The sequence below is a fragment of the Rhizobium hidalgonense genome, assembly GCF_005862185.2.
In the GTDB taxonomy this organism is placed as follows: domain Bacteria; phylum Pseudomonadota; class Alphaproteobacteria; order Rhizobiales; family Rhizobiaceae; genus Rhizobium; species Rhizobium hidalgonense.
In genome coordinates this window covers 2,753,520-2,809,285 of the sequence record NZ_CP054027.1, presented here as the reverse complement: position 1 = coordinate 2,809,285, position 55,766 = coordinate 2,753,520, and the positions used below count along the sequence as shown (strand labels likewise).

At 61.2% G+C, this 55,766-nt stretch carries 55 protein-coding genes and 1 tRNA gene (2 of these 56 cut by a window edge); 31 read left to right on the top strand and 25 right to left on the bottom strand.

All coding sequences use genetic code 11. The annotated features are described in order from the left end of the window. The 5 genes from FFM81_RS13555 to FFM81_RS13535 all read left to right on the top strand — a co-directional run. Positions 1-649, top strand: partial view of a L,D-transpeptidase family protein gene (locus FFM81_RS13555; RefSeq protein WP_003574070.1) — the 3' portion only. It extends 653 nt beyond the left edge of the window; only the last 649 of its 1,302 coding nucleotides appear in the window; its start codon lies off the left edge, out of view; it ends in the stop codon at positions 647-649. Between the two features lie 217 nt (positions 650-866). Further along, positions 867-2,165: a serine hydroxymethyltransferase gene (glyA, locus tag FFM81_RS13550; protein ID WP_025415833.1), complete on the top strand. Its 1,299-nt coding sequence runs from the start codon at positions 867-869 to the stop codon at positions 2,163-2,165. Between the two features lie 9 nt (positions 2,166-2,174). Further along, positions 2,175-2,651 (top strand): transcriptional regulator NrdR, encoded by a 477-nt coding sequence (gene nrdR / locus FFM81_RS13545; protein WP_003547190.1) that lies wholly within the window; start codon positions 2,175-2,177, stop codon positions 2,649-2,651. A gap of 3 nt (positions 2,652-2,654) precedes the next feature. Then, the gene (gene ribD / locus FFM81_RS13540; protein WP_138384832.1) at positions 2,655-3,965 is read left to right on the top strand and encodes a bifunctional diaminohydroxyphosphoribosylaminopyrimidine deaminase/5-amino-6-(5-phosphoribosylamino)uracil reductase RibD; all 1,311 of its coding nucleotides are present in this window, start codon (positions 2,655-2,657) and stop codon (positions 3,963-3,965) included. Further along, positions 3,965-4,576 carry a riboflavin synthase gene (locus tag FFM81_RS13535; protein ID WP_003574063.1) on the top strand — a complete coding sequence of 204 codons (612 nt, stop codon included), beginning with the start codon at positions 3,965-3,967 and terminating at the stop codon, positions 4,574-4,576. Before ribD ends, FFM81_RS13535 begins: the two co-directional genes overlap by 1 nt. A gap of 97 nt (positions 4,577-4,673) precedes the next feature. Here the strand turns inward: FFM81_RS13535 and rfbA are convergent, their stop codons facing one another. The 9 genes from rfbA to FFM81_RS13490 form a co-directional block, all read right to left on the bottom strand. Further along, the gene (gene rfbA, locus FFM81_RS13530; RefSeq protein ID WP_003574061.1) at positions 4,674-5,543 is read right to left on the bottom strand and encodes a glucose-1-phosphate thymidylyltransferase RfbA; all 870 of its coding nucleotides are present in this window, start codon (positions 5,541-5,543) and stop codon (positions 4,674-4,676) included. 9 nt (positions 5,544-5,552) lie between these two features. Next, positions 5,553-6,440, bottom strand: a complete 888-nt coding sequence (gene rfbD / locus FFM81_RS13525; RefSeq protein WP_138384833.1) for a dTDP-4-dehydrorhamnose reductase — start codon at positions 6,438-6,440, stop codon at positions 5,553-5,555. A gap of 3 nt (positions 6,441-6,443) precedes the next feature. Continuing rightward, entirely contained in the window at positions 6,444-7,499 is a 1,056-nt protein-coding gene (rfbB, locus tag FFM81_RS13520) for a dTDP-glucose 4,6-dehydratase (protein ID WP_025415836.1), read from the bottom strand. 6 nt (positions 7,500-7,505) lie between these two features. Beyond that, complete coding sequence (rfbC, locus tag FFM81_RS13515) at positions 7,506-8,084, bottom strand: dTDP-4-dehydrorhamnose 3,5-epimerase (RefSeq protein WP_138384834.1); 579 nt, start codon at positions 8,082-8,084, stop codon at positions 7,506-7,508. A 24-nt stretch (positions 8,085-8,108) separates the two neighbouring features. Then, entirely contained in the window at positions 8,109-10,085 is a 1,977-nt protein-coding gene (locus FFM81_RS13510; protein ID WP_025415838.1) for a CgeB family protein, read from the bottom strand. 253 nt (positions 10,086-10,338) lie between these two features. Beyond that, positions 10,339-11,145 (bottom strand): hypothetical protein, encoded by an 807-nt coding sequence (locus tag FFM81_RS13505; RefSeq protein WP_025415839.1) that lies wholly within the window; start codon positions 11,143-11,145, stop codon positions 10,339-10,341. A gap of 169 nt (positions 11,146-11,314) precedes the next feature. Beyond that, positions 11,315-11,830, bottom strand: a complete 516-nt coding sequence (locus tag FFM81_RS13500) for a GNAT family N-acetyltransferase (RefSeq protein WP_025415840.1) — start codon at positions 11,828-11,830, stop codon at positions 11,315-11,317. A 10-nt stretch (positions 11,831-11,840) separates the two neighbouring features. Continuing rightward, positions 11,841-12,344: a cupin domain-containing protein gene (locus FFM81_RS13495; protein WP_138384835.1), complete on the bottom strand. Its 504-nt coding sequence runs from the start codon at positions 12,342-12,344 to the stop codon at positions 11,841-11,843. 145 nt (positions 12,345-12,489) lie between these two features. Beyond that, positions 12,490-12,849, bottom strand: coding sequence for a hypothetical protein (locus tag FFM81_RS13490; protein ID WP_003574045.1), 360 nt, complete (start codon positions 12,847-12,849; stop codon positions 12,490-12,492). Between the two features lie 130 nt (positions 12,850-12,979). Here FFM81_RS13490 and FFM81_RS13485 point away from each other — a divergent pair, with 130 nt between their 5' ends. From FFM81_RS13485 to FFM81_RS13470, 4 genes are all read left to right on the top strand, one after another. Next, on the top strand, positions 12,980-13,189 hold the full coding sequence (locus FFM81_RS13485; RefSeq protein ID WP_128398469.1) for a hypothetical protein: 210 nt from the start codon (positions 12,980-12,982) through the stop codon (positions 13,187-13,189). Positions 13,190-13,192: 3 nt separating this feature from the next. After that, positions 13,193-13,648, top strand: coding sequence for a 6,7-dimethyl-8-ribityllumazine synthase (gene ribH, locus FFM81_RS13480; RefSeq protein WP_003574043.1), 456 nt, complete (start codon positions 13,193-13,195; stop codon positions 13,646-13,648). 3 nt (positions 13,649-13,651) lie between these two features. Then, positions 13,652-14,134: a transcription antitermination factor NusB gene (gene nusB / locus FFM81_RS13475; protein WP_003574041.1), complete on the top strand. Its 483-nt coding sequence runs from the start codon at positions 13,652-13,654 to the stop codon at positions 14,132-14,134. A 198-nt stretch (positions 14,135-14,332) separates the two neighbouring features. Further along, positions 14,333-16,471 carry a sodium-translocating pyrophosphatase gene (locus tag FFM81_RS13470; RefSeq protein WP_003574040.1) on the top strand — a complete coding sequence of 713 codons (2,139 nt, stop codon included), beginning with the start codon at positions 14,333-14,335 and terminating at the stop codon, positions 16,469-16,471. A 103-nt stretch (positions 16,472-16,574) separates the two neighbouring features. Here the strand turns inward: FFM81_RS13470 and FFM81_RS13465 are convergent, their stop codons facing one another. Next, on the bottom strand, positions 16,575-17,108 hold the full coding sequence (locus FFM81_RS13465) for an outer membrane protein assembly factor BamE (RefSeq protein WP_003574038.1): 534 nt from the start codon (positions 17,106-17,108) through the stop codon (positions 16,575-16,577). Positions 17,109-17,297: 189 nt separating this feature from the next. On the opposite strand from FFM81_RS13465, the gene FFM81_RS13460 reads away from it, so the two are divergent. The 6 genes from FFM81_RS13460 to FFM81_RS13435 all read left to right on the top strand — a co-directional run bounded on the left by FFM81_RS13460 (position 17,298) and on the right by FFM81_RS13435 (position 21,736). Then, on the top strand, positions 17,298-17,903 hold the full coding sequence (locus tag FFM81_RS13460) for a ubiquinol-cytochrome C chaperone family protein (protein ID WP_138384836.1): 606 nt from the start codon (positions 17,298-17,300) through the stop codon (positions 17,901-17,903). Between the two features lie 9 nt (positions 17,904-17,912). Then, positions 17,913-18,467 carry a YceD family protein gene (locus FFM81_RS13455; RefSeq protein ID WP_138384837.1) on the top strand — a complete coding sequence of 185 codons (555 nt, stop codon included), beginning with the start codon at positions 17,913-17,915 and terminating at the stop codon, positions 18,465-18,467. Between the two features lie 98 nt (positions 18,468-18,565). After that, the gene (gene plsX, locus FFM81_RS13450; protein WP_003574032.1) at positions 18,566-19,612 is read left to right on the top strand and encodes a phosphate acyltransferase PlsX; all 1,047 of its coding nucleotides are present in this window, start codon (positions 18,566-18,568) and stop codon (positions 19,610-19,612) included. Positions 19,613-19,632: 20 nt separating this feature from the next. Next, complete coding sequence (locus FFM81_RS13445; RefSeq protein ID WP_025415844.1) at positions 19,633-20,604, top strand: beta-ketoacyl-ACP synthase III; 972 nt, start codon at positions 19,633-19,635, stop codon at positions 20,602-20,604. A 104-nt stretch (positions 20,605-20,708) separates the two neighbouring features. After that, a complete protein-coding gene (locus FFM81_RS13440) occupies positions 20,709-21,047 on the top strand; it encodes an integration host factor subunit alpha (RefSeq protein WP_003574027.1) in 339 nt (112 codons plus the stop codon). A 149-nt stretch (positions 21,048-21,196) separates the two neighbouring features. Further along, on the top strand, positions 21,197-21,736 hold the full coding sequence (locus FFM81_RS13435; protein ID WP_138384838.1) for a MerR family transcriptional regulator: 540 nt from the start codon (positions 21,197-21,199) through the stop codon (positions 21,734-21,736). 66 nt (positions 21,737-21,802) lie between these two features. Here FFM81_RS13435 and FFM81_RS13430 read toward each other — a convergent pair whose 3' ends face one another. Next, positions 21,803-22,150, bottom strand: a complete 348-nt coding sequence (locus FFM81_RS13430; RefSeq protein WP_138384839.1) for a response regulator — start codon at positions 22,148-22,150, stop codon at positions 21,803-21,805. Positions 22,151-22,420: 270 nt separating this feature from the next. Between FFM81_RS13430 and FFM81_RS13425 the strand changes: the two genes are divergently transcribed. Then, positions 22,421-24,067 (top strand): ATP-binding protein, encoded by a 1,647-nt coding sequence (locus FFM81_RS13425; protein ID WP_138384840.1) that lies wholly within the window; start codon positions 22,421-22,423, stop codon positions 24,065-24,067. A gap of 39 nt (positions 24,068-24,106) precedes the next feature. Here FFM81_RS13425 and FFM81_RS13420 read toward each other — a convergent pair whose 3' ends face one another. Then, complete coding sequence (locus FFM81_RS13420) at positions 24,107-24,421, bottom strand: DUF1236 domain-containing protein (protein ID WP_025415847.1); 315 nt, start codon at positions 24,419-24,421, stop codon at positions 24,107-24,109. Between the two features lie 310 nt (positions 24,422-24,731). On the opposite strand from FFM81_RS13420, the gene bcsN reads away from it, so the two are divergent. From bcsN to FFM81_RS13385, 7 genes are all read left to right on the top strand, one after another. Continuing rightward, positions 24,732-25,724, top strand: coding sequence for a cellulose biosynthesis protein BcsN (bcsN, locus tag FFM81_RS13415; RefSeq protein ID WP_097535582.1), 993 nt, complete (start codon positions 24,732-24,734; stop codon positions 25,722-25,724). Positions 25,725-25,831: 107 nt separating this feature from the next. After that, positions 25,832-28,024, top strand: a complete 2,193-nt coding sequence (gene bcsA / locus FFM81_RS13410; protein ID WP_003574015.1) for a UDP-forming cellulose synthase catalytic subunit — start codon at positions 25,832-25,834, stop codon at positions 28,022-28,024. Beyond that, positions 28,021-30,477, top strand: a complete 2,457-nt coding sequence (locus tag FFM81_RS13405) for a cellulose biosynthesis cyclic di-GMP-binding regulatory protein BcsB (protein WP_003574013.1) — start codon at positions 28,021-28,023, stop codon at positions 30,475-30,477. The genes bcsA and FFM81_RS13405 overlap by 4 nt, the downstream gene beginning before the upstream one ends. Then, the gene (locus FFM81_RS13400; protein WP_003574011.1) at positions 30,474-31,517 is read left to right on the top strand and encodes a family 8 glycosyl hydrolase; all 1,044 of its coding nucleotides are present in this window, start codon (positions 30,474-30,476) and stop codon (positions 31,515-31,517) included. Before FFM81_RS13405 ends, FFM81_RS13400 begins: the two co-directional genes overlap by 4 nt. Then, positions 31,514-33,889 carry a cellulose synthase gene (locus FFM81_RS13395; RefSeq protein WP_138384841.1) on the top strand — a complete coding sequence of 792 codons (2,376 nt, stop codon included), beginning with the start codon at positions 31,514-31,516 and terminating at the stop codon, positions 33,887-33,889. The genes FFM81_RS13400 and FFM81_RS13395 overlap by 4 nt, the downstream gene beginning before the upstream one ends. A gap of 101 nt (positions 33,890-33,990) precedes the next feature. Continuing rightward, positions 33,991-34,659 carry an HAD family hydrolase gene (locus FFM81_RS13390; protein WP_003574008.1) on the top strand — a complete coding sequence of 223 codons (669 nt, stop codon included), beginning with the start codon at positions 33,991-33,993 and terminating at the stop codon, positions 34,657-34,659. Positions 34,660-34,757: 98 nt separating this feature from the next. Beyond that, positions 34,758-34,834, top strand: a tRNA-Pro gene (locus FFM81_RS13385). An 81-nt stretch (positions 34,835-34,915) separates the two neighbouring features. Here the strand turns inward: FFM81_RS13385 and FFM81_RS13380 are convergent. Next, positions 34,916-35,548: a class I SAM-dependent methyltransferase gene (locus tag FFM81_RS13380; protein ID WP_003574006.1), complete on the bottom strand. Its 633-nt coding sequence runs from the start codon at positions 35,546-35,548 to the stop codon at positions 34,916-34,918. A gap of 562 nt (positions 35,549-36,110) precedes the next feature. Between FFM81_RS13380 and FFM81_RS13375 the strand changes: the two genes are divergently transcribed. Beyond that, on the top strand, positions 36,111-36,326 hold the full coding sequence (locus FFM81_RS13375; RefSeq protein ID WP_025415852.1) for a hypothetical protein: 216 nt from the start codon (positions 36,111-36,113) through the stop codon (positions 36,324-36,326). A 2-nt stretch (positions 36,327-36,328) separates the two neighbouring features. Here FFM81_RS13375 and FFM81_RS13370 read toward each other — a convergent pair whose 3' ends face one another. Then, positions 36,329-36,562, bottom strand: a complete 234-nt coding sequence (locus FFM81_RS13370; protein WP_003574002.1) for a DUF982 domain-containing protein — start codon at positions 36,560-36,562, stop codon at positions 36,329-36,331. 195 nt (positions 36,563-36,757) lie between these two features. Here FFM81_RS13370 and FFM81_RS13365 point away from each other — a divergent pair, with 195 nt between their 5' ends. Beyond that, positions 36,758-36,970, top strand: a complete 213-nt coding sequence (locus FFM81_RS13365; protein WP_029872887.1) for a hypothetical protein — start codon at positions 36,758-36,760, stop codon at positions 36,968-36,970. A gap of 95 nt (positions 36,971-37,065) precedes the next feature. Here FFM81_RS13365 and FFM81_RS13360 read toward each other — a convergent pair whose 3' ends face one another. Both FFM81_RS13360 and FFM81_RS13355 read right to left on the bottom strand, forming a co-directional pair. After that, the gene (locus FFM81_RS13360; protein WP_003574000.1) at positions 37,066-37,359 is read right to left on the bottom strand and encodes a helix-turn-helix domain-containing protein; all 294 of its coding nucleotides are present in this window, start codon (positions 37,357-37,359) and stop codon (positions 37,066-37,068) included. Positions 37,360-37,408: 49 nt separating this feature from the next. Continuing rightward, the gene (locus FFM81_RS13355; RefSeq protein ID WP_128398472.1) at positions 37,409-38,590 is read right to left on the bottom strand and encodes an ROK family transcriptional regulator; all 1,182 of its coding nucleotides are present in this window, start codon (positions 38,588-38,590) and stop codon (positions 37,409-37,411) included. A 362-nt stretch (positions 38,591-38,952) separates the two neighbouring features. Between FFM81_RS13355 and FFM81_RS13350 the strand changes: the two genes are divergently transcribed. Further along, positions 38,953-40,710, top strand: coding sequence for a glucosidase family protein (locus FFM81_RS13350; protein WP_138384842.1), 1,758 nt, complete (start codon positions 38,953-38,955; stop codon positions 40,708-40,710). 20 nt (positions 40,711-40,730) lie between these two features. Here the strand turns inward: FFM81_RS13350 and FFM81_RS13345 are convergent, their stop codons facing one another. After that, entirely contained in the window at positions 40,731-41,345 is a 615-nt protein-coding gene (locus tag FFM81_RS13345; RefSeq protein ID WP_003573994.1) for a GNAT family N-acetyltransferase, read from the bottom strand. Positions 41,346-41,522: 177 nt separating this feature from the next. Here FFM81_RS13345 and FFM81_RS13340 point away from each other — a divergent pair, with 177 nt between their 5' ends. The 3 genes from FFM81_RS13340 (at position 41,523) to FFM81_RS13330 (ending at position 44,712) form a co-directional block, all read left to right on the top strand. Beyond that, positions 41,523-42,857: an extracellular solute-binding protein gene (locus FFM81_RS13340; protein ID WP_138384843.1), complete on the top strand. Its 1,335-nt coding sequence runs from the start codon at positions 41,523-41,525 to the stop codon at positions 42,855-42,857. A gap of 131 nt (positions 42,858-42,988) precedes the next feature. Beyond that, positions 42,989-43,882, top strand: a complete 894-nt coding sequence (locus FFM81_RS13335; protein ID WP_138384881.1) for a carbohydrate ABC transporter permease — start codon at positions 42,989-42,991, stop codon at positions 43,880-43,882. Beyond that, entirely contained in the window at positions 43,882-44,712 is an 831-nt protein-coding gene (locus FFM81_RS13330) for a carbohydrate ABC transporter permease (protein WP_003573990.1), read from the top strand. The genes FFM81_RS13335 and FFM81_RS13330 overlap by 1 nt, the downstream gene beginning before the upstream one ends. 51 nt (positions 44,713-44,763) lie before the next feature. Here the strand turns inward: FFM81_RS13330 and FFM81_RS13325 are convergent, their stop codons facing one another. Genes FFM81_RS13325 through FFM81_RS13310 form a run of 4 tightly spaced genes read right to left on the bottom strand, consistent with a single transcriptional unit; the run spans position 44,764 to position 49,362 of the window. Continuing rightward, complete coding sequence (locus tag FFM81_RS13325; protein WP_128398474.1) at positions 44,764-45,996, bottom strand: O-antigen ligase family protein; 1,233 nt, start codon at positions 45,994-45,996, stop codon at positions 44,764-44,766. After that, on the bottom strand, positions 45,993-47,558 hold the full coding sequence (locus FFM81_RS13320) for an undecaprenyl-phosphate glucose phosphotransferase (RefSeq protein WP_138384844.1): 1,566 nt from the start codon (positions 47,556-47,558) through the stop codon (positions 45,993-45,995). The genes FFM81_RS13325 and FFM81_RS13320 overlap by 4 nt, the downstream gene beginning before the upstream one ends. 55 nt (positions 47,559-47,613) lie before the next feature. Next, on the bottom strand, positions 47,614-48,783 hold the full coding sequence (locus FFM81_RS13315) for a glycosyltransferase family 4 protein (protein WP_138384845.1): 1,170 nt from the start codon (positions 48,781-48,783) through the stop codon (positions 47,614-47,616). A gap of 3 nt (positions 48,784-48,786) precedes the next feature. Further along, the gene (locus FFM81_RS13310) at positions 48,787-49,362 is read right to left on the bottom strand and encodes a polysaccharide biosynthesis/export family protein (protein WP_003573986.1); all 576 of its coding nucleotides are present in this window, start codon (positions 49,360-49,362) and stop codon (positions 48,787-48,789) included. A 190-nt stretch (positions 49,363-49,552) separates the two neighbouring features. Between FFM81_RS13310 and FFM81_RS13305 the strand changes: the two genes are divergently transcribed. Next, entirely contained in the window at positions 49,553-51,727 is a 2,175-nt protein-coding gene (locus FFM81_RS13305; protein WP_138384846.1) for a GumC family protein, read from the top strand. Between the two features lie 34 nt (positions 51,728-51,761). On the opposite strand, the gene FFM81_RS13300 is transcribed toward FFM81_RS13305, so the two are convergent. Both FFM81_RS13300 and FFM81_RS13295 read right to left on the bottom strand, forming a co-directional pair. Further along, positions 51,762-53,003, bottom strand: a complete 1,242-nt coding sequence (locus FFM81_RS13300; protein ID WP_128398477.1) for a GNAT family N-acetyltransferase — start codon at positions 53,001-53,003, stop codon at positions 51,762-51,764. Between the two features lie 119 nt (positions 53,004-53,122). After that, positions 53,123-53,332 (bottom strand): DUF2842 domain-containing protein, encoded by a 210-nt coding sequence (locus FFM81_RS13295; protein ID WP_003573983.1) that lies wholly within the window; start codon positions 53,330-53,332, stop codon positions 53,123-53,125. 115 nt (positions 53,333-53,447) lie between these two features. Here FFM81_RS13295 and FFM81_RS13290 point away from each other — a divergent pair, with 115 nt between their 5' ends. Further along, positions 53,448-54,551 (top strand): COX15/CtaA family protein, encoded by a 1,104-nt coding sequence (locus FFM81_RS13290; protein ID WP_138384847.1) that lies wholly within the window; start codon positions 53,448-53,450, stop codon positions 54,549-54,551. A gap of 23 nt (positions 54,552-54,574) precedes the next feature. Here FFM81_RS13290 and FFM81_RS13285 read toward each other — a convergent pair whose 3' ends face one another. Together FFM81_RS13285 and argC are read right to left on the bottom strand one after the other, a co-directional pair. After that, positions 54,575-55,366 carry a sulfite exporter TauE/SafE family protein gene (locus FFM81_RS13285; protein WP_138384848.1) on the bottom strand — a complete coding sequence of 264 codons (792 nt, stop codon included), beginning with the start codon at positions 55,364-55,366 and terminating at the stop codon, positions 54,575-54,577. Positions 55,367-55,370: 4 nt separating this feature from the next. Then, positions 55,371-55,766, bottom strand: partial view of an N-acetyl-gamma-glutamyl-phosphate reductase gene (gene argC, locus FFM81_RS13280; RefSeq protein ID WP_003573980.1) — the final stretch only. The gene runs 537 nt beyond the window's last position; only the last 396 of its 933 coding nucleotides appear in the window; its start codon lies off the right edge, out of view; the stop codon is at positions 55,371-55,373.

Sequence of the window (55,766 nt, the reverse complement as noted above, 5' to 3'; positions counted from 1 at the left end):
GCGCCACACCGCGGTTGTCGGCCGTCTCAGCCGCCCGACCCATCTCGTCAACTCGAAGATCTACGAGGTCATCCTCAACCCCTACTGGACCTCGCCGCGCTCGATCGTCGAGAAGGACATCATGCCGCTGATGCGCAAGGATCCGACCTATCTCGAAAAGAACGCCATCCGCCTGATCGACGGCAAGGGCAACGAAGTCGCCCCCGAGACCATCGACTGGAACGGCGAGGCGCCGAACCTGATGTTCCGTCAGGACCCCGGCAAGACCAACGCCATGGCCTCGACCAAGATCAACTTCTACAACAAGAACGGCGAGTACATGCACGACACGCCGCAGCAGGGCCTGTTCAACAAGCTCATGCGCTTCGAATCGTCTGGATGTGTCCGCGTCCAGAACGTGCGCGACTTGTCGAACTGGCTCTTGCGCGAGACCCCCGGCTGGAACCGCCAGCAGATGGAGCAGGTGATCGCAACCGGCGTCAACACGCCGGTCAAACTCGCCATCGAAGTTCCGGTCTATTTCGTCTACATCTCCGCCTGGGGCATGCCCGACGGCATCGTCCAGTTCCGCGACGACATCTATCAGATGGATGGCAATGCCGAGCTGGCGCTGGATACCACGGCTGGCATGGAGCAGCCGGTTCAATAAGCGGCGACCTTTGCAATCGCAACCTCAAACCGCGCCTTCCCGGCGCGGTTTTTTTATGCGGGGGAGGGCGCGCGCTCTCGTAGCCATCATTCATCGGCGCCGCGCTGTCGCAAAATGATCGGAGCGCGCGCTTTGCTCAGCAAATGTCGTTCTTCGTATTGCCCTTGCCACAACGGAAGGCTAATACCTCAGCGCATTCCAGTTGAGGAGCCCGCCCATGACCAATGCTTCCACCGAATCCTTCTTCAATCGCTCGCTTGCGGACGTCGATCCGGAAATTTTCGGCGCGATCGGAAAGGAACTCGGTCGCCAACGGCACGAGATCGAACTGATCGCTTCCGAGAACATCGTCTCCCGCGCCGTGCTGGAAGCCCAGGGCTCCATCATGACCAACAAATATGCCGAGGGTTATCCCGGCAAGCGTTATTACGGCGGCTGCCAGTTCGTCGATATCGCCGAGGAGTTGGCGATCGAGCGCGCCAAGAAGCTGTTCGGCGTCAATTTCGCCAACGTCCAGCCGAATTCCGGCTCGCAAATGAACCAGGCCGTGTTCCTGGCGCTGCTGCAGCCGGGCGATACCTTCATGGGTCTCGACCTGAATTCGGGCGGCCACCTCACCCATGGTTCGCCGGTCAACATGTCCGGCAAGTGGTTCAACGTCGTCTCCTACGGCGTGCGTGAAGGCGACAACCTGCTCGACATGGATGAAGTTGCCCGCAAGGCCGAAGAGACCAAGCCGAAGCTCATCATTGCCGGTGGCACCGCCTATTCCCGTATCTGGGACTGGAAGCGCTTTCGCGAGATTGCTGACAGCGTCGGCGCCTATCTGATGGTCGACATGGCCCACATCGCCGGTCTCGTTGCTGGCGGCCAGCATCCCTCGCCGTTCCCGCATTGCCATGTCGCGACGACGACGACCCACAAGTCGCTGCGTGGCCCGCGCGGCGGCGTCATCCTCACCAATGAAGAGGATCTGGCGAAGAAGTTCAATTCGGCCGTTTTCCCGGGTCTCCAGGGTGGTCCGCTGATGCACATCATCGCCGCCAAGGCGGTCGCTTTCGGCGAGGCGCTGCAGCCTGAGTTCAAGGATTACGCTGCCCAGGTCGTCAAGAATGCCAAGGCGCTGGCCGAAACGCTGATCGCTGGCGGTCTCGACGTCGTCTCCGGCGGCACCGACAACCATCTGATGCTCGTCGACCTGCGCAAAAAGAACGCCACCGGCAAGCGCGCCGAGGCCGCTCTCGGCCGCGCCTACGTCACCTGCAACAAAAACGGCATTCCCTTCGACCCGGAAAAGCCCTTCGTCACCTCGGGCGTGCGCCTGGGTGCACCGGCCGGCACGACCCGCGGCTTCAAGGAAGCCGAATTCCGCGAAATCGGCAATCTCATCGTCGAGGTTCTCGACGGCCTGAAGGTCGCCAATTCCGATGAAGGCAATGCTGCCGTCGAAGCCGCGGTGCGCGGCAAGGTGGTCAACCTCACAGACCGCTTCCCAATGTATGACTACATGGGATAAGGAGTAGCAATGCGCTGCCCCTATTGCGGTTCGGAAGATACACAGGTCAAAGATTCGCGCCCGGCGGAGGACAACACGTCCATCCGCCGGCGGCGTATCTGTCCGGATTGCGGCGGCCGCTTCACCACCTTCGAGCGCGTGCAGCTGCGCGAGCTGATGGTCATCAAGAAGACCGGCCGCAAGGTGCCGTTCGACCGCGACAAGCTGGTGCGCTCCTTCGAAGTGGCGCTGCGCAAACGCCCGGTTGAGCGGGATCGCATCGAGCGCGCCGTGTCGGGCATCGTCCGCCGGCTTGAAAGCTCCGGCGAGACCGAGATTTCCTCCGAGCAGATCGGCCTGCAGGTGCTCGAAGCGATGAAGAGCCTCGACGATGTCGGCTTCGTGCGCTACGCCTCCGTCTATCGGGACTTCTCGCTTGCCGAGGATTTCGAAAAGGTCATTTCCGAAATCAACGCCAAGATCGCCCGCGACCCGCTGGACAGGTGAGCCATGAGCGTCACGCCGGATGACGAGAGTTTCATGGCGGCGGCGATCCGCCTGTCGCGCCGTCATCTCGGCCGCACCGCCACCAACCCCTCCGTCGGCTGCCTGATCGTCAGGGACGGCGTCGTCGTCGGTCGGGCGGTCACCGCCGTCGGCGGCCGTCCGCATGCCGAGCCACAGGCGCTGGCCGAAGCCGGCGCGGCTGCCCGCGGCGCCACCGCCTATGTGACGCTCGAACCCTGCTCGCATCACGGCAAGACGCCCCCCTGCGCCGAGGCGCTGATCGCCTATGGCGTTGCCCGTGTCGTCATCTCAGTCACCGATCCAGATCCGCGCGTCTCGGGCCGCGGTATCGCCATGCTGCGTGAAGCCGGTATCGAGGTGGATGCCGGCGTGCTGGAGGCGGAGGGCCGGCGTTCGCTTGCCGGCTATCTCACCCGCCAGACGAAGAACCGGCCTTATGTGACTCTCAAACTTGCGGTTTCCGCCGATGGCATGATCGGCCGCGAGGGGGAGGGGCAGGTGGCGATCACAGGCCCGGAGGCCCGCGCTGAGGTGCAGGCGCTGCGCGCCGAAACCGACGCGATCCTCGTCGGCATCGGCACGGCAATTTCAGATGATCCGCTGCTGACGGTGCGAACACCAGGCCTCGAGGCCCAGTCGCCGATCCGCATCGTGCTCGATCCCTCGCTGGCATTGCCGCTGACGAGCAAGCTGGTTCAGACGGCGCGGGACGTGCCTGTCATCGTGGTGGCGGGTGAGGAAGTTTCGTCTTTAGCTGCGGATGCGGAGGGGCTACCTCCCTCTGTCCTGCCGGACATCTCCCCCACAAGGGGGGAGATCGGCAAGGAGCATGCTCCGTCTTCCCAAGATGACCGCTCATCACCGGCAAGAAAACATGTAGGGCAGGGAACTAACCCTCAGCCAATCTCCCCCCTTGTGGGGGAGATGCCCGGCAGGGCAGAGGGGGGTACCCCATCCACTGACATCCCCGAAACAGAATCTCGCCGCACCGCGCTCGAAGCCGCCGGTGTCGAGATCGTCTATTGCAATCCCTATCATCCGGAAATCCTGCTGCCGGCCTTAGCAACACGCGGTATTTCCTCGCTTCTGGTCGAGGGCGGCGCCAAGACCGCCCGGCTTTTCCTCGAGGCTGGCCTTGTCGACCGCATCCAGCTTTACCAGGCGCCTGTCGTCATCGGCGAGGGCGGTATTGAATCGCCGCTTGGCGCAACCGACATACCATCGGGTTTTGCCCATACGGGCACGCAGATGTTCGGCGAAGATCGCCTGGACGAATACGAAAGAGGGCTTTGATGTTTACCGGAATAGTCACAGATGTCGGCACGGTCGAATCCGTTTCCCCGCTGAAGGAAGGCATCCGACTGCGGGTCGCCACCGCCTACGATCCGACGACGATCGACATGGGGGCCTCGATCTCGCATTCCGGTATCTGCCTCACCGTCACCGCACTTCCTGGCGAAGGCAGCAACGGCCGCTGGTTCGAGGTCGAGGCCTGGGAAGAGGCGCTGCGGCTGACGACGATCGGCACCTGGCAGGAAGGCAGCCGCATCAATCTCGAACGGTCGCTGAAAATAGGCGATGAACTCGGCGGGCATATCGTTTCCGGCCATGTCGACGGCAAGGCGGAAATACTCTCGGTGACATCGGAGGGCGACGCCACCCGTTACCGCCTGCGGGCGCCCGAGCATCTGGCAAAATTTGTCGCCCCCAAGGGTTCGATCGCTCTCGACGGCACCTCGCTGACGGTCAATTCGGTCGACGGCACGGATTTCGACGTGCTGCTCATCCGCCACACGCTCGAGGTCACCACCTGGGGCGAGCGCAAGGCCGGCGATTTCGTCAATTTCGAAGTCGACACCATGGCGCGTTACGCTGCCCGGCTGGCCGAATTCCCGAGCGCCTGAATCGAAACCTCTACCGGTTTCCAGGGGGCGAATCTGCATTTCGCCGGCATGCTGGGCGCGAAGCATAAGGTCTGCGACGTGGCGCCGGCCAGATAGCTCACCAATCCGGGGACAGCTTCGTTAAATACTGGCCGTAGGCACTCTTGCCGAGCTTCTCCGCGAGCTTGGCGAGGTCGTGCTGCGAGATGTAACCCATGCGCCAGGCGACTTCTTCGGGGCAGGCGATCTTGAAGCCCTGGCGCTTCTCCAGCGTGCTGACGAAACCTGCGGCATCGTGCAGGCTGTCCGGCGTGCCGGTGTCGAGCCAGGCATAGCCTCGGCCCATCAGCTCCACGAAAAGCTGGCCGCGCTCTAGATAAGTGCGGTTGATATCGGTGATTTCCAATTCGCCGCGCGGTGACGGCTTCAGATTGGCGGCGATATCGACCACCTGCTGGTCGTAAAAATAAAGGCCGGTCACTGCCCAGTTCGATTTGGGCTCCTTCGGTTTCTCCTCGATCGACAGCGCATTCATCTTTTCGTCGAAGCCGACAACGCCGTAGCGTTCCGGATCGGTGACGTGATAGGCGAACACCGTCGCGCCTTCCCGCCGACTCGTGCCGGATTTCATGATTTCCGCCAGTCCGTGGCCGTAAAAGATATTGTCGCCGAGAACGAGTGCCGAACTGTCGCCGTGCACGAAGTCGGCGCCGATGATGAAGGCTTGTGCAAGGCCGTCCGGGCTCGGCTGCACGGCATAGGTCAGCGAAATTCCCCATTGCGAACCGTCGCCGAGCAGGCACTTGAAGGCTTCGACGTCGTAAGGCGTGGTGATGATCAGCAACTCCCTGATGCCGGCGAGCATGAGCGTCGTCAACGGATAGTAGATCATCGGCTTGTCGTAGACCGGCATCAGCTGTTTCGAGACGGCCTGAGTGATCGGATGCAGACGCGTGCCTGTGCCGCCGGCGAGAATAATTCCCTTCATGCCCTCTCCTTAAAGACCTTTGTTCAAAAGGTCTTGCATGATAATCATCATGGACTGCCTCCACTCCGGGAGCCGGATTCCATATGTTCTGGCGAGCTTGTCGCCGTTGAGACGCGAATTGGCGGGACGCTTTGCCGGTGTCGGATAGTCCGCCGTCGGGATGCGCTCGACGGCGACCTTTCTGCCGCCGGATTTAGAAAGCTCCGCAAATATCTCTTCGGCGAAATCCGCCCAGCTTGCTTCGCCGCTGCCGGTCAGGTGAAAAGTGCCGCGGAGCGATGGCGCAGGGTCCGCGACGACACGGGCTGCGATCGCAAGAATCGCGTCGGCGATATCGAGTGCCGAGGTCGGGCATCCGGTCTGATCGGCGACAACGCGAAGATGATCGCGCGTCTCGGAAAGCCGCAGCATCGTTTTCAGGAAATTGGTGCCAAAGGGCGAATAGACCCAGGCGGTGCGCAGGATGACGTGGTTCGGGTTCGCCGCCGCGACGGCCGTCTCGCCTGCAAGCTTCGAACGCCCGTAGACGGAGATCGGCGCCGTCACATCTTCTTCGGAATAGGCGGAGGCCTTGTCGCCGCCGAAGACGTAGTCGGTCGAAATGTGGATGACCGGAACCCCGATCCGCGCGGCAGCCCCGGCCACCGCCCCGGCGCCTGTCGCGTTGACAGAAAAAGCAAGCTCGGCTTCGCTCTCGGCCTTGTCGACCGCCGTATAGGCGGCGGCCGAGACGATCACATCCGGGCGCAGGGCCGAGAAGGCGGCTGCAATGCTTGCAGGATCCGCGAGGTCCATTTCCGGGCGCCCGACCGCGCTGATTTCGACGCCTGTTTCGGCGCCACGTCTGAGCAGCGACTGAACGACCTGGCCCTGTTTGCCGGTAACGACAATGTGCATCGCTTAACGTTCCTTGAAAACGCCGAGGCGTTCGCCGGAGTAGACGGTTTCGCGTAGCGGCCTCCACCACCATTCGTTTTCCAAGTACCAGTGCACGGTCTTCTCGATGCCGGTTTCGAAGGTCTCTTGCGCCTTCCAGCCGAGTTCGCTTTCGAGTTTCGAGGCATCGATCGCATAGCGTGCGTCGTGTCCAGGGCGGTCCGTGACGTTGGTGATCAGACGTGCATGCGGTGCCTTGTCGCTGTAGACGCCGTCGAGAATAGCGCAGATGCGCTGAACGACATCGATGTTCTTGCGCTCATTGCGACCGCCCACATTGTATTTTTCGCCGGGGCGGCCTCTGGATGCGATCGTGAAGAGCGCGCGGGCGTGGTCTTCGACATAGAGCCAGTCGCGGACATTTGCTCCATTGCCGTAAACCGGAAGAGGCTTGCCCTCTAGCGCGTTCAGGATCATCAGCGGAATGAGCTTTTCCGGGAAATGGAACGGCCCGTAGTTGTTGGAGCAATTGGAGACGACGACGGGCAGGCCGTAGGTGCGGTGCCAGGCGATCGCCAGATGGTCGCTCGCGGCCTTGGAGGCCGAGTATGGCGAGGACGGATCGTAAGGCGTCGTCTCCTCGAACAGGCCCTCGTCGCCGAGTGAGCCGTAGACTTCGTCCGTCGAGACATGCAGAAAGCGGAAGGCGCTCTTGCGGCGAGCATCAAGACCATCCCAATAGTGCCGTGCGGCATCCAGCAGGCTGAATGTGCCGACGATGTTGGTCTGAATGAAATCGGCCGCGCCCGAGATCGAACGGTCGACATGGCTCTCTGCCGCGAGATGCATGACCATATCAGGGCGGAAGGACGCGAATGCTTCCTGCATCCTGGCGCGGTCGCAGATGTCGGCACGCAGGAACTGGTAGTTCGGTGCGGATTCGACGGATTTCAGCGACGCCAGATTGCCGGCATAGGTCAGCGTGTCGACATTCAGCACCTCGGCGCCGATCTCGCTGACGAGATAGCGCACCAATGCCGATCCAATGAAGCCCGCTCCGCCCGTGACCAGTATGCGCATCGTGGATCAATCCTCGGGTAGCTGTGCTGAATAGGAAAAATGGCCTGGCAGTTCGGCGAGCCGCGGCAGCGTCTTGTCCTTGTCGGACGATACCATTTCTCTCTCGTCGAAGGGCCAGCGAATGCCGATCGTGGGATCGTTCCACGCGATGCCCCGATCATGCTGCGGGCTGTAGGGTGCGGTTACCTTGTAGCTGATGACGCTGTTCGGCTCGATCGTGACGAACCCGTGCGCGAAACCGGCCGGTATCCAGAGCTGCTTGCCGGTTTCAGGCGAGAGCTCCTGAGAGAGCCATTTGCCGAAGCTCGGCGATCCCACGCGGATATCGACGACGACATCCATGATCCGGCCGGCAAGGCAACGCACCAGCTTGCCCTGTGCGAAGGGCGGGATCTGGAAATGAAGCCCCCGCACGGTGCCGGCCTGCGCCGAAAGCGATTCATTGTCCTGGACGAACCTGACGTCGGCCACATTTTCCCGGAACCAGGCATCCTTGAATACCTCGGAGAAGTAGCCGCGGTGATCGCCGAAGCGTGGCGGGGTGATTGCTACGATGCCTACGATGGCCGCGGTCTCAATGCGCATGACGTACCTTTTCTCCGGCCTTCATCAGGCGCCTGCCTTCATGACGCTCATCAGCATGTCCGCCTGCGAGCGGCTCTGCATGGCCGCAAGGCCTGTCGCGGCAATGGCATCGCGCTCGTCGGGATCGGCGATCAGCTTGTAGCAGCGCTCGATCATGTCGTCATAGGGCTCGATTGCCAAACCGCCGATAAAGGGCTGGAGGTCCGGATCGCGAATGTCGCCTTCCGTCAGCACGCAAACGCGATTGGCGAGCAGATAGGAAATGCGCACGATCTCGAAGACGCCGCTCGCATAATGATGGATGTTGATCACGATCTTGGCGCGGGCAATCGCCGCATCGCGTTCCGCACCATAGATGTTGAAGAGGTGCGCGACCTTGAGCCCGCCGTCCTTCAGCGTCTTCAGGATATGGTGGCGGCGTTCGTTCATCGAGCCGTAGAAGAGCACGTCGATATCTCTGACGGGATTGTGCTTTATCTGGCTGAGGCAGCGGCTGTAGCCGATTTCGAGGACGCCGGCGTGATCAATGCCCTTGGCGGCGAGATTTTCGCGGTTGCGTGGGCTGTAGTCGAGCACCGGCATCGCCCTCAGGATCGACGTATAGCGCGAATTGATCCAGCTGCTTTCTTCGGACACCTGCTCGAGGTTGATGATGACGCTGTCTTTCGGCAAATGGTCGACGATGTCGGCGGGGAGAAGATTGCCGCCATAGATGATCGGCGCACGGCCGGCGAATGCGTTCATGTCGCGGGTGATCGGTGCCGAGCCGCCGAGTTCCTCGAAGGCGCCTTGCAGGCCGAGCGCGACTTCGTCGAAGGCGTGGCTGTGATTGTAGTTGTCGGGCGTCACGATCCAGATGCAATGGCGGTCCTTGTGTGCCTGCCATCCGCCGCTAAAGGGTTGCAACGAATGGCCGAGCGGCTGCTCGATCTTCGGTGCAGCTGGTATAGCGGGCCTTGCTGTCTGTACGGGCTGCTGCGGCACCGCAGAGGCGCCGGAAGGCTGCTGGGCGTGGGCGCGCATCAATTCGCGGCCGCCGATGAATTGGCCGCGCGGCATCCAGGCGGGCGGATCATCAGCCATCCAGATCAGATGCGGCTGCTTGATGAGCGGTTGGCGGCCTTGCTGCCAAGCGGTCAGGAGAGCATCGTCAGGGCTCCGCAGGAAAGCTTCCTTGGCGGCGAAGAGGCCATGCAGCATCCGGCCGAGGCGGACACCGAACTTCCATTCGAAATCGGCAACGGTCGGTACGAAGGCGGCGATCTTCAATCCGGAGGCGGCTGCCTGCTGGATATAAAGCCCGAGTAGACGCTCGATCACGAAGGGGCGCATCTTCGCGTTGGCATCGCGTGAATAGTGAGCCGTACCAGCATAGGCGGCGCCCGCCGCCGTGCCGGCTCGCGCTTGGTTTTCCAGCGATTCGAGAATTCGTTCGCAAAAGGCGAAATAGCCGGACCAGAATTTCCGGTTGCCGCAGAAATAGTTGCAGAATGCGAAGGCAGTCTTGTCCTGGGGCGGCGCGATCGGATAGCCGAGCTCCTGGATATGCAAAAAGATCGGCTCCATGCCGGGGTGACCGCCAAGCAGCGAATGTTCCCAGACATTGCTGTAGATCGCCGCGTGGCCGATCAGCGGATTGTAAAGATAGGCGTCCGCACCTTCTGCCCTGGCCTTTTCCGCCTCGGTGACAAAGGACGGAAAGCTCGTCACCGACTTCATCTCGAATTTGCTGGAGAGCAGCCCCCAAAACACGTCGTCGCCGAGGCCGATGGCCTCGTGATGCTGATGCAGGGTGAGGAAGAGTTCATATTCGCGGGTCGTAGCCTGCGTGTTGAACGAGATGTCGAGCGGCATGGCCGCCGCGTCGAGCTGGCCGCGCTGCGAAGCATCGAGATAAGGCTGATAGACAATGACGGATCCCGTGCCGGCAGCTTTCTCCGTGAGAAGCGCCAGATCAGGAAGGCCGGCCGGCAAAGAAGAAATGGGCTGATTGATCGTCAAGGTATCGTCCTTCGCGAATGGCTGCCGTCTGTTTGGGAAATCCGCAGAATGGCAATTCGAGCCTGTTTGGTGCCTACTATTTGAGGTGAAGCTTGCGCCACACTGTTCGCAGAACTGTCGCTGGCAATCTGGAGGGGTGTGGGAACTCGGCCATCCCCCTGCCAGTTTTCTCTAGCCAGCTTTATTGGCTCAGCCGCTTCTGCTGCCGGTGTCGCAAGAGTTGCGATGTTCCGTTTGGATTGGGCCGCTCGGTTTATACGCCGCTTCTATAGGCGCCATCATTCGATACGGTGGCTATATCCCCGAACAAGGACCCAGGCAGGGTATTGCCATAGAGTTCGGCTATCCGTTTGACGAGAAGATAGCTTCCGAGACGCTCCTGGCAAAATGAGATCGCGCGTTTCTGCACGGGGTCATCGGCTTGAAACGGTTGATATCGTTTCGCAAATTCAAAAGACGGCGCCACCATGCGGACAAAAGTGTCCAGCCACCAGTCCGTCGGATAGGTGCCGAGTTCAATGCCTCCAGGAACGAAAGTGCTGGAGTTAAAAAACTGCAAAGCTTCGGCTTGCGTTAAAGTGTTTGCTTCGATTGCAAACGCTGTATATCTGAGAAAGTCAACAATATTGTGGAAGCGTGCATAGTGTTGAGATATGTTGTGGAGGTTTAACGGCCGAGGTAGAAAGAAATTCTCTGAAAAAAACTGCGGATCCTCCGGTCTTGTGATTTCCACTTCTTCAGAAGTCGTTGTATTCATCCCGGGATATTCGGGGTTCGGGGTCCCGATTTTTAGCCTCGTTAGAAATTTACGATACTGCCAGATGGTAACGTTGCGATGTTTTGCTGGCTCTTCCGAAACGACCTTTGCGATAACGATCGTTCCAAGAGATCCTGACAATTTCGCGTGAAGCTCCTCCGGCTCGCTGAAAAAATCATAACCGGCAATGACATCCATTCCCCTGCTTTCCAAAGGCAGTTTAGAGTTGAGCCATATGATTTTCGCGCCCTCGGGAGGAGGGTAGCTCGGCAAATCCTTATGGCAAACAATGAAAATGGTCATATTTGTAATCAGCCTCTGATGGACGGGGAGTGTCTGCCGGCTGAAATTACCACGCGGCTCGCCCGTCAATGCTTCGTTGTGTCGAGGTGGCGGACGTCAGCATTCCTAGCGTTTTTGCCTCTTGTCAGCGACTCTACAGCGCGTTGCTTGCGCGTAGCCGGTGCGAAGCCTAGCGCGAAAACTGAATGACTTCGCCGTTGTACTGCGTGCGCGTGGTCTCGCGAAAACCGAGTTTGGCTGCGACCCGCAACGAGGCCGGATTCTCCGGGCTGATGATGCAGCTCATCGGTTTTGCCGGGAAATGTGCTTGCCCCCAGCCGATCAGGGCGGTCAACGCTTCGGTGGCGTAACCGCGCCCGTGCGCCGAGGGTATCAGCGCCCAGCCGAGTTCCATCGTCCCCTCGATCGATGGCGTCATCTCGCGGCGGGATTCCATGAAGCCCGCTTCGCCGATGAACCGGTCGCTCGCCTTTTCCACGATCGCAAGAAAGCCGAAGCCCATATGGTGCCACATGCCGGCAATCCGCAGCATGCGGCTCCAGCTCTGCTCGCGCGTCGACGGGATGCCGCTGATGAAGCGGACGACGTCTTCATCAGCCCAGAGTGCCGCATGCGCCTCGAAATCATCGAGGCGGTGAGGGCGGAGCGTCAGCCGCTCCGTTTCGAGGGTTGGAATATCGGTCATATCGGGTCCTTCAAGCGCCGGGCTCGCCGACCCAATAGTCGAGATCGGCTCCCGGCCGGCCGATATGGCGGAAGCGCACAGGTTTGGTATCGCCCCTGTTGGTCTTGGCAAGAAACTTTCCGGAATCCGGATATTCGACGATCTCGGTCTTCGCCATCGTCGAGATGCCGAGATAGACAAGCGGAGCCGTGCCGGTGTTGATGATCTGGTGCGCCGTTTCCGGGCCGCCGGCCGGTGCGCCGAGCGCGTCGCCCGCCTTGATCGCATGGCGCTCGCCGCCGAAGCGGTATTCGCCTGTGCCTGAAATCACGTAGAAAAGTTCGTCTTCGACGTGGTGGTTGTGGAAGGGGCAGCCCGATTTGCCCGGCGGCACCTCGTTGTAGCTGATGCCGAGGCCGGTCAGGCCGAGAAGCGCGCCGAACGACGTGTCGACGCTCTCATAGAGCGTGCCCTGTTGCCAATGGTCGAGCTTTAGATCGGCGATATTGATCACCGCCTTCGCTTCCCTAGCCATGATGTCCTCCTGTTGCAGGAAGAGAAACCATCATCGCCTGGAAAAATTCAATGGTTTTCTGGAAAATCCCCGGCATGGGCGGAGAGGAGACCGCCGCCCATGCTATGAGCGCCGCGCACCGAAGGGGACGCGATGCGCTGAAACGTCAACGGACGTAGAAGGTCACGCTTCCGTCGGCTGCCTGTTCGGCATTGACGATATTGCGGACGTCGACGCCCTCGTTGTTGAGACGATGGGCAAGCGACCTGTTGGCGTCGATCGAGGCCTGGATGGCGTGAACGGCCTGGCCGGAACGTTCCGGCGCCGAGCGCGGCCCGGTGTTCTCGTCGTCGAGGTTGCGCCAGTTGTGGACCTGCTCGACGTTGAAATCATTGCCGTGGAAGGTCCGGAGTGTCTGCTCGATGCCCTGGGCACTGTTCATCCCAAGGCTTTCGGCCCGGCTGACGCCGGCAAATGCGAGGGAGGAGAGGGCTGCAGCGATGCTGATGGTGACAACGCGGTTCATGATTGTATCCTTTCATCTGCTTTAACGGTCGACTGTCGTTGCAGGGGATCGTCTGTCACGACATGAAATTGGCGCTCTTCCATTCGCGATTCAATAGGCTAAGCCACTGAAAACCCATTAAGAATTGTTCATGAAATCCGCCTTCGAAATGCCGTTTTCCAGGCATGCGGAAAAACCGGTTCGAGAGGCTTGCCGAGCAGTACAGGCACGGCGCGGCTATCCCCTTGCGGATATTTCTTCTTTGGCATTGCGGCATCGGGCGAAAGTGCTTGCCATTCTGGTGAAGGCATGTTTTGACCGCGGCCTGCCGAGTGGAAAACGCCCCACAAAACGAAGGTGAACCATGCCGAGAGAGACCGCTCCCCATATTTTGATCGTTGAGGCCCGCTTCTACGACGACATGGCAGACGCCCTGCTCGAAGGTGCGACCTTCGCATTGGAACAGGCCGGCGCCACCTTCGAAGTCGTTACCGTTCCCGGCGCACTGGAAATTCCGGCGGCAATTGCCATGTCGCTCGATGGAGACGACAATGGCGGAACGCATTATGATGGCTATGTCGCGCTCGGCATGGTCATTCGCGGCGAGACCTACCACTTCGATATCGTGTCGAATGAATCCTCGCGCGCTTTGATGGATCTTGCGGTCAGTGAGTCGCTTGCCATCGGCAACGGCATTCTGACCGTCGAGAACGACGAACAGGCATGGGCGCGCGCGCGCCGCTCGGATAAGGACAAGGGCGGATTTGCCGCTCGCGCGGCTCTGACGATGATCGAGCTGAAGCAGAAACTGGGTGCATAACGAATGAACGACGACAAGACGGAACGGCCGGTCAAGACTGCAAACCAGCGGGGCGCTGCCCGCCTTGCTGCCGTTCAGGCACTGTATCAGATGGATGTCGGCGGCACCGGCGTTCTGGAAATCGTCGCCGAATACGAGGCGCACCGTCTCGGCCAGGAACTCGACGGCGCGACCTATCTGAAGGCCGATGCCGGCTGGTTCCGTTCCATCGTCTCCGGCGTCGTGCGCGATCAGGTCCGCCTCGATCCGCTGATTGCCGCGGCCCTGCAGGATGATTGGGCCTTGTCGCGCCTCGACAGCACCGTGCGCGCCATCCTGCGCGCCGGCGTCTTCGAGATCACAGACCGCAAGGACGTCCCGGTGGCGGTCATCGTTACCGAATATGTCGAGATCGCCCAGGCCTTCTTCGATGACGACGAGCCGAAGCTCGTCAATGCGGTGCTCGACCGTATTGCAAAGCAGGTGCGCGGCGAGACGAAGAAGTAAGTCTTTAGCCGCCAAACAATCTCCCTAAGTCTTTCTTCGCACTGCAACGGTTTTCGCTCGTTGCGGTCTTGACGCCACGTGATCGACCACGCAATCTCCGCACCGCTTAGCTGTGGCATTTCTGTGGAGAGGAAGGCGATTCGGCGGCGTATCTGCCGGAGAAGGAGTGAGCTCCGGCCTATGGGAGGAAAGAGCGAAATGACGATTCTTTTATGCGTAATCGCATGCGGTCTGCTCTCGGTGGTCTATGCCGCCTGGGCAACCCGGTCGGTGCTTGCCGCCGATCAGGGCAACAGCCGCATGCAGGAGATCGCGGGCTATATCCGCGAAGGCGCTCAGGCCTATTTGACCCGCCAGTACAGAACCATTGCCCTTGTCGGCGTCGTCGTTTTCATCGCAGCCTGGCTGCTACTTTCCGCCGAGGCAGCCATCGGCTTCCTGATCGGCGCCGTACTATCAGGTGCTGCCGGCTTTATCGGCATGCATGTCTCCGTGCGCGCCAATGTGCGCACCGCCCAGGCGGCCTCCGCCAGCCTTTCCGCCGGCCTAGACATCGCCTTCAAGTCAGGTGCGATCACCGGCATGCTGGTGGCCGGCCTCGCACTGCTCGGCGTCTCCATCTACTATACCATTTTGACCGTTGGCCTCGGCCATGAGAGCGGTTCGCGCGAAGTCATCGATGCGCTGGTGGCGCTCGGCTTCGGCGCTTCGCTGATTTCGATCTTCGCCCGTCTCGGCGGCGGCATCTTCACCAAGGGCGCCGATGTCGGCGGCGACCTCGTCGGCAAGGTGGAAGCCGGCATTCCCGAGGACGATCCGCGCAACCCGGCAACGATTGCCGATAACGTTGGCGACAATGTCGGCGACTGCGCCGGCATGGCCGCCGACCTCTTTGAAACCTATGCGGTTTCCGTCGTCGCCACCATGGTTCTTGCCGCGATATTCTTTGCCGGCGCGCCGATCCTCCAGTCGGCGATGATCTATCCGCTGGCGATCTGCGGCGCCTGCATCATCACCTCGATCATCGGCACCTTTTTCGTCAAGCTCGGCTCGAACGGCTCGATCATGGGCGCTCTTTACAAGGGCCTTATCGTTACCGGTCTGCTGTCGATCGTCGGTCTTGGCGCCGCCACCTCGCTGACGGTTGGCTGGGGCTCGCTCGGCACGGTTGGAGGCGTCGACATTTCAGGCACGCACCTCTTCTTCTGCGGCATCGTCGGTCTTGTCGTCACCGCGCTGATCGTGGTGATCACCGAATATTATACCGGCACGGGCAAGCGCCCGGTCGTTTCAATCGCCCAGGCCTCGGTCACCGGTCACGGCACCAATGTCATCCAGGGCCTGGCCGTCTCGCTGGAATCGACGGCACTGCCGGCGATCGTCATCGTTGGCGGCATTCTCGCCACCTACCAGCTCGGCGGCCTTTTCGGCACCGGCATTGCAGTGACCGCGATGCTCGGCATTGCCGGGATGATCGTCGCGCTCGACGCCTTCGGACCGGTGACGGACAATGCCGGCGGTATCGCCGAAATGTCGCATCTGCCGCCGGAAGTGCGCAAATCCACGGATGCGCTCGATGCTGTCGGCAATACGACCAAAGCCGTCACCAAGGGTTATGCCATCGGTTCGGCCGGTCTCGGCGCCCTGGTTCTCTTCGCAGCCTACTCCTACGACCTCAAATATTTTGCGGCGAATGGCGACAAGTTCCCTTATTTCGCCGGCATAGGCGATATTTCCTTCGATCTTTCCAACCCCTATGTGGTGGCGGGATTGATCTTCGGCGGCCTCGTTCCTTACCTCTTCGGCGGCATCGCAATGACGGCCGTCGGCCGTGCGGCCGGTGCGATCGTCGAAGAAGTTCGCCGTCAGTTCAAGGAAAAGCCGGGCATCATGCAGGGCACGGAAAAGCCGGATTACGGCAGGGCCGTCGACCTTCTGACCAAGGCCGCAATCCGCGAGATGATCGTGCCGTCGCTGCTGCCGGTGCTGGCGCCGATCGTCGTTTATTTCGGCGTGCTGCTCATCTCCGGCTCCAAGGCCTCGGCCTTTGCCGCGCTTGGCGCATCGCTGCTCGGCGTCATCATCAACGGCCTCTTCGTCGCCATCTCGATGACATCGGGCGGCGGCGCCTGGGACAATGCCAAGAAGAGCTTCGAGGACGGGTTCGTCGACAAGGATGGCGTGCGTCACATGAAGGGCTCCGATGCGCACAAGGCGTCGGTCACCGGCGATACGGTCGGCGATCCCTACAAGGACACTGCGGGTCCCGCCGTCAACCCGGCGATCAAGATCACCAACATCGTCGCGCTGCTGCTGCTCGCCGTTCTCGCCGGATAAACAGCGCCGGCCGGTTAGGTACGGTAAGCGTCAAGTCGGAGCAGCGATCATTAAAAAACCCGCCGGAGCGATCCGGCGGGTTTTTCGTATGAGGCGTATCGGGTCAGCGCAGGCTGCTCGGATTTTGTGGCGTGCCGCCGGCGCCGCCACCGAACAGGCTGCGGGCGGCGCTCGCGGCGCTGCCGCCGGAGAGCATCTGCTGCAGGAAGGTGAGTTCCTTGCCGCCGGTCGGCGTGACGCGCCCGATCGAGTCGAACACCTTGCCGTCCTGCAGCGTATAGTTGGCGCGGCGGCTGACGACGCTGTCCTTGTCGAAATAGATCGCCAGGACGCTCTGGTCGACGACCTTCAGTTTCTGGAAGGCGACCGCACGCGTGCGCCGCTGCGAGATATAATAGAAGACTTCGCCGTCGAAGGTCGCCGTCGTCGACGGGGTGCCGAGCGAAAGCAGCACCTGCTCGCGGCTCGATCCTTCCGGAACGAGGTTCAGCGACTGCTGGTCGGCGACGTATCCGCCATTGAGCACGGTGCTGGTCTGGCAACCGGAAAGAGCTGATGTGGAGGCGATTATAAAGGCAATGGCCGCGCTGCTGAAGAACTTCACGTCAGACTTGAAATACCGTTTCTTCAACGACATCTACTCCCTTGAGTGTCGATAAGCAGCCATTTGGGGCCTTGCACGCATTACCTCCTGCAAAACCATTGTGGCCATTCCGGGTCGAATGTCCCGAATTCGCTTCGCTGACGCATCGAGGGCGTCGTCCCGAAACTGGCCACGATCGGCATTGCAATTCGCGCCTGCTTCGGTAAACCAGCTTTTCAAATCATGCAACAAGGCCAGAGGCCAGCCGGCGTGAAGAATGAGGCATTTCCGGAAAAAACAATGATCTTCGGGCTGTTCCGTAAGAAAAACAACAATCAGGCAATCGTCGACAGGCAATATGCGGTGCTGACGGCGGCCGCGCGCATGCCGGAGATTTATGAGCGGCTCAATGTGCCGGATACGGTCATGGGCCGTTTCGAGATGCTGTCGATCGCCATGATTCTATTTTTTCGCCGCACGCGCAGCTCCGCCACCAGCGGCCAGGAGATCGCCCAGGAGATCGTCGACGCCTTCTTCCAGGATATCGACTACTCGATCCGCGAACTCGGCATCGGCGACAACAGCGTGCCGAAGCGCATGAAGAAGCTCGCCGGCATGTTTTACGGCCGGCTCGAAGCCTATTCGAAGGCGATGGATACCGGCGATACTGAAGCGCTCGCTCTCGCGCTCACGCGCAATATCTATCCGGAAAGCCCGGTGCCGGCCGATATGTCCGGCCTCGCCGGATGGATGATGGCCGCGGAAGCGCATTTGTCGGCCCTATCGGAAGAGGAGATCGCCACCGGTTCGGCAACGCTCCCGCCGGTCGCCAGCCCACCTGTCGCTTGAGGAGGAATCATGAAGAACGATCGGGACGATGTTCCCTTCTCCTATCACGTCAAGGTCGGCCATATCTCGGCCAACCCGGTCGAGGTCCATGTCGAGGCCGACGCAAACGAATTGAAGGCGCTGGCCGCGAGCTGGAATGTCGTCTCAGTCGACGATCTCAGCGCCGATCTGCAGATCGCCCGCTGGAAGCGTGACGGCGTGCGCATCAAGGGCCGCGTGAAGGCGAAGATCGTCCAATCCTGCGTGGTGACGCTGGAGCCGGTCGAATCCGCCATCGACGAGAGCTTCGAGCAGATCTTCGTGCCGGAGGGTTCCAAGCTTGCCCGCCAGGCCGGCAATGATGCCGGCGAGATGTTGCTCGATCCCGACGGTCCCGATCTGCCCGAGACCTTTGTCGGCGATACGATCGATGCGGGCGAGGTGGTTGCCGAATTCGCCGCTCTCGCGATCGATCCCTATCCGCGCAAGGGGGGCATCGAATTCGCAGGCCATATCGAGGATAGCGGCGAGGACGACAAAAAGCCTTCGGCTTTCGCGGCCCTCAAGGATTGGAAAAAGGACTGAAGCGCCTCTGGCATTTGACATAATTCAGTTGTAAGCGACGCCAAAACCGGTATTTTGGCCGAAATTTCGCCCTCGGCGAAAAGAAGGATCAGGGACGCGTGATCAGAATATCTCTCGACCTCATGGGTGGCGACTTTGGTCCCCAGGTTGTCATCCCCGGCGCCGCCAAGGCGCTGGATCGGCATCCGGATATTTCCTTCGTTTTCTACGGTCTCAAGGAACAATGCGATCCGGTCCTTGCCAAGTTTCCGAAGCTTAAGGAAAAATCGGTATTTCATGATTGCGAGCTCGCGGTTAGCATGGAAGAGAAGCCGAGCCAGGCGTTGCGCCGCGGCCGCTATATCTCCACCATGTGGCGCTCGATCGAGGCGGTGAAGACGGGTGAAGCCGACGTCGCCGTCTCAGCCGGCAATACCGGCGCGCTGATGGCAATGGCGAAGTTCTGTCTGCGCACCATGGCCAATATCGAGCGCCCGGCGATCGCCGCGATCTGGCCGACGCTGAAAGGCGAGAGCATCGTGCTCGACGTTGGTGCGACGATCGGCGCCGATGCGCAGCAGTTGATGGATTTTGCCCTGATGGGCGGCGCCATGGCGCGGGCGCTGTTCGAGGTCGAACGGCCGACCGTCGGTCTACTGAACGTCGGCGTCGAGGAGATGAAGGGCCAGGAAGAGGTCAAGGAGGCCGGCCGGCTGTTGCGCGAGGCGAACATCGATTCGCTCGAATATTCCGGCTTCGTCGAGGGCAATGACCTTGGCAAGGGCACGGTCGACGTCGTCGTCACCGAAGGGTTCTCAGGCAATATCGCGCTGAAGACGGCCGAAGGCACCGCCAAGCAGATCGGCGAATATCTGCGCGCTGCCATGTCGCGCACGCTGCTCGCCCGCATCGGCTATCTCTTCGCCAAAAGCGCCTTCGACATGCTTCGCGAGAAGCTCGATCCGAGCAAGGTCAATGGCGGCGTGTTTCTCGGCCTGAACGGCATCGTCATCAAGAGCCATGGCGGCGCGAATGCCGAAGGCATCGCCGCTGCCATCGAAGTCGGCTACGACATGGCCAAGAACGGCCTTAATCAGAAAATAGAAAACGATCTTAAGAAATATCATGCCAAGCGGCTGCCCCCGATGGGCCCGGAAGCTGCATGAGCAATGGGGTTCAATCGAATATGATCCGTTCAGTGGTTCGCGGGTTCGGAGCCGCACTTCCGAAGCGCGTAATGACCAATGGTGACATGGAGGCGATCGTCGATACGTCGGACGAATGGATCGTCCAACGCACCGGCATCCGCCAGCGTTATGTCGCCGGCGACGAAGAGACGACGGCATCGCTCGGCGAGGCTGCCGCGCGTGCTGCCCTTGCCAATGGCGGCCTGACGCCAGCCGATATCGATCTGATCATCTGCGCCACCTCGACGCCTGACAACACCTTTCCGGCAACCTCGGTCAACATCCAGAACCGCCTCGGCATGAGCCACGGCTTTGCCTTCGACGTCCAGGCCGTCTGCACCGGTTTCGTCTATGCGGTTACGACAGCGGATGCCTATATCCGCGGCGGCCTTGCCAAGCGCGTTCTCGTTATTGGCGCTGAAACCTTTTCACGCATTCTCGACTGGAACGACCGCACCACCTGCGTGCTGTTCGGCGATGGCGCCGGTGCGATCGTGCTCGAAGCGACGGAAGGCGAGGGCACCGTTGCCGATCGCGGCGTACTGACGGCGCATCTGCGCTCCGACGGCTCGCACAAGGACAAGCTTTATGTCGATGGCGGGCCGTCGTCGACGGGCACCGTCGGCAAGCTGCGCATGGAAGGCCGCGAGGTCTTCAAATACGCCGTCGGCATGATCACCGATGTCATTCAGGCTGCCTTCGATGCGACCGGCACCACCGCCGACGACCTCGACTGGCTGGTGCCGCATCAGGCCAATCGGCGCATTATCGACGGTTCGGCCAAGAAGCTGAACATCGATGCGGCGAAGGTCGTCATCACGGTCGATCTGCACGGCAATACCTCGGCGGCCTCGATCCCGCTCGCCCTTGCGACCGCTGCCGGCGACGGCCGCATCAAGAAGGGCGACCTGGTGATGCTCGAGGCGATGGGCGGCGGCTTCACCTGGGGCGCCGTTCTGCTGCGCTGGTAGGCGTAAATCCAAAAAACTGGCGGCGAACAAGAGCTTGACCGTAAGGCGCAAGACAAATACTCTTTGCGCGATTTCACAAAATATTTGTAATGGGCGGGGAAACCATGACCGGAAAGACAGTGACGCGAGCAGACCTGGCGGAATCCGTTTTCCGCAAGGTTGGGCTTTCCCGGACCGAATCTGCGGAACTTGTGGAAACCGTCATCGACGAAGTTTGCAACGCCATCGTGCGGGGTGAAACCGTCAAGCTGTCCTCTTTCGCCACCTTCCAGGTGCGCGACAAGAACGAGCGGATCGGCCGCAACCCGAAGACCGGCGAGGAGGTTCCGATTTCTCCCCGCCGGGTCATGACTTTCAAGGCGTCGAACGTGCTGAAGACGCGTATCCTCAAGGCGCATGTCTCCCGCAAGGTCAAGCTGAAGCCGCAAAATCCGGCATCCTGATCATCGGCTTCCCGTCTTTAAACGGTGTTTTTTCCCTTCGCACCGTGCTGCGTTGTGCGCAACGTCGAGACATGACTTGAATTGTCGGCGCCAAACCGTTGAAATATGATGAGTCGCCGTAAGATCGAGCCGCGAGGTCGCGTAGCAGTATGACGTTGGACAAGAGCCCCGATGCCTTTCGCACCATCAGCGAAGTCGCAGACGATCTTGATCTGCCGCAGCATGTGCTGCGCTTCTGGGAGACGCGTTTTCCCCAGATAAAGCCGATGAAGCGCGGCGGCGGCCGTCGCTACTACCGGCCCGAGGATGTGGATCTCCTCAAGGGCATCCGGCATTTGCTCTATGATCACGGTTATACGATCAAGGGTGTGCAGAAGCTTCTGAAAACCAACGGCAACAAGTTCGTCATATCGGTCGGCCACGGCGATCTCGCTAGTGTCGAGGCGCTTGCGTCGGGTGTGCAGGAGGCGAGCGCCGGGGAACCGCGCGTCGGCATGGCCGATGATGACCAGATTGTCGGCCGCGCCAAGCCGCCGATTACCCGCCGCTTCTTCAATTTTGTGGCTGGTGAGGACGAGCAGGAAGTCTCGATCGGCAAGTCAAGCGTCGGCAAGGAAGACAGGGCATTGCTGCAGGAGGCGCTCTACGACCTGCTGGAGTGCAAACGTCTGCTCGATCAGGTGCGCTGACCGGAACTCTTTAATTTTATGCGCGTCGTTATCCCGGAATCGCTGCACGCTTCCCGGCAACATACGTCAGGTTTCAGTAAGCCGCTTCATCGTCTGTTCGAGTTCGCTGAGCTGGAAAGGTTTTTGCAGCACCGGCAATGCGGTCGGGCTGCTGCCGGCAGGGGCGGCGCCGTATCCCGTCGCGTAGACATAGGGTTTGCCGCGTTCGTCGAGCAGTTTTGCGACCGGCAGCGAGCTTTGACCGGCAAGCGAGACGTCGAGAATGGCAGCGTCGAATTCCGTGTCCCTGGCGGCTGCCAGCGCCCGTTCCAGATCGGGCGCGCTGGCGCAAACCCGATAGCCGAGATCGGCGAGCATATCCTCGAGCAGCATGGCAATCAGCGCATCGTCTTCGACGATGAATATGTCTTTCATGTTCGCGTCCACCCATTTCCCCTTGCCGGGCATGCGGATTTATGTGGACTCCATGCACGGCTCGTCAAGATGTCCTACCCGGTAGTGCGAGAAACAGCATATTGCCGGGTGAAATTCGATGTGTAAAAGCTGGAATGCCGCCTGCACAACGGCGGCTGCATAATTCCTTCAATAAGAATCGATTTTGGGATTAAACTCTGCAGCAATTCAAAGTGTTACGGCGCCATTTGCGCATCTGAAAAGACGCGGCGCCGTGAGGAGGGGTCTGGAATGGATTTGCTGAGTGCCACGGATTGGCTGCGCCATAGGCCGGGTTATACATATCCGTTGGCCGTTGCCTTCGTTGGCCTGACATTTCTTCTGAGGCTTGCCGTCAGCGACTATCTCTCCGGTTTTCCCTTCCTGAGCTTCCTTCCGGCGATATTGCTGGCGAGTTTCATAGGCGGCGCCGGGCCGGGCTTTGTCGCGGCAATACTGGCCGCCTTCATCGTCCAGCAGTTTTTCGTCGAGCCGCACAATATCTTCTGGCCGGTCAGCGCCGGCCAATGGGTTGGGCTGTCGACCTATCTCATCAATGCGGTCATCATCGTCGGGCTGATGGAGTTGATCATCAAGGCGCATGGCCGGCAGAGCCGGCTCCGCGACGAGCTCAACAGTTTCAACACGCGCCTCGAACAGACGGTGGTTCAGCGCACCGCCGAACTCAGGCACGAGATGGAAGAGAATGCCGCCGCACAGGCGCAGGTCCGCCAGTTGCAGAAGATGGAGACGATCGGTCAGCTCACAGGCGGCGTCGCGCATGATTTCAATAACATGCTGGCGATCATCATCGGCAACCTCGACCTCGCCCAGCGGCGCATGACGGGGCATGAGGATCCGCGCCTGCTGAATTCTATCCAGAATGCTAAAGACGGCGCCCAGAGGGCAGCGGTTCTGACCGCGCGCCTTCTCGCTTTCTCGCGCCAGCAGCCGCTTGCCCCTGAGGTGATCGATCTCAACAAGCTGGTCGGCGGCATGTCGGAGTTGCTGCGGCGTACCCTCGGCGAGCACATCCGGATCGAGACCGTGCTTGCTGGCGGCCTTTGGCCGAGTTTTGCCGATTTGAGCCAGCTTGAGAATGCCATCCTGAACCTTGCCGTCAACGCCCGCGACGCCATGCCCGGCGGCGGACATCTTACCATCGAGACCGCAAATACCGAACTCGACGAGCGATATTCCCGCATGCATTCGGAGGTCGAGGCCGGCCAATATGTAATGATCAGCATCACCGACACCGGCACCGGCATGTCGCCTGACGTGATCGACCGGGCATTCGACCCGTTCTACACCACCAAGGGTCCCGGCAAGGGCACTGGTCTCGGCCTCAGCCAGGTTTATGGCTACATCAAGCAGAGCGGTGGCCACATCAAGATCTATTCGGAGATCGACAGGGGCACGACGGTAAAAATCTACCTACCCCGGCATGTCGGGGCGACGGACGCCAGGTTCAATGCGGCTGGCGCCCAGCCTATTCCTCAGGGCAGCGTCAACGATACCATCCTGGTGGTGGAGGATGATGAGAACGTCCGCATGATGACCGCCGAAAGCCTGCATGAACTTGGTTACACCGTGTTGCAGGCGGCAAGCGGTATGGAGGCGCTTCTGCTTCTGGAAGAAAATCGGGAGGTCGATCTGATCTTCACCGATATCGTCATGCCGCAGATGAGCGGACGCCAGCTTGCCGATATTGTTCAGGAAAAATGGCCGGCGATCCGCATCCTCTACACGACGGGCTACACCCGCAATGCCATCGTCCATAACGGGGTGCTCGATCATGGTGTCTCCCTGCTAGCCAAGCCTTTCAGCCTGGAGCAGCTCGCCCACAAGATCCGCGAACTTCTGAATGTGCCGGCGAGAATGGAAGATGAGAGGACGTGAAGCCGCACCACGGCCGCACATCCACTGTTGGCGACCGCGTTATTCCAGAACCTGGATCACGCGGTGCGTCTTCGGCTCGACGATGACGCGCCGCTCATTGATGACAGTATAGCCATAGCCGTCAATATTCGGCACGGTATGTACTTCGACGGTATCGGGCAGCGTCGCGCCGACCGCGATATCGCCTTCATAGACGGCGGACGGCGTGTTTTGCTCCATCACATAGGTGCGAACTTCGCCCGGCAACACGACGGAGCCGGTCGGCGCGGGATCGGTGATGATGACAGTGCTCTGCGCGAAGGCGGCGGAGCTGATGGTCAGCACGGCGGCGGCAGCCAGCATGATGGTGCGCACGGGATGTTCTCCTTTTTAACCTAAGACATCAAGGCAACGCCGGCCGTACGGCATAGTTCCGCGCCGGCTCTTCTTGGCGGAAGGCAGGCGCCAGGCCTGCAAGATATTGCTAAACCAAATTATGCACCATACGGTTGATCTGTCCGAATCACGGTCAGTGCGAGTCCGTCCGGCGGCAGGGCCGGGTGTTTACTCTTCATTAACCATGTTGGCGATTTATACCCTGTGAACGGCCGTGTGGTCGTTGATTCGAAGGTCCGTCGCGTTTTGCGAATGGATATCTGGAAAGACGATTGCGGCGGCTCGAGACATGCGTTTGCGGAAGACGATATCGCTGGTGGCCGTATTGGGCATGATGGCCGGCTGTACGTCGACAGGCGGTGTGCGCGAGCCCTCCGGGCCGGAGACCGTGGCGCCTGAAAAGGCGCTGGTCCTGCCGCCGCCCGGCGGCCCGTCGATCGTCAGCGTCGTCGAGCGCAAGCGTGGCAACGGCGTCGAACAGACGGTTTCCTTGTTTACGTCATCCTCCGTCCCCGGCCAGAATTTCCTGAAGGTCCAGTTTTTCGGCGCATCCGGGGCCAACCCCGGCACCGGCAATGCCAGCTTCAGCATGATCAACGAGAGCGGCATTGCCCGCGAGGTGGCGCGCTCGGCCCCCGGCGTGCCCATGGCGACGTCGGCGACCTTCCTGCAGAACAGCTATGGCCCCTTCGGTTATGCCTCCGGCCGCAGCCGTGCCGGCGACACCTGCCTCTATGCCTGGCAGCAGATCCGCTCAAGCGTCAACGCCACCAGCCGGGCGCGCAACTTCGGCATGATCCAGCTGCGCCTGCGTCTCTGCGACGCGAACGCCAGCGAGCGCCAGCTGCTTAGCATCGTCTATGGTTACACCATAGTCGGTAGCTTCGACGGAGTGATCTGGAATCCTTACGGCAATCCGCCGCCCGCCGATGCCGCGCTGGGGCGCACCGGCGAGCCGATCTATCCTGACCAGGGCGGTTATCGCGCCAGCCCGATGCCGATCGGCTACGAGCCGGCGCCCGCCATTGTCAGCCGGCCGCGGGCGGTTTTGCCCCGCAGCGCTTCGACCCCGCAACCGGCGCAAGGCCCCGCACCGATGCCTCCGCCCATCGGCCCGCGTGTGCCGCTGCCCGGCGAGGCGCCGCAGGCGAGGGCAACGCCGGATGCGGCAGCCGCGCCGCCCGAACAACCGGTCGTACAATCCGCAAGAGCGATCGGCGTCGCTGTGCCATCGCCGGACTGCATAGGCGACGCGGCCATGACGGCCGCCTGCCGGAGATAGAGCATGATGCCGAAAAGTGTGGGTGGTTATCGGACGGCATCCTGTTCCAGTGAGCATACCCGGAGCGCCGAAGGGCGCCTCGGTTGAGCAATTTCGAAGGAACGTCGATGCGCAAAGCCCGCAGTGTCTTTATCTGGGCCGTGGTTTCGCTCTGCATGATCGTGCTGATCACGTTGCCGGTCAATTTGCAGACGCAGCTCATCACTAGCATCACGGTCGTGACGGTGATGGCGCTGATCAAGATTTTCAAGGGCGAGGGGACCTGGCGCCTGGTGGCGCTCGCCTTCGGCACCTCGATCGTGCTGCGCTACGTTTATTGGCGCACCACCAATACGCTGCCGCCGGTGAACCAGCCTGAGAATTTCATTCCGGGCCTGCTGCTCTATCTTGCCGAAATGTATAGCGTCGCGATGCTGGCGCTCAGCCTGTTCATTGTCGCCACGCCGCTGCCGCCGCGCCCCTCGCGTGCCGCCAATCCCGGGCGTTTGCCGCATGTCGATGTCTTCGTACCGTCCTATAACGAGGATGCCGGGCTTCTCGGCAACACGCTGGCTGCCGCCAAGGCCATGGATTATCCGGCCGACAAGCTGCATGTCTGGCTGCTCGACGACGGCGGCACCTTGCAGAAGCGTAACTCCGGCAAGTTGCTCGAGGCCCAAGCGGCGGCCGCCCGCCATATCGAACTGAAGCAGCTTTGCGAAGACCTCGACGTTCACTATCTTACGCGCGACCGCAACGAGCACGCCAAGGCCGGCAATCTCAACAATGGTATGAAACATTCGACCGGCGAACTGATCGCCGTCTTCGATGCCGATCACGCGCCGGCCCGCGATTTCCTGCTCGAAACCGTCGGTTACTTCGAAGACGATCCGAAGCTTTTCCTCGTCCAGACCCCGCATTTCTTCATCAATCCCGATCCGCTGGAGCGCAACCTGCGGACCTTCGACAAGATGCCGAGCGAGAACGAAATGTTCTACGGCATCATCCAGCGCGGCCTTGATAAATGGAACGCTGCCTTCTTCTGCGGCTCGGCCGCGGTCCTGAGCCGCAGGGCGCTTGAATCCCAGAACGGCTTTTCCGGCGTCAGCATCACCGAAGACTGCGAGACGGCCCTGGCGCTCCACGGCAGCGGCTGGAACAGCATCTATGTCGACAAACCGCTGATCGCCGGCCTGCAGCCCGCCACCTTCGCAAGTTTCATCGGCCAGCGCAGCCGCTGGGCGCAGGGCATGATGCAGATCCTGCGCTTCCGCTTCCCGCTGCTGAAGCGCGGCCTGTCGATCCCGCAGCGCCTCTGCTACATGTCCTCCACGCTTTTCTGGCTCTTTCCGTTCCCGCGCACCATCTTCCTGTTTGCGCCGCTCTTCTATTTGTTCTTCGATCTGGAAATCTTCACCGCCTCCGGCGGCGAATTCCTTGCCTATACGCTGGCCTACATGCTGGTGAACCTGATGATGCAGAACTACCTCTACGGGTCGTTCCGCTGGCCGTGGATTTCCGAACTCTACGAATATGTCCAGAGCGTGCATCTGCTGCCGGCGGTCGTCTCCGTCATGCTCAATCCGAGAAAGCCGACCTTCAAGGTCACCGCCAAGGACGAATCGATCGCGGTCAGCCGCCTGTCGGAGATCAGCCGCCCCTTCTTCGTCATCTTTGCGGTGCAGATCGTCGCGCTCATCATCACTATCTACAGAATCTATGCCGAGCCCTATAAGGCCGACGTCACGCTCGTCGTCGGCGGCTGGAACCTCATCAACCTGATCATGGCCGGCTGCGCGCTCGGTGTCGTGTCTGAGCGCGGCGAACGCGCCTTGTCTCGCCGCGTACGCGTCAACCGTCGCTGCGAATTCGGCGCCAACGGCAAGTGGTATGCCGCTTCGATCGAGGATGTCTCCGTCCATGGCGCCAGGCTTCACATCTTCAACAAGCAACTCGATGAGATGCTGGTCGGCGCCCTCGGCGAAATCCGCTTCCGGCCTTATAGCGGCGCGGAACTGGAAACCTTGCCGCTCATCGTCCGCAATATCGAGCCGTCAGGCGACATCAGCAATGTCGGCTGCCAGTACGTGCCGAAAAGCGCGCTCGACCACCGCCTGATCGCCGACTTGATGTTTGCCAACTCAGGCCAGTGGACCGAATTCCAGGCCTCGCGCCGTCACAATCCCGGCCTGATCCGTGGCACCATCTGGTTCCTCGGCCTGGCGTTCTACCAGACGAGCCGCGGCCTCATTTACTTCTTCCGCAGCATGCGGCCGGAACGGGAAGCCCGGCAGCAGGCAGCAAAGGTCAACGCCGGATGAGAAGCATCGTCGCCGCCTCGCTTCTGCTGCTGAATGCCTCCGTCTTCGCCCAGGCGCAGACGGCACCTTTCGACATGTCCGGCGAGCGGCCGCCCGGCGTCTCCGTTACTCCGAGATTGACACCGCCAGTGCCGCCGGCAGCGACCGCGCCGGTTCCGGTCACGCCTCCGGTTTCCGTGTTGCCGGCACCTGCACCCCAGGCCGCTCCCGCTCCTGCACCAGTCCCCCCGGCAATCTCCGTTCAGCCGCAGCCGCCCGCGCTGCAGCCAGCCGCGGCGGCAAATACGGCTCTGGTTCAGCGCGCCGGCAGTGTCCGTCGCTATGTGGTGCCCTTTTCGAAGCTCGGTCTCAGCGGCGAATATGACCGGCGGTCATGGTCCGTCTATCTGACGCCGGAACAAGCGGCAGCCAAGGCGAGCTTCACCTTCGCCTATCAGAATTCGATCGTCGTCGCGCCCGAGGCCTCGGCGCTGACAGTCTATCTCAATAATCGCCCGATCGGCCAGCAGCGGGTCGGCTCGCCGGACGGCCTGTCGGCCGTCACCTTCGAGGTTCCGCCAGGCCTGCTGCAGCCGGGCGCCAATGTCGTCACCTTTGAAGCCGCTCAGCGCCACCGCACCGATTGCAGCATCCAGTCCACCTATGAATTGTGGTCGAATATCGATCCGGCCGGAACCTATTTGAGTTTTGCCGGCAGTGATGCCGCGGAGCCGGCGAGCGCCGATGCTATCCGCGCCATCGGCGTCGACGGCGCCGGCAAGACCGAGTTCGACATCGTCGTCCCGGCGCTGGAGCAGCCGGGCACCACCAAGCCGCTGCTGCGGCTGGCGCAGGGCCTGTCTGTGCTGAGCAGCATGCCGAACCAGATTTTCGCCTTCAGCACCTCCTCGCTTCCGGCCGGCGGGCCCGGTAAGCTCAGCGTACTCGTCGGCACCGCGGCGGAACTGCGGCCGCTCTTTCCCGGCTTGCCGCCCGGCGCCGAAAGTGCGGCACTCGCCACTTTCGTCACCAATCCGGGCAGCGGCTCGCCGGTGCTTCTGATCAGCGGCCCCTCCTGGCAGGCGGTCTCCTCGGCGATCGATACCATCGTCTCGCCGACGGACAGATCCGCAGATGTCCGCCGCGACGCGCTGACCACCGAGCGCTGGAGCGCGCCGAATGCGCCGCTGATCTTTTCCGATACGAACATCGCTTTGTCTCAGCTTGGCGTGAAGACCACCGAATTCTCCGGCCGGCGGTTGCGGACCAGCTTCAATCTTGCCGTGCCGGCGGATTTTTACGCCAATGCCTATGGCGAGGCGAAGGTGTTGCTCGACGCCGCCTATACCCACAACGTTCTGCCCGGCAGTCACATCGATATCTACGTCAACGACAATATCGCCTCCACCGTGCCGATCACCACGACAACGGGCGGTATCCTGCGCCATCTGCCGATCCGCGTGACGATGCGGCACGTCAAGCCCGGCCTGAATACGGTGGCGATCGAGGCGATCCTGATGACCAAGGACGATGCGGCTTGCGCGCCGGGCGCCACCGCCGCCGCCAACCCCCGCTTTGCCCTGTTCGATACCTCCGAGCTGCACATGCCGGATTTCGCCCGTGTCGGTCAGCGGCCAAATCTGGCTGCCATGGCCGGCACCGCCTATCCCTACGGTCGTTCCACGGAGCCGATGCCGCTGTTCATCGACCGTGTCGATGCCGACACGCTTTCGGCCGCCGCCACCCTGCTTGGCCAGATGGCGATCATGGCCGGCCATCCGATCCCTGTGGAAACAGTCGCCTCGCCGAATACGATCGGCGATCGTGACGCCATCTTCATCGGTTCCATCTCGCAGATGCCGACAACCGCGCTGTCGCAGACCAATATATCAACGGCGAGCCAGGCCTCGTGGCGTCCGGTGACGGATGCGCAGACGGGTGTCGTCGACACCGGTACGGCCTTCGAGGAATGGAATTCCAAGGTCAGTGGCGGTGTCTTGCGCAGTCGGATGACCGCTTTCCGCGAGTGGCTGTGGCGCAATTTCGATATATCCCGCAGTTCGCTGCAATTCGCGCCGGGCGCCGAAGAAATCTTTACGCCGCCCAACACCGCCTCGCTTCTGGTGGCCCAGGGCTCCAGCCCGGCGGGAGCAGGCTCCTGGACCGTGGTGGCGGCGCCATCGGCGAAGGATTTGCGCGAAGGGGTGGAGGTTCTGACCTCGCAGCTGAACTGGCCGCAAATATCAGGCCACATCACCACCTATTCCAGCAAGACCGGCAAGATCGAGGCGGTGCCGGTCACCCGTTTTGATTTCGTGCCGTCGACACCCTGGTCGATCGCCAACTACCGCCTGATCGCCGCTAACTGGTTGTCGACGAATATCCTCTCTTATGCCTCGCTGCTCGTCGTCTTCGTGCTCCTGATCGGTGTCACCACGTCGAAGATGCTCAAAAAGCTGGGCCGGTCGAAATGAGGCGGTGGCGCGCGTTCCTGCTGGCGGCAACGGTCGCGATTGCACCGGGCCTGCCCGCCACTGCGCAGCAGGCGATGATCAATGCCGGCGCATGGTCGGCCTACAAGGCGAAGTTTCTCGATCCGACCGGCCGCATCGTCGACAACGGCAACGGCAACATCAGCCACAGCGAAGGGCAGGGCTATGGCCTGCTGCTCGCCTACCTCGCAGCAAGCCCCGCCGATTTCGAGCAGATCTGGTATTTTACCCGCACCGAGTTGCTGTTGCGCGACGATGGCCTGGCCGTCTGGAAATGGGATCCGAACGTCAAGCCGCACGTGGCCGACACCAACAATGCCACCGATGGCGACATGTTGATCGCCTATGCGCTGGCGCTGGCCGGAACGACCTGGAAACGGGAAGACTATATCCTCGCTGCCTCCCGCATGGCGCAGGCACTGCTTGCCGAAACCGTCGGCAGCTCGCAGGGCCGCACCTTGCTGATGCCGGGGACCGAAGGTTTTACCGGCAGCGACCGCGACGATGGTCCCGTTGTAAACCCATCCTACTGGATTTATGAGGCGATCCCGGTGATGTCAGCGCTCGCTCCGTCGGACGCCTGGCAAAAACTGTCGGACGACGGCGTGGAACTATTGAAGACGATGCAATTCGGCCCGCGCAAGCTGCCTGCCGAATGGGTGAGCCTGCACGACAAGCCGCGGCCGGCAGAGGGGTTCGATGCCGAATTCTCATATAACGCCATCCGCATCCCGCTCTATCTCGCGCGGGGCGGCATCACCGACAAGGCGCTGCTCATCCGCCTGCAAAAGGGGATGTCGCAAGACGGCGTTCCCGCCACCATCGACCTGACCACCGGCCGGCCGAAGACCGTTCTGTCGGACCCCGGTTATCGAATTGTTAACGATGTTGTGGCCTGTGTTGTCGATGGGACCAAGCTGCCGAACTCGGCGCTGCAGTTTGCCCCCGCACTCTATTATCCGTCCACCCTTCAACTGCTGGGGCTGGCCTATATCGGGGAGAAGCATCCAGAGTGTCTGTGAAGTCTTCTCTCGTGGCGGTTTCAGCGGCAGTGGTGGTGGCGAGCCTCGTCACCGGGCTGAAAGACCGTGCCGCGCTGCAGGAAAAGTTCGGCCTTGGCTCGGCCGGCAAGCCGGCGCCGGAGCTGATGATGATGGGCCGCATCAAGCCGACCGAGGCTGCCGGCAATTCCGAATTCAATGCGCAGCTTGTCGCCGACAAGATCGAGGCGATCACGTCCCCGCCGCCGTCAGCATCGGATACTTCAGATCCAAATGTTGTCGCGCAGCAGCCCGCACCGCTGCCATCAGCCGCGCCTCAAGCTGCGACCCCTTCTGCGCCTCAGCCGGCGCCGATCACGCCTCCCATCGTGTCCGAGACGCCGGCGCCGCAGCAGGCCGCCGCCCCGACGCAGCCTGCCGTCGACGAAAGCGCGCTTCGTTATTTCGCCAGCCGCGGCGACAAGGTGCGCCTCCAGGCTGAGATCTCCCGCCTTCAGGCGCTCTACCCGAATTGGGTTCCGCCGGCCGATCCGCTCGCCGTGCCGCAAAACGGCGACAAACAGCTGGAGGCCATGTGGCAGCTTTATTCCGACGGCCGCTATGCCGAGCTGCGCAAGGCGATCGCCGGCCGTCAGGCAGCCGATGCCGGATGGCAGCCGCCAGCCGATCTGCTCGACCGGCTCGATGTCGCCGAGGCCCGCGCCCGCCTCATCAACGCTTCCGACCTCAAGCAATATGCGACGGTGGTCGATATCGCCGCAACAACCCCGAGCCTCCTCACCTGCAGCGAGGTCGATGTCCTCTGGCGTGTCGCCGAAGCCTTCATCCAGACGAAGAGGGAGCAGCGCGGCCAGGACGCCTACAACTATATCCTGAAGAACTGCCCCAATCCGGCCGAGCGGCAGGCGACCGTCGAAAAGGCCTCGACACTGCTTGCCTACCAGCCGATGCAGGCGCTGCTTGCGCTGGAAAGACCGGCGTCCGACGGCAGTAGGGAATTCGAGGCGATCCGCGACAACCTCGCCCGACGCTTCATCGCCGAAGGCAATGACGATCCGAAGCTCGCCATCGCGCCCGATTACGTCGCCCGCCTCGAAAAACTCGCCGGGACCGAGGGACTTGCCTCGGATGCGCTGCTGCTCGGCTGGTACCAGCTTCGCCGCAACAATGATGCCGAGGCGGAGAAGTGGTTTCGCGCCGCCCGAGCCAAGCAGGATACTGCCGCCGCTTCGCAGGGGCTGGCGCTGGCGCTGATCGCCCGCAAGGCGCCTGAGGAAGCCGAGGACGTGATGTTCCGCTGGCGTGCCGATTCCGACGACGCGAGTGCCACCTATCTCGCGGCGACCGCCAATCTGATGGCGCTGCAGCCGCCGGCTGAACTCGCCGAAGACGTGCTGCATCGCATCGCCGCCGAGGTTATTGCCCGGAAATATGTGCCGACGGCGCAGCAGTTCGGCTGGTATGCCCGCTCGCTCAACCAGTTCCAGACCGCCGCGCGCTGGTTTGAGACCGCGCTGGTCTGGAAACCCGATGACGAGCCGTCGGCCTATGGCCTTGTCGTCACGCGCGAACAGCTGAGCGACCGCAAGGGTGTGCTCGACCTGCAGCGCGCCTGGGCCGGACGCTCGGACCGGATCACCAATCTCGAAGACACCTCCTCGCTGATACCGAATGCGCGCGTCCTGCCGCCGGAGAAGGGCGCACTTGCCCCGCAGCAACCGGCTCAGCCGACACAGCCGGCGCAACGCCCAGCTACGGCAAACGAGCCGCTTCCAGATGAACGCCAGCTGCAGCCGGGGCCTGACGTCGCCGTTCGCCCGGCAAGGCCGGCGATGCAGACGGTGACGGTTGCGCGCGGTCCGCGCCAGACACGCGGCTGCTCGACGACCATCGATGCGGCCCAGCTCAGCCGGGCCAATGCGCTGTCGCGCGGCTGGTGCCTGATGGATATCAATCGGCCGATGGAGGCGATCTCGGCCTTCGAGACGGCATTGCAGAGCCCGGTCCGCAAGGACCGTGAAGACGCAGCCTACGGCCAGAGCCTTGCCTATCTGCGCGCCGGCCTCTCCAGCAACGCCGCCGTTGCCGCCACCAAGGCGCCGCAGAACCGCCAGCGGGCCGCCGAGCTCCAGATGGCGATCCTCGCCGACCGCGCGCTTTCGGCCTTCGACGCCGGGCGTTATCGCGAAACTCTGATCTATCTCGATCAGCGCGCCCAGCTGCAGCAGGAACGCATCGACCTGATGGTTCTGCGCGGCTACAGCTACTTCAATCTCAAAATGTATGGCGATGCGACCCGTATCTTTGAAGCCGCTGCCGCGACCGGCAGCCGCGACGCCGCACGCGGTCTGGCCGACGTTCGCAACGTCACCCACCCTGATGTCAATGACTAGCGTTGACGTCGACGTCAACGCTAGTCGTTGACGCCGACGCCGCTCTCCGCTACTCGCCTGTGCAGGGGTCACCCCGGCCTCGCACCCGCAAGGAAACGCCCGTGCCCGCTCCCCACGATATCCTCGACAAATCGTATGACGCCTTCCTTTTCGACATGGACGGAACGCTGCTGAATTCCATCGCCGTCGTCGAACGCGTCTGGAGCGAGTGGGCAAGGCGCCACGGCTTCGAACCGGAAGTCTTCCTGAAGACGATCCACGGCATCCGCGCTTCCGACGTCATTCGCGGGCTCGGCCTGGCAGGCGTCGATCCGGCCCATGAGGCGGACCTGCTGCTCGCCGAGGAGATGGAGGATGTCTCAGGCATCGTTGAAATTCCCGGTGCCATCCGCTTCCTCTCCGCCATTGCCGACGGCAAATGGGCGATCGTCACCTCCGCACCGATCGAGCTCGCCAGACGCCGCATGGCTGCAGCCGGCATCCCGATGCCGACGGTCATCGTCAGCGGCCAGGAGGTCAAATCCGGTAAGCCCAGTCCCGAAGGCTATCTGCTCGGCGCCAGCCGCCTGGGTGTTGATCCCTCGAAATGCCTCGTTTTCGAAGACGCTGTCGCCGGCATCCTCGCGGGCGAGGCCGCCGGCGCCGATGTCACGGTCATTACCGAAACCCATGCCACCCCCTTCGAAACCCCGCATTTCTCCATCGCCAACTACCAGGCATGGCAGCCCGGCCAGACCGGCGAAGGCCAGTTGAAGCTCATCGCGATCTGACCAATCCGATAAACCACCTGCTTTTTGTCGGAGGCGAGTTTTTTCCGCTTGCATTGCACGCGCCGAAAAACTAAACGAAGCAAGCCGTTTCGGCAGGTCGGGGCGTAGCGCAGCCCGGTAGCGCACTTGACTGGGGGTCAAGGGGTCGCTGGTTCGAGTCCAGTCGCCCCGACCATTTATCCCCTTGAAATCCAGTCAGAACATCACGTTTCGTGTGGCGGCCGCTCTCGCGGTCAGTGCGGAGAACGGTGAATGTTCAGTGCGGTTTCTGGGCAATCGCGATCATCGATTTGGCCAGCAGCGGAATCCTCCCGACATATTCGAAGTCGACCTCTTCGAAACCTGTTTCGTGCAGAAGCGTGCTCAGCGTTCCCGGAGACCAGAATTTGATGTGGCCATGGTCCTTGAGAGGCATGAAATGGTCGTCCATCTTTCCGCTCACGGCCAAGGCCAGATTTTTCCAGTAACCGTGAAAAGGCGTCGACATGACCGCGATGCCGCCGGGCTTCACCAGGTCGTACATGGTGGCCGAGAATGCCTTGGGGTCATAAACGTGCTCCACGACCTCAAGGCTGATCACCGCATCGAAGGTGCCGTACCGGCTGGAGAGATCTTCGTAACCGGAGCCGATTTCCAGCGGCAGATCCGGGTGGGCCGTTCTCGCTTTTGCGATACCGTCCTCGGAGGGATCGACACCGATTACATCATAGCCCTTTCGGGCAAGCACGGCTGCAGCACCGCCGGCACCGCAACCAAGGTCGAAGACCGACGTTTCGTTTGCTTCCTGAAAACTATTCTCAAGAACATCGACAACAGCCGGCAAGATATAGGAATGGGCGGTCGCCGGTCTGGCATGCATATAGGTCGTTGCGTCTAGTTCGATAGACATTTTATCTCCTGGAGTAGTGAGGGAGTAGTGAGCCCGCCAGCCCAATAATACGCCACACAATGGTACAGCGGAGTTTGACGGCAGTGTGGTGTCGTTGTGGTATTAACGTGATTAGCGCCGAAGGCGCCCGCGGCAGGTGAGGGGCGCTGGTGATGGATGCGCGCGTTCGGCCGGGCTCACCTTCGTCTCACGAACGATGAGCGCCCATAGAAGATCTAGAATTTGACAGGGAGGCGGGAAGATGATGAAAACTGCCGCAATTCGGATTTCGTCTGCTCGGGCGGGGTGACCCGCCGTCGGTTCAACGCCGATAGCTGCGACCATTTGCAGCAAATAATGCAGTAAAATACCCTTCGATGGTGTGGAATCAAATAAATATATTAGTTCTTTTTGGCACGTCTCCAGTGACGCTAGGCGGTATTGGTTGCCTTTTGTTAAGACTATACCGAGATCGAATATGAAATACCCGATTTCAAATTTAAATAACGTGAAACCTCTTCGAATTCATGCGAATAGGTGTAGATTAAAAGCGTCCCTGTCACAAACAGCCTACTGCGAGCGCATGGCGGAAATGAAGCAGAATCTCACTTGCAGACAAGCCCTCGCCGGCGCATTCCAGGCTTTGTCCGACGAGGCCGTCAAGGCCGGCTGGCCGGAGGGCGATGTCGCCCTCGCGCTTGCTGAACTCGCCGAGGACCAGGTGATCGAGATGACCGCCAAGGTGATCACGGAAGGCTTTATTCACCCTCAGCTCGCCGCCAGCCGCCACAGCAGCTGATCTTATAGCAGCAATCCCGCCGTCTTCGCCGCAGCAATGAAGGAAGCCTGTGCGGCGCGCGGGCTGCGCAATCCATCGAGCGCATCCAGGCAGTGCTGGCGCGCAATGCGATAGTCGCGCTCGCGCTTCTTCGGCCATCGTTTCAAATACTCGACGGCTTCCCAAACGGTGGAAACGATTAGGCTGCGGTTTTGAGAAAAGACCCGGACGGGGGAGGGAAAGCGTATTTCACTCAACGTCGGTACTCGCTGATTCCTGCTGCAAACGCGCCTAAAACGCGCGGCACAAAATTTTGTTCCCTAATTTTGTTCTGTGGAAGTTTGCATAGTTGCTAAAGTTCGGCCCCTCGCGCATAATCATTTTTGCCGGTTGCGGAGGGCGGCCGGCAATGCAAGCGTGGATGCGTTTGCCCTCGGAGGGAATGCGGCGTGATGTTACGATCATCAATTCATCCGCATGATTTACCGCTGTTTTCGGAAGATCTCGATTTGCTTTCGCAGGTGCTCGACAAGGTCTGCGATGAGCGCGGCCTGGCCAGGACAACACCTGAGGCCGAGCGGATCGGTGCGGTCATCATTCAGCTCTACAGGCAGGGCGTGAAGGACGGCGGCAAGCTCGCCGATCTGGCAAAAACCTATCTCTGACGCTCAGTTCTGCTCGATCGAGACACCGTTGTTGCCGATGCTCATCGCGATCGCCTGCGCTTTGTTTTCCAGCGGTGAGGCCGATCGCATAGCTTCTAATCGTCGTTGGCGGCATTGAGGTTTTCCGGCCGGATCCCATCGTCGGTCATGGTGCGTGCTCGCAATCGGATGCCGGGGCCGCCTTCATCCTGATTGCCGCTCGACAGGAAGATGATGCCGTTCGCCTCGAGCGTGCTGCGCACATCGAACAGCGCGTGCGGTTCGCCCGCAAACTCGCCGTTTTCCAGCGCCGCGACGGTCTCGACCGGCAGGCCGCTTGCGGCGGCGAGCTCTTCGATACTCATTCCGATCATGGCGCGTGCGCCGCGTATCTGTGTGGCTGTTATCATGGCGGAAAATCTAGCGCATTTGCCGCACTTCTCAAGTGGCGCAGGCCGATCAAACCTCCTTCAATTTCACGCCGAACAGATCGTCGTGCATGCGCTCGACGGCGACCCCCATGCCTCCCATGAGGGCGGCCCGGTTGCCAAAGCGGCTTATCTCGATGCGCGGCGGATAAGGCGTGCAACGCGGCAGGAAATGTCGGATGGCGTCTACGAGTTCCGGTCTCGCGCCGATGCTGCCGCCGGTGATCACCAGTTCGGGATCGAGAGTTGCACCGATGGCGGCAATGGCGACCGCCACCAGTCTTGCCGTCTCGTCGATTGCGGCGACGGCGCTGGTCTCTCCCGCATTGAAGGCGACAAAGAGATCGGCGACGGTGGAAGCGTTACGCCCGCCGAAACCGGTGTAGCGGCGTAACATCGCGACGCTGCCGACCGCGCTCTCAAAGGTTCCAAGCGTAAACCCGCCGGGATCAAAAACATCGCCGCCGATCGGAAGATAGGCGATCTCGCCGGCCGCGCCACGCGCGCCGCGCAACAGAGCGCCATTGGCGATGATGCCCATGCCGACTCCCGTTCCGAGCGCAATGAAAGCAAAATTGCCGCTCTCGGCACCGTGTCCCCGCCATCGCTCTCCCTGCGCCGCGAGATTGACGTCGTTTTCGACGATCACCGGCATGCCCATTCTGTCGCTGAAGACCTGCCGCAGATTGATCGCGTCGATGCCGGGGATATTCGGCGCCACATTGATATGGCCGGTGGCCGGATCGAGCACGCCGGGACTGCCCAGAACGACGACACGGAGCTTGTCGGCGGTCGTTCCGGCAACAAGCGCGAGTTCAGAGATAAGGTCGCTGAACTGATTGACGAGATGCAACCCGCCGCGCGGGTCAGTGGCCACTTTGGTTTCGGCAACGATGTTGCCCAATAGATCGCAGATCGCCGCGTCGATCTTGGTGCCGCCGAGATCGATGGAGACGGCGAGACCAGCCCTCGCGTTGATTTCATAGGTAATGGCATTTCGGCCCGGGCGACCATCGGTCTGGCCCACAGGTTTCAGCCATCCAGCATCCTCGAGGTCGCGCACGACATCGGAAATCGTCTGCTTCGACAGTCCGGTCAGCTTGGCAATATCGGCGCGGGAGATCGACCCGTGGGCCAACACGGTCCGGATCACGGCATGGGTTGAGATTTTTCGCGCGATGGGAGTCTGGGCGGTAGAAAGTGTCGGTGCCATCCGGCTAGCTCGTTCCAATTAGTTCGGAGCATATACCTAATTAAGGGCCGATAATTGATCCACAGCGATCGGAAAAGGGAAGGCTGCAGTTCAATTGCGTCAGCTTACGGGATTTTAATACATGCAAGGCAGCAATTTGTCTATGTCCTTGACAAATGGGAGGTCGCCTGTAGGCTGATATCAACGTGCAATGAAATGCGCGACGAAACAAAGAGGTCGAGGACAAGTATGCGCCACCCGCATTGTCTGGATAGCCGCGCGCTCGCCAAGGTCGCTCGAAGAGGAGCAGGCCCCGGCTCGTCCCTCTATTTTTCGTTTTCGCGTTATGCAGCCTCTTCAACTTGGCTGTCGGGGTTTTATCCATGATAAAGCCCTTGACCGATGGACAGCTTTCCGCCGAACAAGGCGTTTTACTGCCTGTCATGGCGCCGCGGCTTCAGGCGGATGTTCATCCGGACGGATATGCTGATCTCGCTTTGTGGGGCGCCGGCAGTCTGGGGCGCGTGCGGTTTTCTGCCATCGCCGGCCCTTTTACCTATGCGCCGAACCGCATGGTCTCCAGGCATGGCGGCATATTCGTCGCGCAGTCGCTGCCGGCAATGCTGATCAGCGGCGTCCGCCTTCAAGGCCTATATCCGGCGCGTCGTTGCGCCTGGTGGCATGAGCCGGATGGGCAAGGCGAGAGGGTGCGGGTCACGCGGGACCAACATCGGCAGACTGCCGAAATGGGCTGGGGTGTGCTGATCGTGGACCTTCTCGGGTCCGATCTGCGCATTGCAGTCGGCGCCTCGAGAGACGAAGCCGAGAGGGCTCTCGCCCTCACCAGCGACGCGATCATTGCCGAAGCCGCCGAATATGTCGCGTGTTGCGATCTGGCGCCCGAGGCCGATCCGCTGATGCGCAGCATGGTCAGCCAGGGGATCCATGCCGCCCTTTCCAGCATCCGGCGCGAGGAAAACGGCGCCTTTGCCGGCCTTGCCGCGGGCCAGGCCTACAGCGCTCCGGCGCGGACCTATTACCGCGATGGCTATTGGACGATGCAGCCCCTCCTGACGCTTGCACCCGAGGCGGTGCGTGACGAGATCCGGCTGCTTGCCAAGGGGGTGCAGCCGGATGGAGAAGCCCCGAGCGGCGTGATCTTGACGGGGCCTGCGCAATCAGAGGCGTGGCAGCGCTTTGTCGAAGACAGCAAGGCCAATCCCAAAACCCATAAAAAGGCCGTTCCTGAATACCACAACCGTCCGCAAGACTGGTGGAGCGACCACTTCGACAGCCCGCTTTTCTTCATTCTTTTCATCGATGATTATTTCAGGGCAACGAAGGACCTGGCCGAGGTGCAGGCGCACTGGCCAACGGTCAGAGCCATTGCAGATCGTTATCTCGACCTGGCCGGTCCTGACAGCGTTCTTCCCGTGAAACCGCGCAATGACCGGGACTGGGCCGACAACGTCTATCGTGACGGGCTGGTCTCTTATGATCTCGGTCTTTTCGTCGGCGCCATGGATGCGGTGGCAAGGCTTGGCGACAGTCTTGATCCGACGCTTGCCGAACGCGCAGGCAGGACTGCACGTCTTGCCCGCCAGGAAATTGAGGCCAAGCTCTTCGTCCCGGCAACCGGTGGATATATCGACTATGGAACGCCTGCCGCCTTTGTCGAGGATCATCTGGCTCTCGACAGCCTGACCTTGTCGCGGTTCGACGCAATTTCAAAACAAAAGGCCGTTGGCTTGCTGAGAGCCTTTGAAAGCCAACTGGAAACGCGCAACAATCAGGAGCAGCCCTACGGCAGCTGGGGTGTGATGTGCGCCTACCCGCCATTCAAGCGGCCAAGCGATCTGCGATCCAAGACCGCGTTTCCCTACCGCTACCACAATGGCTCGGACTGGCCCTATTGGGATGGCGCCTATGCCGAAGAACGTCTTCGCCACGGACTTGGCGGCGCGCGCTACGCTCTGACGCGCTGGTGGGAAATCTGCCTCGACAATGGCTGGATGGGAGCGGTGGAATATTTCTCGCCGCCCTATGGGCGCGGCTCCCTGCTTCAGGGCTGGAGTGCCATGCCGGCAGCGGTCGTTTTGAAATATGGGCTTGACGCCGCAAATGCGGAGCCAATCTCATGAACATGGCGGCTCGGTCGGTTCTAGTCGGATCCTTGATCGATCCGCATGGCGAAGGCGACGGAGCCATCGCGTTCATGTTCGGAAAAGCCAAGATGACGGTAGAAACCTCTGGCGCGTTCGTTGTTTGGATCGACCCCGAGATGCACCGCTGCGACACCGTGATTGCGGAGCGCTTCAAGCTCGGTGCTGATCATCCTCCGTCCCCAGCCGCCGGCCTGAAGTCCGGGAAGGATGTTGATGTGAAGATGCGCCGGGTAGTCGTCTTGAAGCCACGTCGTTCCGCTGCGCGGATTTTGAATTCGTTCGATCACGTCCGCATCGCGCGGACGGCCGGGTGTCAGGCCGGCGATCTCCCGGCGGACGAACGGCCACCAGTTTGCTTGCAGGTCTTTGTCGAACCTGCTGGTATCGGGCACACCGACGACATAACCGACCGGCCGGTTGCCCTGAACCAGGACAAAGGCAAAGTCTCTGGCGAATTTGAGATAGGGTACCGACCAGATGTAACCGGGCAGATGCGGGTCGCTGTAAAGCGCACTGGCATCCTCGCCGCCATTGGCGGTTTTCAGGCAAATGTCGAAAAGAGCGTCGATATCGGCTTCAGTCGCCGGGCGGATGAAGCAGTTGCTGTCCATCGCTTTGCCACCTCCTGCGTGGCGCTTTGTCATTCTGGATCGCGAGAGGTGCCGATGCACTGACGATTACCTCAGATTCGCCGACCAGGCAAAGCTCTGGGGAAAGAAAACGTTCGGCCGGCGCCAGGTGCGAGGCTCGGATGGGGAGTGGAGAATAAACCAAATGAGGTGGAGCAGATGAAAAGAACCGTGAAATCGATCAGCATACTGCCAGCATACCGATTGAAAGCAGCTGTCGCGCTTGCCGGCGCGGCGCTTGTGAGTTTCGGTCTTTCCGCCGCCCGGGCCGACGATCTGGCCGTGTGGGACGACCAGACCTTCGAAGGCCAGAGCGCGGTCATCGAGCAACTGAACAAGGAGTTCGAAGCCGCCCATCCCGGTGTCACGATCAAACGCACTGCGCGCACCTTCGATGACATGAAGTTGACGCTGAAGCTTGCAGTTTCGGCAGGCGATGGTCCTGTTATCACCAAGGTGAACCAAGGCGCCGGCGACATGGGCGCAATGGTCAAGGAAGGATTGCTCCTGCCGGTTGACGAGTACATCCAGAAATATGGCTGGGATAAGCGGCAGTCGGAATCCGTGCTTGCCAGAGACCGCTGGGAAGGGACCAAATTCGGGGTCGGCAAGACCTACGGCATATCAGGTCTCGGCGAGATCGTCGGCCTTTACTACAATAAGAAGATCCTCGAGGACGCGGGCGTGACGCTGCCAAAGACCTTCGAGGAGCTTTTGGCCGATCTCGACAAGCTGAAGGAAAAAGGTGTTGCGCCCTTCATGATGGGGTCCGCCAAGCAGCATCTGGCCCTGCATATGATCGGCGCCATCGACCAGGCACATATCGACGCGGGCAATCGCGCCGAGCTTGACGACCTGATCTACGGCAAGGGCGGCTCTTGGAACACCAAAGGGAACATCGAATCGGCCAAACTCGTGCAGGAATGGGCGCAAGGCGGCTATTTCTATCCCGGCTTCGAAGGCATCTCGGGTGACGACGCCGTCCAGCTTTTCATCTCGGGGCAGGGCGCCTTCCTGATCTCCGGAACCTGGTACTTCGGAGACATGCAAAACAATCCGGATATCGGCTTCATGGCCATTCCCGCTCCGAAGGGTGTCGCCAAACCCATGAGCGTTGGCGGCGTGGATCTGGCCTGGGCAATCACGAGCCTTGCTAAAGACAAGGCGAAGCAGGACCTGGCCGGCGAGTACATCGACTATATGGTGTCCGAAAAGGCCGCTGAAAGCTGGGCCGCCGCAGGTTATCTCCCGGCAACATCGCTGCCGGCGGATGCAAAGCCCAAGCTCACGCCGCTCCTGACCTCCGGCATCGAGATGTGGAAGACGCTCAATGCCAACGATGCGCTCGGCCATTACCCCGATTGGTCGAGCCCGACGATGCTGAAGACAATCGACGACAACACGCCACTTCTCTTGTCCGGCAAGATCACGCCCGAAGCCTTTGTCGATGCCATGGACAAGGACTATCAGGCGTATTTGAAGGATAAGAAATAAGACGCGCGGACGCCGGTCACGACTGCCCATTCGGCGGTCCGACCGGTGTCCTGTTCATCATATGAAAATGAACGTTGCGAGCTCACGGCTTGCTGCGCGATGACCAGAGCTTTGGCTTCATGGGGTACTGGATGAAACGTTCCGCACTGGATGGCCCGCAACAGACCAATTTCATCTATTTATTGCCTGGATTGCTGCTTTATACGGCTTTTGTCTTTGGGCCGATTGTCGCGGCCTTGGGTTTGAGCCTGACCAGTTGGGACGGCTTGACCATGCCCAGATGGGTTGGCCTCGGCAATTACGCCGATCTCTTTTCCGACAGCCGTTTCTACATTGCCTTGCGTAACAATGCCGAGCTGATGATCTTCTACTGCGTCCTGCCGCTCGTGTTCGGCATCACGCTTGCTGCCTGTGTGTGGAATCTGAAGCAACGCGAGCAGCTCGCCCTCAGAACGTTCCTGTTCCTGCCTTACATCATGCCGACGGCCGTGTTGGGCATCATCTGGGCATGGCTCTACAATCCGGCATTCGGCCCGTTCAACCAGTTTCTGAGAGCGGTCGGATTGGGCAGGTTCGCATTGCCCTGGCTCGGAGATTTCAATTTTGTGCTTCCCGCAGTCGGGACCGTTGCCACCTGGTATTTCTTCGGTTTTTGCATGGTCATCTTCCTGACCGGAATTCAGCGCATTGACCCGTCGCTTTTCGACGCTGCCAAGGTCGACGGCGCGTCGGGGCGAAAGACCTTTTTCTGGATAACGCTGCCGCTTCTCATGCCTGAGATAAGGGTGGTTCTGCTGCTGACGGTGATCGCCTCGATCAAGAGCTTCGACCTGATTTTCACGATGACCCGGGGTGGACCCGCCAACGCGACGCTCGTGCCGAATATTTACATGTACCAGCTCGGCTTCGAGCTCAATCGGTTCGGCGCTGCCGCCGCCATCGCCATTGTCGGCGCCTTGCTGACTTTCGCAATCAACTATGCAATTCACCGGCTGGTGGGCTCGAGAAGCAAAGGATTGGCTTGATGGGCCGCTCGTCGAATATCCCCGCCGCGCTCTTCCTCCGCATCGTGCTCTGGCTTCTTGCTTTCGTAACGATCATCCCGTTCCTGCTCCTGTTGCTGACCTCGATAAAGAGCAAGGCTGACGTTCTGAAAGGCGCATTCGCCCTCCCGGCCTATCCGCATTTCGAAAATTATGTCGATGCCTGGAATGCCGGGCATTTCAACATTTACTTCTGGAATTCAATCGTCGTCGTCATCCCCGTGGTGGCCGCAAGCGTCTTCTTGGGCCTGCTGACCGGTTTTGCCTTCGCCTACCTGTCATTTCCGTTCCGGCGCTCGCTGTTCGCCATCCTGACGCTCGGCATGATGGTGCCGGCGGAAGCCTTCATCATCCCGCTTTATTACGAAATGCGCTATCTTGGGCTGATCAATACCTATGCAGCCCTCATCGTGCCGCAGATCGCCATGTCGATACCCTTCTCAACGATCTTCCTCGCCAGTGCTATGCAGCAACTGCCGGAGGAGGTTCTCGAAGCGGCAGTCCTCGATGGCGCCGGACGCCTTCATATCCTGCGCAAGATCGTTATCCCGCTGATGATACCGGCCATGTCGACGCTGGCGCTCTTCCTGTTCATCTGGACCTGGAACGAATTTCTCATTCCGTTCATTCTGGTCAATGACGACGCCTATCGGACGCTGCCGCTCGGCATGCTGTTTTTCCAGGGGCGTTACACCGTGAATACGCCGGTGCTGACCGCCGGCGCGGTGATCGTGATCTTCCCCCTCATCCTGACCTATCTGGTTTTCCAGCGGCGATTTATTGCCGGCTTGACGGCAGGCGCGACGAAATAAGCAGCTACGGCCTCCGGCCGCGCTTGTGGCGCATCTCCAGCGCCGCAGGCGCTATTGCCTCTGGCCGCGCTTATGGCGCACTTCTAGCGCTGCGCAGCCCCAGACGGTGCCGAGGAGCAGATAGACATGGCGCCAGTGGTCGATATCGATGACGTTGCCGATGGTCGCATGGCCGAGGACCGAGATCCAGGCGATCATCAGAAAGGGCTGCCACGGCCGGTCGAGCAACAGGTATCGGAAGCCGAGCGCGAGCGTCCAGACAAGCATGCCGACATAGCTGACGAAGCCGAGCCAGCCATAGGTGGTGAGTGATTTCAGCCAGATATTGTGCTCGTCCTCGGGAAACATCGTGCCGAACACCAGCGGGCCGATGCCGAGCGGACGCTCCATCATCATGGTGAAGCCGATCCGGTGGCGCTCGAAGCGGCCGAGATGTTCGCCGTCATATTGCTGCACCAGCTGAGCGCGCGCCGAAAACAGTTCGGCGACCTTCGGGATTTGCAGCGCCACCAGCAGCGAGGCGACCAGCATGATGATAGCCGCCAGCGACAGCACCAGGACTCGCAGGCGAAAGGCGCCACTGCGCTCCTTCAGCAGCATGATGAAAATCAACAGCACCACGCCGAGGGCGAAGAGCCCCCAGGCAGCGCGGGAAAAGGACAGGAAGATGCCGAGCGCCAGCACGAGCAGGGCGAGAGCCTTCAACGGCGATTTCTTCAGGTCGCCCACCAGGATGCCATGGACGAGATAGAGCGATGGCGGCACGAGAAAGGGACCGAAGACGTTCGGGTCCTGGAAGGCGCCCTTGGCGCGGTCATAGAGCGTGAAGATCTCAGCGCCCGGAAAGGCGTGGAAATAGCCGAGTATGCCGAGTGCAGAAGTGGCGACGGCGGCGAAGGTCCAGGCGTTGAAGATCAGCGGCAGCCGCTTGTGGCTGTCCTCGATGATGGCGGCGTAGAAGACCGCCGTCAGCGCCAGGAAGGTCGACACGGCGATATACATCGGCCCGGTCGCCAGATCCTTCATCTGCGTCAGCGACAGCATGCCGCCGATGTTGAAGGTGAGCAGCAGCGCAAGCAGCGGTGCGACGCCGCGCGAAATCCTGAGGCCGAGGATGAACCAGAGGCCGATCAGTCCCGCCATCCAGAGTTCGTAGGGCGCCGGCTCGTCGATCACGAAACCGGAGAGGAAGACGCCGAAGGCGACGAAGGCCGAGCCGATCAGGCGCAGCGCCATCCGCTGCGGCTGGGCGACACGGGGATATGTCGCCTCGATCGCGCTCAATAGGCGTTTTCCGTGTTGAGCAGCCGGATCGGCGTCAGGAACAGGATCTTGAGATCGAACCAGAGCGACCAGTTCTCGATGTAATAGAGGTCGTAGGCGGTGCGGAATTTGATCTTCTCGTCATTGTCCACCTCGCCGCGCCAGCCATTGATCTGCGCCCAGCCGGTGACCCCGGGCTTGACGCGGTGGCGGGCGAAATACCCCTCGACGACATCGGAAAAGGCGCGATCGCGGGCCTGGGCGAGCACGGCATGCGGGCGCGGGCCGACCAGCGAAAGTTCGCCTCTCAGCACGTTGAAAAGCTGTGGCAATTCGTCGATCGAGCTCTTGCGGATGATACGGCCGACGCGGGTGACACGCGGATCGGCCTTGGTCACCGCGGCCTTGCCTGTGGGGTCGGCCATATTGGTGTACATCGAGCGGAATTTGAAGATGTTGATGATTTCGTTGTTGAAGCCATGCCGCTTCTGCATGAAGAAAACAGGGCCTTCGGAGGTCGCCTTGATGGCGATCGCCGTCGCCACCATCACCGGCCAGAGCAGGGCCAGCGCGACAAGGGTGAAGAAGATATCGAAGCCGCGCTTGGCGACCGAATCCCAGTCGCGGATCGGCATCTTGAAAATGTCGAGCATCGGCACCGAGCCGACATGTGAATAGGCGCGCGGCCGGAAGCGCAGCCGGTTGGCATGCGCGGCAAGGCGGATGTCGACCGGCAACACCCAGAGTTTCTTCAAGAGGTCGTAGATACGCGCCTCGGCTGAAAGCGGCAGGGCGATGATCAGCATGTCGATGCGTGTCAGCCGCACGAATTCGACCAGTTCGGCCACAGTGCCGAGCTTCGGATAGCCGGCGACCATGATCGGCGAGCGTTTTTCGCCGCGATCGTCGAAGATGCCGCAGATGCGGATGTCGTTGTCATCCTGCTGTTCGAGGATGCGGATCAGCTCCTTGGCCGGCTCGCCGCCGCCGACGATGACGGCGCGGCGCTCCATGATGCCGTTGCGCGCCCAGTTGCGGATGCCGTAGGCGACGAGGAAACGCTCGGCCGCAAGGAAGAGAGCGCCGGCCGTAAACCAGGGCATATAGGCGTCGACGACCATCGCCCATGTGGTGCCGCGAACCAGCGCGAACAGGCCGACGGTCAAGAGAATCGCGATCGTCCACGACGCCAGGATGCGCGGGATCGGGCGCAGTTTGGCCCGAAGCGCCGGAATGGTATAGGTGTCGGCAAGCTGCAGGCCGATGACGGTCAAGGCCGAGGCGACCGCTGCCATGCCGGCCCGCACCAGCGATGAATCGTAGCCGTCGCCGGGCCAAAAATAGTGGGCGATCAGGGCGATCGAAAAGAGCGCCAGGAATTCCAGCAGCCGCAATTGCCCGATGATAATCACAGGCGAATTGGTTCCGTCGCGGAACTGTTCGGCGATCTGCCGGGCATAGGGGTTGATTTCGGTCGGGTCGGACGGTTTTTCCTGACCCGCGTCGCCGCGCGCATCGATGTCGGAGACCTGCTTGCGCAGTGCTTCCACGTCGAATTGATCGCCTTTTTCCAGCTTGTTCATGGGGCTTTTCGCTCGTTGTCACCCAGCGAAGTAGCAGAAAGCCCCTAAGAAAGATTTACGGGGCGGCGGGCATTGCTCGGCCGGCAGTGGGATCGACGAGCTCGTGGTACAATTTCAGGACATCGCGCGCCATGACGGCGGAGGAAAACACCGCCTTCACCGCCTCGGGCTTCGGCATCGTCCTGGCGTGCCAGTCGGGCGTGCTCAGCGTTTCCGCCATGACGCGGGCGAGATCGTCGGAATTGCCGGCCTCCACCAGGGCTGCGCTGTCGGGGCCGAGCACCTCGGGAATGCCGCCGACACGGCTGGCGATGATCGTCTTGCCGGCCCCGAGCCCCTCGAGCACGATATAGGGCATGGCTTCGGCGCGCGAGGGAACGACGAGGTTCTGCGCCATGGAGAAGGCTTCTTGGACCCGCATCGCCGGCAGCATGCCGATGCGTTTGCCGAGGCCGCGTTCGACCATCATCTCGCGGTAGCGGTCGCGATCCGGCCCGTCGCCGATCATCAGCGCCGATAGCGGCCTGCCGAGCAACCGTTCGGTCTTGGCGAAGGCATCTACAAACAGATCGGGACCCTTGAGGTCCCGTAGCATGCCCACATAGATGAAATGCACGGCATCCGACCGGGTGGGGATCAGCTCGAAATCGCGCTCGGCGATGCCGTTATAGATCAGTCTCGTCTTCGTCCGCGGCTTGCCCACCTTGCGCGCATAGGTGTCGCGCTCATACTCGCAGATGAAAACCAGCGCATCGGTGAAATATTCCTGCAGGCGCTCCATCCTGAGGACGAACTGTCCACCGAGCGAGGAACGCGAATAATGCAGGCTTCCGCCATGCGCGGTATAGAGGCGGGCTACGCGATACCTGTTCACCCGCAGAGCTGAGCCGGCAAGTCGCGCGAGCACGCCGCCCTTGGCGCCGTGTCCGTGCAGCACATCCGGCCGCAAACTTTTGATTTTCTTGTATGTATCCCACATCGTCGCCAGGTCGGACGGGCTGATCGAACGCCGGATCGGCACGCGTGTCAGGCCGAGCGAGAGATAGGGACGGATATCGTCGAACAGGCTGTCCTCATACTCGCCGCCGGTCGAGCTGTCGCAGAGGATGCCGACATGATGACCGGCCCTGCTGTGCTCCTCGACCAGATCGCGGACATGGCGGAAAATTCCGCCGACCGGCGATCTGAAGCAATGGAGAATGCGGAGCGGCTTCTGTGTTGCCATCGCTCAGAACAGCCGTTCGCGAACGTAGATCGTGTCGCCGGCGATGATCGGCCCCGATATGTTGATGCGGCCGGTCAGCACCTGTCCGTTGATCTTGCGGGTGACGTCGACCATGCTCTGGTTGGCGCGGCTGGTAAAGCCGCCGGCAACCGCGATGGCATTCTGTACGGTCATGCCGGGGACATAGGCATACTGGCCGGGCTGGCCGACTTCACCCATCAGGAAGATCGAACGATAGCGATCGACATCGATGGTGACGTCGGGATCGCGAAGATAGCCCTGCTGCAGTTTCTGGGCGATCTGCCCCGAGAGTTGCTGTAGGGTTCGGCCGCGGGCAGGGACCTGGCCGATGAGCGGGAAGGCGATATAACCGGCCTGATCCACGGTGTAGGTGTTGGTCAGGCTCTGCTGGTCGAAGACGGTAACGCGCAGCCGGTCGCCGCTATCCAGCGTATAGGGCTGGATGGTCGCCTCGTTAAAGGCTTTCGGTGCCGGTTTGTACGTCGTGCAGCCGCCCAATGCTGCCGTCATGGCTGCAAGGCTCAGGGCCAGAAGGATCTTGGGCTGGACGACAGACATCCGTTCGTGCTCACAGAAAATGAACTTGGTAGAGCCGTTATCGATCCGTTAGGGTTAATGCCCGGTAAAGGCCGCTGGCAATTTCCCGCGCTCCATCACCGAAGTTGCTCATTGCTCGGCAAGATTGCCATTAACCGTTGAGTTACCATGGTCGTTTACGCTTGCGGCACCTTTGTTGTGGAGTAAGAGCATGTCCGGCGTAGCGCGTGATCAGGATGTGGACATCGACCTCGGCCAGCTGGTCCGCGCCGTCTGGGCGCGCCGTCTGCGGATTTTGACGATTACCCTCATAGGGGCGGGCGTCGCCTTTGCCGGCGCCAAGATCATGTCGCCGCAATATCGCAGTGAAACACGCATCCTGATTGAACCCCGCGCGCCCGCCTTCGCCAGCACCCAGCAGGTCAATGACGCCGGCGCCGGCCCGCTGATGGATGAACTGAATATCGCCAGCCAGGTGCAGCTGCTGCAATCGGCCGATCTCCTCAAGAAGGTCATCAACGACCTGAAGCTTTATAACCTGCCGGAATTCGACGATGCCGCCAACGGCTCTGCAATGAGCAGCATCCTGGTAAAGCTGCATTTGAAGAAGAACCCGCTGGAAAATCCGCCGGAAGAGCGGGTGATCGATGCCTTCGTCGAACGCCTGCAGGTCTACCAGGTGCCTGGTTCACGCGTCATCGGCATCAGTTTCACCTCGAAGGATCCGAAGCTCGCTGCCGCTATTCCGAACGCTATGGCGAATGTCTATCTGTCGACCCAGAGCGGCGCCAAGCTCGATTCCAATTCGGAAGCGACGCGCTGGCTGGAGCCGGAGATCGAAGGTCTGCGCCGCAAGGTCAGCGAAGCCGAGAAGAAAGTTGCCGAATACCGCACCTCCCACGGGCTGTTGCAGACCAATGGCACGACCACCTTTCCGGCCCAGCAGCTGAACGATATCTCCGCCGAGTTGACCCGCGTGCGCGGCGACAAGGCCAATGCCGAGGCGAGGGCGCAAGCGGTGCGCAATGCGCTGTCTTCGGGCGAGGCCTCCGATACGCTGCCCGACATCATGTCCTCTCAGGCGATCCAGCGGCTGAAAGCGACGGAATCCGGCCTGCAGTCGCAGATCTCGGATCTGCAGACCAGCCTTCTCAACAATCATCCGCGGCTGAAAAGCCTGCGGGCCCAGCTCGCCGACATCCGCACCCAGATCCGTCAGGAAACGCAGAAGATTCTGACGAGCATCGAGAACGAGTCCAAGGTCGCGGATCTCCGCGCCAGCGAGCTCGAGCGCCAGTCGGACACGGTGCAGGCCAACAGCGCCCGCGCCGGTGAGGACGAGGTCGGCCTCAATGCGCTGGAGCGCGAGGCGACGGCCCAGCGCCAGCTGCTCGAAACCTATCTGGTGCGCTACCGCGAGGCCGCTTCCCGCGCCGACAGCAATTCGAGCCCGGCCGATGCGCGTATCGTTTCCAAGGCCATCGAGCCGGTCGATCCCTATTTCCCCAAGGTGGTGCCGATCGTCATCGTCGCTGCCGTCGCGACTTTGATCTTGAGCGCCATCGTCACCATGCTGGCCGAACTGTTCAGCGGCCGAGCGCTCCGGCCGCTCGATGGGGCTCGTGAGACGATGGAGGCGGAAACCCTTGTCGAGGAGAGGCATGCGCCGCAGGCCGCTCCGGTTGTCGCTGCCGTCAGAAAGCCCATCCAGCCGAGCATGCTCGCCATTGTCGGCGATGAAGACGAACAGGACGCGATCGAAGACAGCGAGGCCGCCGAGCAGCCGCTGCAGGACGAGAATGAATTCTCCGTCGCCTCCGTTGCGGATTATCTGACGGGCAGCCGCGCACCGCTGGCCATCGCGATATCTCCGACCGGTGACAACGGCTCGGCGGCAACGGTTTTGCTGACCCGCATGCTCGCCGATGCCGGCCGCCGCGTCATCCTGATCGACATGACCGGTTCCGGTTATCCCACAGAACTGATGGCCGAAGACCAGGCCGCTCCTGGCGTCACCGATCTCTTGTGCGGCGAGGCCGCCTTCGGCGACACGATCCACAGCGATCGTCTGTCCGATGCCCATCTGATCCCGCAGGGCCAGAGCGACGTTCGCCGCGCCATGCGCGGGGTCGACCGGCTATCGCTGCTGCTCGATGCGCTGGCCGCCGCCTATGACCTCGTGGTGGTCGAATGCGGTTCGGCCGATGTCGCCGGCGTCTCGCGGCTGACGCGCAGCCGGGATGTCGAGATCATCCTCTCCCTTCCTGAGGTCGAGGAGACGATCTTCGTCGCCCTGATGACGGAATTCCAGGCTGCGGGCTACGAACGCGTCGTGCTGATGTCGGGCGGCGACGGGGCCGAGCAGACGCTCGGTCAGGCGGCATAAAATTCAAAGATTTAAGGCGTATCGCTTCAATCGCTCAGCCGAACCGTGCCCGGATACCCTGGGCGAATTTGTAGAGCTTCGGGCGCGCCTTGATATGCGCCTTGCCGCGGGTGACGATCCGGTGCGCCGCACCGGCGGCGACGCCGAACGGCGAGACGGGCAGGACCACGTCGTAATGCGCGGTCTCCACCGGCGCCCAGGACCGTTTGTAGGTCTGGTCGCCGAGGCCGAAATCGAACAGCGCCACACCCTTGCCATGCAGTCCCGATATGGTCTGCCAATAGAGGAATTCGCCGGGGCTGGTATCCGGCACGAGCTCTTCATCGATCGCGCCGAACTGGCAGATGATGTGGTCGCCCTTGCGCGAAATCCCTGAAATCGCGGCGATCCGCTCTTCGTGCCCGCCGTTGAGCCGCAGCACATGCATCTGCAGCCCAAAATATCGGTTGGCATCATCTAGCTTGTCGATAAGGCCATGCAGGAAGGCTTGGGTCTCCCTGTCGGCGAAGACGTCGGGCAGGCCGAGGCTGGCGAAGCGGGCGCTCTTCAGCCGGAAGAAGATATCGAGCAGGCGGTGCTGCTCCGCCAAAGTCTCGGGGATGACGTATTCGACGCCGCCGGCCGCCTCGAGGCGTTTCGACTGAACACGGAATTTCTTGCGCCGGTTCTTGGCATTGAGCTGCTTCAGCGTGTCCTCGAAGCTGGAGAGGAACGGCAGCTGGTAGGCATGATTCTGGTTCTGCACCATCGGCAGGCCCGCAAGCGGGCTGTGACGCCCGCGCCATTCCAGCGGAATGTTCTGCAGCAGCAGCAGATCGGCGCGGCTCTTCAGCGCCTGCTGGAGCCGGCCGGCGAAGTCGCGAGGATCGATGCTCCCACCAGTTTCAGCAAAGCCTTCCGAGAACAGCCCGGTATTGATGTTGCTGTGATCGGCGGCGATGAATTTTGCGACGGCGAGCCCACGAGACTTGACGATTTCGACCGGCAGAATGAAAGCCGTCTCTCCGGCATAGGTGCCTTTGAGGATCGCCAGCGGCCGCTGAAAGGCGCTCACCCAGGCGGCGCACCAGTCATAGCTCTGATGCAGGGACTGGAGATTGTCGCGCTCCAGCGCCCGCCAGTCGTTCTCCAACGGCTGCATTGCGTCGAAGACTTCGATATGGACTTCGGCCATGGCGAGTTTCATGCTCAGCTGACGCAGGCGTGAAATGGCCGTTTGGGCCAGCGCCCCGTCCTTCGACGGCTGTTCATGAACATCGAGCTTTTGCGTCTGCACGGCTTTTCTCCGGTCAAGAATGCTGAGCGGGAAGGTAGGAATGCAGGACGTATATTTGGTTTATTCGCAGGCGAGGGGCGAGGTTTTCCACCGATCACGGTTATTCGGCCGTTAATGGCCTATTGCTGCCGCGGTCCGGCCATCCATTTGATGATCACCATCGCCGGCAGGACCCAGAGCAGACCGGTGAGCAGGAAATAGAGCAGATGCCCCCACCAGGGCGCGTTACCGAGCGTTGCCACCGCGATCGTATTCGCCACCAGCGCATAGACCAGCACGAGCACGATGATGAGGATCGTGCCGATGAATTTGCGGAGGCGGACGGGCATCAATTATCTCTCGGCGGGAACGGGACGAACCGGCGCGACGGCATGCCGCAAAGGTTCGGGGCTTGTTTTGCATGAGCCGGTGGGGCAAATCAACTGCCGGATAGAAGGAGACATCATGGCCGTCGCAAACCCGACCACGGAACAGGCGATTCTCAGCGAAGTGCGCAAGCAGAACCGCGACCGCCGCGCCTTGCGCTTCTGGCTTGGTTTCGTGCTTTTGGCGCTCTTCTGTCTCGTGCTGGTCGGCGGCGCCACGCGCCTGACCAATTCCGGCCTGTCTATCACCGAATGGAAGCCGATCCACGGCGTCATCCCGCCGCTGTCGGCTGCCGAATGGGAGGAGGAATTCCGCCTCTACCAGCGCATTCCGGAATTTGAGCAATTGAACAGCTCCATGACCGTCGATGAGTTCAAGGGCATCTTCTGGTGGGAATGGGCGCACCGGCTGATCGCCCGCGGCATCGGCGTGATCTTCGCGCTGCCGCTCCTCTATTTCTGGCTGACGGGGCGGATCGAAAAGCGGCTGCGCTGGCCGCTTCTGGGCATCTTGGCGCTCGGCGGCCTGCAGGGTTTCATCGGCTGGTGGATGGTATCGTCAGGCCTCTCCGTGCGCACCGACGTCAGCCAGTACCGGCTGGCGACGCACCTCGTCATGGCCTGCCTGATCTTTGCCGGCTGCATGTGGATCATGCGCGGTCTCTCGCCACATTCGGATGATCCGGCGCCGGCCCGCAACTCGCGCGGTTTTGCTGCCATAATTGCCATTTTCGCGCTGTTTCAGATCTATCTCGGCGCACTGGTGGCCGGGCTCGACGCCGGTTTTTCCTACAATACCTGGCCGCTGATGGACGGCGCCGTCATCCCGTCGGATCTGCTGATCCAGCAGCCCTTCTGGATCAATGCCTTCGAGAACCCGAAGACGGTGCAGTTCATCCACCGCATCGGCGCCTATACGCTCTTCGCATTGACGTTGATCAATATGGTGATCGCGCTTCGCGCCGCAGCCTGGACCACTCATGCCCGCCGCGCCGTCGTGCTCTTTGCGCTGGTGACGCTGCAGGCGGCGATCGGCATCGCCACGCTGCTGATGCAGGTGCCGCTTCACTGGGGCCTGCTGCATCAGGCCGGCGCCCTGGCGGTTTTCGGTTTCGCCGTCGCCAACTGGCGCGGCTTTTACGGCGAATACCCGCACGGGACGGCAATTGCCGAGCAAGATTGAGCGCCAGACGATGGGATCGGGCTCTAACGCAGCACCCCATCGAGCAGCGGCATGCCGATGATCGCCGCAGCGGCGATCAGGATATAGCAGGCGATGCGGAAGGTCCGCTCCTCGGCAAGCCCGAAGAGTTTGGAGCCACCGTAGAGCCCGATCGCATAACTTGGCAGGATGACGACGGTGAGCGCGAAGACGGCAGGCACGAACAGTCCGCCGAAATAATAGCTGATGGCGCTGAACACCGACGAGATCGAGAAATAGAGGACGACATTGGCCCTGACGCGTGTGAAGTCGCTCTTGCCGCCAAGCCAGTAGGCGACGACAGGCGGCCCGCCGAGCTGTGCTGCGCCGCTGAAAAGCCCGGCGATCAGGCCGACGCCGCTGGTGAGCGGTGCGGACGCCTCCCCATGGTAACGCCATCCCGAGACCAGCAGCGCAAGCAGGCAGATGGCGATGATGGTGATACTCCAGCGCAAGAGCAGCGGGTCGAGAAACGCCAGTATCGCCGTGCCGGCCGGCACGCCGAGCGCAGCGCCTGCCGCCATGACGAAAACTTCTCGCCGGTTTGCGCCGCGCCAGGCCGGCGGGATCATCCCGAGTGACGCAATGCCGTCGATGACGAGCAGGATCGGTGAGATAAGTTTTGGGCCGACGATCGCGCCGCCAAGCGGAACGAAGATCAGTGCGGCGCCGAAGCCCGAAAAGCCGCGGGCGAGCCCGGCGATGAAGGCAAAGGCCATCAGCGCGTAGACGCCATGGTCGGGCAGGGCGGCGGCAAACCAGGCGTGCACGCCGGCGATAAGCGCATCGAGCGTCATGATGTCAGGAGGCGAGCATCAGGTCCATGTTCTGCACGGCGGCCCCCGAGGCGCCCTTGCCGAGATTGTCGAGCAGCGCCACCAGATTGACTTGCGAAGCGCCTGATGTGCCGAAGACGAAGAGCTTCATCGTGTCCTTGCCTTCGAGTTCGACGGCGTTGACACGGGGCAGGGCCTTGCTTTCGGCAAGCGGCACGACGGTGACGATGTCCTGTCCGGCATAATGGGCGGCGAGGGCGGCATGGATGCTTTCCATCGTCGTGCCCTCGGCAAGATCGCCGAGATGCAGCGGCACCTGCACGATCATGCCCTGCGCGAACTTGCCGACCGATGGCGAGAAGATCGGGGCGCGGTCGAGCAGGCCATGCACGGTCATTTCAGGCACATGTTTATGGGTGAG

Excerpts from the sequence above, each read along its gene's own strand:
- FFM81_RS13490 (WP_003574045.1), bottom strand. The coding sequence starts at position 12,849 with ATGAACCGCGTTGTCACCATCAGCATCGCTGCAGCCCTCTCCTCCCTC.
- bcsA (WP_003574015.1), top strand. The coding sequence starts at position 25,832 with ATGCGCAAAGCCCGCAGTGTCTTTATCTGGGCCGTGGTTTCGCTCTGC.
- FFM81_RS13465 (WP_003574038.1), bottom strand. The coding sequence starts at position 17,108 with ATGTCGTTGAAGAAACGGTATTTCAAGTCTGACGTGAAGTTCTTCAGC.
- bcsN (WP_097535582.1), top strand. The coding sequence starts at position 24,732 with ATGCGTTTGCGGAAGACGATATCGCTGGTGGCCGTATTGGGCATGATG.
- rfbD (WP_138384833.1), bottom strand. The coding sequence starts at position 6,440 with ATGCACATTGTCGTTACCGGCAAACAGGGCCAGGTCGTTCAGTCGCTG.
- FFM81_RS13505 (WP_025415839.1), bottom strand. The coding sequence starts at position 11,145 with ATGACCATTTTCATTGTTTGCCATAAGGATTTGCCGAGCTACCCTCCT.
- FFM81_RS13290 (WP_138384847.1), top strand. The coding sequence starts at position 53,448 with ATGGCCGTCGCAAACCCGACCACGGAACAGGCGATTCTCAGCGAAGTG.
- FFM81_RS13470 (WP_003574040.1), top strand. The coding sequence starts at position 14,333 with ATGACGATTCTTTTATGCGTAATCGCATGCGGTCTGCTCTCGGTGGTC.
- FFM81_RS13345 (WP_003573994.1), bottom strand. The coding sequence starts at position 41,345 with ATGGACAGCAACTGCTTCATCCGCCCGGCGACTGAAGCCGATATCGAC.
- FFM81_RS13355 (WP_128398472.1), bottom strand. The coding sequence starts at position 38,590 with ATGGCACCGACACTTTCTACCGCCCAGACTCCCATCGCGCGAAAAATC.
- FFM81_RS13375 (WP_025415852.1), top strand. The coding sequence starts at position 36,111 with ATGGCGGAAATGAAGCAGAATCTCACTTGCAGACAAGCCCTCGCCGGC.
- rfbC (WP_138384834.1), bottom strand. The coding sequence starts at position 8,084 with ATGCGCATTGAGACCGCGGCCATCGTAGGCATCGTAGCAATCACCCCG.
- FFM81_RS13460 (WP_138384836.1), top strand. The coding sequence starts at position 17,298 with ATGCAACAAGGCCAGAGGCCAGCCGGCGTGAAGAATGAGGCATTTCCG.
- FFM81_RS13425 (WP_138384840.1), top strand. The coding sequence starts at position 22,421 with ATGGATTTGCTGAGTGCCACGGATTGGCTGCGCCATAGGCCGGGTTAT.
- FFM81_RS13360 (WP_003574000.1), bottom strand. The coding sequence starts at position 37,359 with ATGATAACAGCCACACAGATACGCGGCGCACGCGCCATGATCGGAATG.
- FFM81_RS13400 (WP_003574011.1), top strand. The coding sequence starts at position 30,474 with ATGAGGCGGTGGCGCGCGTTCCTGCTGGCGGCAACGGTCGCGATTGCA.
- FFM81_RS13440 (WP_003574027.1), top strand. The coding sequence starts at position 20,709 with ATGACCGGAAAGACAGTGACGCGAGCAGACCTGGCGGAATCCGTTTTC.
- FFM81_RS13535 (WP_003574063.1), top strand. The coding sequence starts at position 3,965 with ATGTTTACCGGAATAGTCACAGATGTCGGCACGGTCGAATCCGTTTCC.
- FFM81_RS13315 (WP_138384845.1), bottom strand. The coding sequence starts at position 48,783 with ATGGCAACACAGAAGCCGCTCCGCATTCTCCATTGCTTCAGATCGCCG.
- FFM81_RS13330 (WP_003573990.1), top strand. The coding sequence starts at position 43,882 with ATGGGCCGCTCGTCGAATATCCCCGCCGCGCTCTTCCTCCGCATCGTG.
- FFM81_RS13405 (WP_003574013.1), top strand. The coding sequence starts at position 28,021 with ATGAGAAGCATCGTCGCCGCCTCGCTTCTGCTGCTGAATGCCTCCGTC.
- nusB (WP_003574041.1), top strand. The coding sequence starts at position 13,652 with ATGAACGACGACAAGACGGAACGGCCGGTCAAGACTGCAAACCAGCGG.
- FFM81_RS13495 (WP_138384835.1), bottom strand. The coding sequence starts at position 12,344 with ATGGCTAGGGAAGCGAAGGCGGTGATCAATATCGCCGATCTAAAGCTC.
- FFM81_RS13295 (WP_003573983.1), bottom strand. The coding sequence starts at position 53,332 with ATGCCCGTCCGCCTCCGCAAATTCATCGGCACGATCCTCATCATCGTG.
- rfbA (WP_003574061.1), bottom strand. The coding sequence starts at position 5,543 with ATGAAGGGAATTATTCTCGCCGGCGGCACAGGCACGCGTCTGCATCCG.
- FFM81_RS13365 (WP_029872887.1), top strand. The coding sequence starts at position 36,758 with ATGTTACGATCATCAATTCATCCGCATGATTTACCGCTGTTTTCGGAA.
- ribD (WP_138384832.1), top strand. The coding sequence starts at position 2,655 with ATGAGCGTCACGCCGGATGACGAGAGTTTCATGGCGGCGGCGATCCGC.
- FFM81_RS13340 (WP_138384843.1), top strand. The coding sequence starts at position 41,523 with ATGAAAAGAACCGTGAAATCGATCAGCATACTGCCAGCATACCGATTG.
- rfbB (WP_025415836.1), bottom strand. The coding sequence starts at position 7,499 with ATGCGCATACTGGTCACGGGCGGAGCGGGCTTCATTGGATCGGCATTG.
- FFM81_RS13305 (WP_138384846.1), top strand. The coding sequence starts at position 49,553 with ATGTCCGGCGTAGCGCGTGATCAGGATGTGGACATCGACCTCGGCCAG.
- FFM81_RS13380 (WP_003574006.1), bottom strand. The coding sequence starts at position 35,548 with ATGTCTATCGAACTAGACGCAACGACCTATATGCATGCCAGACCGGCG.
- FFM81_RS13285 (WP_138384848.1), bottom strand. The coding sequence starts at position 55,366 with ATGACGCTCGATGCGCTTATCGCCGGCGTGCACGCCTGGTTTGCCGCC.
- FFM81_RS13485 (WP_128398469.1), top strand. The coding sequence starts at position 12,980 with ATGAAATCCGCCTTCGAAATGCCGTTTTCCAGGCATGCGGAAAAACCG.
- FFM81_RS13445 (WP_025415844.1), top strand. The coding sequence starts at position 19,633 with ATGATCCGTTCAGTGGTTCGCGGGTTCGGAGCCGCACTTCCGAAGCGC.
- FFM81_RS13455 (WP_138384837.1), top strand. The coding sequence starts at position 17,913 with ATGAAGAACGATCGGGACGATGTTCCCTTCTCCTATCACGTCAAGGTC.
- FFM81_RS13500 (WP_025415840.1), bottom strand. The coding sequence starts at position 11,830 with ATGACCGATATTCCAACCCTCGAAACGGAGCGGCTGACGCTCCGCCCT.
- FFM81_RS13435 (WP_138384838.1), top strand. The coding sequence starts at position 21,197 with ATGACGTTGGACAAGAGCCCCGATGCCTTTCGCACCATCAGCGAAGTC.
- FFM81_RS13320 (WP_138384844.1), bottom strand. The coding sequence starts at position 47,558 with ATGAACAAGCTGGAAAAAGGCGATCAATTCGACGTGGAAGCACTGCGC.
- glyA (WP_025415833.1), top strand. The coding sequence starts at position 867 with ATGACCAATGCTTCCACCGAATCCTTCTTCAATCGCTCGCTTGCGGAC.
- ribH (WP_003574043.1), top strand. The coding sequence starts at position 13,193 with ATGCCGAGAGAGACCGCTCCCCATATTTTGATCGTTGAGGCCCGCTTC.
- nrdR (WP_003547190.1), top strand. The coding sequence starts at position 2,175 with ATGCGCTGCCCCTATTGCGGTTCGGAAGATACACAGGTCAAAGATTCG.
- FFM81_RS13310 (WP_003573986.1), bottom strand. The coding sequence starts at position 49,362 with ATGTCTGTCGTCCAGCCCAAGATCCTTCTGGCCCTGAGCCTTGCAGCC.
- FFM81_RS13430 (WP_138384839.1), bottom strand. The coding sequence starts at position 22,150 with ATGAAAGACATATTCATCGTCGAAGACGATGCGCTGATTGCCATGCTG.
- FFM81_RS13350 (WP_138384842.1), top strand. The coding sequence starts at position 38,953 with ATGATAAAGCCCTTGACCGATGGACAGCTTTCCGCCGAACAAGGCGTT.
- FFM81_RS13335 (WP_138384881.1), top strand. The coding sequence starts at position 42,989 with ATGAAACGTTCCGCACTGGATGGCCCGCAACAGACCAATTTCATCTAT.